This is a genomic window from Methylobacterium iners, assembly GCF_022179305.1.
Classification (GTDB): Bacteria; Pseudomonadota; Alphaproteobacteria; order Rhizobiales; family Beijerinckiaceae; genus Methylobacterium; species Methylobacterium iners.
The window spans coordinates 1-47,704 of the sequence record NZ_BPQP01000014.1 but is presented as its reverse complement, the minus strand read 5'-3'; the positions used below and the strand labels follow the sequence as shown (position 1 = coordinate 47,704).

Annotated in this window: 40 protein-coding genes, 1 tRNA gene and 1 pseudogene; 11 read left to right on the top strand and 31 right to left on the bottom strand. The window is 70.1% G+C overall.

Annotated elements, in window-relative coordinates; genetic code table 11:
• Positions 1-56: 56 nt before the first annotated feature.
• Complete coding sequence (trxA, locus tag MFF55_RS04910; protein WP_238242967.1) at positions 57-377, bottom strand: thioredoxin; 321 nt, start codon at positions 375-377, stop codon at positions 57-59.
• A 341-nt stretch (positions 378-718) separates the two neighbouring features.
• Here trxA and MFF55_RS04905 point away from each other — a divergent pair, with 341 nt between their 5' ends.
• The gene (locus tag MFF55_RS04905) at positions 719-1,999 is read left to right on the top strand and encodes a PQQ-dependent sugar dehydrogenase (protein ID WP_238242966.1); all 1,281 of its coding nucleotides are present in this window, start codon (positions 719-721) and stop codon (positions 1,997-1,999) included.
• A gap of 59 nt (positions 2,000-2,058) precedes the next feature.
• On the opposite strand, the gene addA is transcribed toward MFF55_RS04905, so the two are convergent.
• The 7 genes from addA to MFF55_RS04875 form a co-directional block, all read right to left on the bottom strand.
• A complete protein-coding gene (gene addA / locus MFF55_RS04900; RefSeq protein WP_238242965.1) occupies positions 2,059-5,523 on the bottom strand; it encodes a double-strand break repair helicase AddA in 3,465 nt (1,154 codons plus the stop codon).
• On the bottom strand, positions 5,523-8,648 hold the full coding sequence (gene addB / locus MFF55_RS04895; protein ID WP_238242964.1) for a double-strand break repair protein AddB: 3,126 nt from the start codon (positions 8,646-8,648) through the stop codon (positions 5,523-5,525). The genes addA and addB overlap by 1 nt, the downstream gene beginning before the upstream one ends.
• Before the next feature lie 10 nt (positions 8,649-8,658).
• Entirely contained in the window at positions 8,659-8,793 is a 135-nt protein-coding gene (locus MFF55_RS26735; protein ID WP_283206702.1) for a hypothetical protein, read from the bottom strand.
• A 251-nt stretch (positions 8,794-9,044) separates the two neighbouring features.
• A complete protein-coding gene (locus MFF55_RS04890) occupies positions 9,045-9,788 on the bottom strand; it encodes a nucleotidyltransferase family protein (protein ID WP_238242963.1) in 744 nt (247 codons plus the stop codon).
• Positions 9,789-9,950: 162 nt separating this feature from the next.
• Complete coding sequence (gene tsaE, locus MFF55_RS04885; protein WP_373874722.1) at positions 9,951-11,537, bottom strand: tRNA (adenosine(37)-N6)-threonylcarbamoyltransferase complex ATPase subunit type 1 TsaE; 1,587 nt, start codon at positions 11,535-11,537, stop codon at positions 9,951-9,953.
• 99 nt (positions 11,538-11,636) lie between these two features.
• A complete protein-coding gene (locus tag MFF55_RS04880; protein WP_238242961.1) occupies positions 11,637-14,114 on the bottom strand; it encodes a sensor histidine kinase in 2,478 nt (825 codons plus the stop codon).
• Between the two features lie 227 nt (positions 14,115-14,341).
• Entirely contained in the window at positions 14,342-15,268 is a 927-nt protein-coding gene (locus tag MFF55_RS04875) for an alginate O-acetyltransferase AlgX-related protein (protein ID WP_238242960.1), read from the bottom strand.
• 80 nt (positions 15,269-15,348) lie between these two features.
• Between MFF55_RS04875 and MFF55_RS04870 the strand changes: the two genes are divergently transcribed.
• Both MFF55_RS04870 and MFF55_RS04865 read left to right on the top strand, forming a co-directional pair.
• On the top strand, positions 15,349-16,440 hold the full coding sequence (locus MFF55_RS04870; protein ID WP_238242959.1) for an SPL family radical SAM protein: 1,092 nt from the start codon (positions 15,349-15,351) through the stop codon (positions 16,438-16,440).
• A 123-nt stretch (positions 16,441-16,563) separates the two neighbouring features.
• Positions 16,564-16,638, top strand: a tRNA-Val gene (locus MFF55_RS04865).
• Positions 16,639-16,643: 5 nt separating this feature from the next.
• Here MFF55_RS04865 and MFF55_RS04860 read toward each other — a convergent pair.
• Complete coding sequence (locus MFF55_RS04860) at positions 16,644-17,345, bottom strand: HAD family hydrolase (protein ID WP_238242958.1); 702 nt, start codon at positions 17,343-17,345, stop codon at positions 16,644-16,646.
• Positions 17,346-17,487: 142 nt separating this feature from the next.
• Between MFF55_RS04860 and MFF55_RS04855 the strand changes: the two genes are divergently transcribed.
• From MFF55_RS04855 to MFF55_RS04840, 4 genes are all read left to right on the top strand, one after another.
• Positions 17,488-17,955, top strand: coding sequence for a hypothetical protein (locus MFF55_RS04855; RefSeq protein WP_238242957.1), 468 nt, complete (start codon positions 17,488-17,490; stop codon positions 17,953-17,955).
• 107 nt (positions 17,956-18,062) lie between these two features.
• On the top strand, positions 18,063-18,773 hold the full coding sequence (rpiA, locus tag MFF55_RS04850; RefSeq protein ID WP_238242956.1) for a ribose-5-phosphate isomerase RpiA: 711 nt from the start codon (positions 18,063-18,065) through the stop codon (positions 18,771-18,773).
• A 53-nt stretch (positions 18,774-18,826) separates the two neighbouring features.
• The gene (locus tag MFF55_RS04845; protein WP_238242955.1) at positions 18,827-19,411 is read left to right on the top strand and encodes a DUF2059 domain-containing protein; all 585 of its coding nucleotides are present in this window, start codon (positions 18,827-18,829) and stop codon (positions 19,409-19,411) included.
• 88 nt (positions 19,412-19,499) lie between these two features.
• Positions 19,500-20,666 carry an O-antigen ligase family protein gene (locus MFF55_RS04840; RefSeq protein WP_238242968.1) on the top strand — a complete coding sequence of 389 codons (1,167 nt, stop codon included), beginning with the start codon at positions 19,500-19,502 and terminating at the stop codon, positions 20,664-20,666.
• Here the strand turns inward: MFF55_RS04840 and MFF55_RS04835 are convergent.
• A complete protein-coding gene (locus tag MFF55_RS04835; RefSeq protein ID WP_238242954.1) occupies positions 20,615-21,988 on the bottom strand; it encodes a PleD family two-component system response regulator in 1,374 nt (457 codons plus the stop codon). The two genes, MFF55_RS04840 and MFF55_RS04835, sit on opposite strands and share 52 nt — an antisense overlap.
• Before the next feature lie 60 nt (positions 21,989-22,048).
• Positions 22,049-22,429: a response regulator gene (locus MFF55_RS04830; protein ID WP_238242953.1), complete on the bottom strand. Its 381-nt coding sequence runs from the start codon at positions 22,427-22,429 to the stop codon at positions 22,049-22,051.
• Between the two features lie 80 nt (positions 22,430-22,509).
• On the opposite strand from MFF55_RS04830, the gene MFF55_RS04825 reads away from it, so the two are divergent.
• Positions 22,510-22,803 (top strand): DUF3572 domain-containing protein, encoded by a 294-nt coding sequence (locus tag MFF55_RS04825; RefSeq protein ID WP_238242952.1) that lies wholly within the window; start codon positions 22,510-22,512, stop codon positions 22,801-22,803.
• Positions 22,800-24,109, top strand: a pseudogene (locus MFF55_RS04820) (DNA polymerase IV). Before MFF55_RS04825 ends, MFF55_RS04820 begins: the two are co-directional and overlap by 4 nt.
• A gap of 236 nt (positions 24,110-24,345) precedes the next feature.
• Here the strand turns inward: MFF55_RS04820 and MFF55_RS04815 are convergent.
• On the bottom strand, positions 24,346-25,182 hold the full coding sequence (locus MFF55_RS04815) for a cell envelope integrity EipB family protein (protein ID WP_238242951.1): 837 nt from the start codon (positions 25,180-25,182) through the stop codon (positions 24,346-24,348).
• Between the two features lie 297 nt (positions 25,183-25,479).
• On the opposite strand from MFF55_RS04815, the gene MFF55_RS04810 reads away from it, so the two are divergent.
• Positions 25,480-26,013 (top strand): GcrA family cell cycle regulator, encoded by a 534-nt coding sequence (locus MFF55_RS04810; RefSeq protein WP_238242950.1) that lies wholly within the window; start codon positions 25,480-25,482, stop codon positions 26,011-26,013.
• A gap of 332 nt (positions 26,014-26,345) precedes the next feature.
• Here MFF55_RS04810 and phoB read toward each other — a convergent pair whose 3' ends face one another.
• The 6 genes from phoB to pstS form a co-directional block, all read right to left on the bottom strand.
• Positions 26,346-27,047, bottom strand: coding sequence for a phosphate regulon transcriptional regulator PhoB (phoB, locus tag MFF55_RS04805; protein ID WP_238242949.1), 702 nt, complete (start codon positions 27,045-27,047; stop codon positions 26,346-26,348).
• Between the two features lie 105 nt (positions 27,048-27,152).
• Positions 27,153-27,872 (bottom strand): phosphate signaling complex protein PhoU, encoded by a 720-nt coding sequence (gene phoU / locus MFF55_RS04800; RefSeq protein WP_238242948.1) that lies wholly within the window; start codon positions 27,870-27,872, stop codon positions 27,153-27,155.
• Positions 27,873-27,973: 101 nt separating this feature from the next.
• On the bottom strand, positions 27,974-28,792 hold the full coding sequence (gene pstB / locus MFF55_RS04795) for a phosphate ABC transporter ATP-binding protein PstB (RefSeq protein WP_238242947.1): 819 nt from the start codon (positions 28,790-28,792) through the stop codon (positions 27,974-27,976).
• 44 nt (positions 28,793-28,836) lie between these two features.
• Positions 28,837-29,742: a phosphate ABC transporter permease PstA gene (pstA, locus tag MFF55_RS04790; RefSeq protein ID WP_238242946.1), complete on the bottom strand. Its 906-nt coding sequence runs from the start codon at positions 29,740-29,742 to the stop codon at positions 28,837-28,839.
• A 19-nt stretch (positions 29,743-29,761) separates the two neighbouring features.
• Positions 29,762-30,742, bottom strand: coding sequence for a phosphate ABC transporter permease subunit PstC (pstC, locus tag MFF55_RS04785; RefSeq protein WP_238242945.1), 981 nt, complete (start codon positions 30,740-30,742; stop codon positions 29,762-29,764).
• A gap of 133 nt (positions 30,743-30,875) precedes the next feature.
• Positions 30,876-31,916: a phosphate ABC transporter substrate-binding protein PstS gene (gene pstS / locus MFF55_RS04780; protein ID WP_238242944.1), complete on the bottom strand. Its 1,041-nt coding sequence runs from the start codon at positions 31,914-31,916 to the stop codon at positions 30,876-30,878.
• Positions 31,917-32,201: 285 nt separating this feature from the next.
• Here pstS and MFF55_RS04775 point away from each other — a divergent pair, with 285 nt between their 5' ends.
• A complete protein-coding gene (locus tag MFF55_RS04775) occupies positions 32,202-32,456 on the top strand; it encodes a hypothetical protein (protein ID WP_238242943.1) in 255 nt (84 codons plus the stop codon).
• Positions 32,457-32,466: 10 nt separating this feature from the next.
• Here MFF55_RS04775 and MFF55_RS04770 read toward each other — a convergent pair whose 3' ends face one another.
• The 13 genes from MFF55_RS04770 to MFF55_RS04710 form a co-directional block, all read right to left on the bottom strand.
• A complete protein-coding gene (locus MFF55_RS04770) occupies positions 32,467-32,676 on the bottom strand; it encodes a hypothetical protein (RefSeq protein WP_238242942.1) in 210 nt (69 codons plus the stop codon).
• 110 nt (positions 32,677-32,786) lie between these two features.
• The gene (gene recN / locus MFF55_RS04765) at positions 32,787-34,460 is read right to left on the bottom strand and encodes a DNA repair protein RecN (RefSeq protein WP_238242941.1); all 1,674 of its coding nucleotides are present in this window, start codon (positions 34,458-34,460) and stop codon (positions 32,787-32,789) included.
• Between the two features lie 220 nt (positions 34,461-34,680).
• Positions 34,681-35,559 (bottom strand): outer membrane protein assembly factor BamD, encoded by an 879-nt coding sequence (locus MFF55_RS04760; protein ID WP_238242940.1) that lies wholly within the window; start codon positions 35,557-35,559, stop codon positions 34,681-34,683.
• Positions 35,560-35,778: 219 nt separating this feature from the next.
• Positions 35,779-36,726 carry a UDP-3-O-acyl-N-acetylglucosamine deacetylase gene (lpxC, locus tag MFF55_RS04755; RefSeq protein WP_238242939.1) on the bottom strand — a complete coding sequence of 316 codons (948 nt, stop codon included), beginning with the start codon at positions 36,724-36,726 and terminating at the stop codon, positions 35,779-35,781.
• 313 nt (positions 36,727-37,039) lie between these two features.
• The gene (gene ftsZ, locus MFF55_RS04750; protein ID WP_238242938.1) at positions 37,040-38,758 is read right to left on the bottom strand and encodes a cell division protein FtsZ; all 1,719 of its coding nucleotides are present in this window, start codon (positions 38,756-38,758) and stop codon (positions 37,040-37,042) included.
• A gap of 86 nt (positions 38,759-38,844) precedes the next feature.
• Positions 38,845-40,167, bottom strand: a complete 1,323-nt coding sequence (ftsA, locus tag MFF55_RS04745; protein ID WP_238242937.1) for a cell division protein FtsA — start codon at positions 40,165-40,167, stop codon at positions 38,845-38,847.
• Between the two features lie 49 nt (positions 40,168-40,216).
• Complete coding sequence (locus tag MFF55_RS04740; RefSeq protein WP_238242936.1) at positions 40,217-41,137, bottom strand: cell division protein FtsQ/DivIB; 921 nt, start codon at positions 41,135-41,137, stop codon at positions 40,217-40,219.
• Positions 41,104-42,027, bottom strand: coding sequence for a D-alanine--D-alanine ligase (locus tag MFF55_RS04735; RefSeq protein WP_238242935.1), 924 nt, complete (start codon positions 42,025-42,027; stop codon positions 41,104-41,106). The genes MFF55_RS04740 and MFF55_RS04735 overlap by 34 nt, the downstream gene beginning before the upstream one ends.
• Positions 42,028-42,213: 186 nt before the next feature.
• On the bottom strand, positions 42,214-43,146 hold the full coding sequence (murB, locus tag MFF55_RS04730) for a UDP-N-acetylmuramate dehydrogenase (protein WP_238242934.1): 933 nt from the start codon (positions 43,144-43,146) through the stop codon (positions 42,214-42,216).
• Positions 43,143-43,694: an endonuclease domain-containing protein gene (locus tag MFF55_RS04725; RefSeq protein WP_238242933.1), complete on the bottom strand. Its 552-nt coding sequence runs from the start codon at positions 43,692-43,694 to the stop codon at positions 43,143-43,145. The genes murB and MFF55_RS04725 overlap by 4 nt, the downstream gene beginning before the upstream one ends.
• 7 nt (positions 43,695-43,701) lie before the next feature.
• Complete coding sequence (murC, locus tag MFF55_RS04720) at positions 43,702-45,108, bottom strand: UDP-N-acetylmuramate--L-alanine ligase (RefSeq protein WP_238242932.1); 1,407 nt, start codon at positions 45,106-45,108, stop codon at positions 43,702-43,704.
• A gap of 50 nt (positions 45,109-45,158) precedes the next feature.
• On the bottom strand, positions 45,159-46,268 hold the full coding sequence (locus MFF55_RS04715; RefSeq protein ID WP_238242931.1) for a UDP-N-acetylglucosamine--N-acetylmuramyl-(pentapeptide) pyrophosphoryl-undecaprenol N-acetylglucosamine transferase: 1,110 nt from the start codon (positions 46,266-46,268) through the stop codon (positions 45,159-45,161).
• Complete coding sequence (locus MFF55_RS04710; protein ID WP_238242930.1) at positions 46,265-47,431, bottom strand: FtsW/RodA/SpoVE family cell cycle protein; 1,167 nt, start codon at positions 47,429-47,431, stop codon at positions 46,265-46,267. Before MFF55_RS04710 ends, MFF55_RS04715 begins: the two co-directional genes overlap by 4 nt.
• Between the last annotated feature and the right edge of the window lie 273 nt (positions 47,432-47,704).

Below are 47,704 nucleotides of genomic sequence, written 5' to 3'. Positions count from 1 at the left end.
CCGCGCAACCGCAGGGCTTTCCGGCATTGTCGGTACGCCGAAGGGCGTGCTCCTTATCAGGCGCTCGCCTGGATCCAGCGCGAAAGATCGCCTTTAGGCGCAGCGCCGACTTTCTGCCCTGCGAGTTGACCGCCCTTGAAGATCAGGAGCGTCGGGATCGAGCGGATGCCGTATTGCGCAGCGATGCCCGGGTTCTCGTCGACATTGACCTTCGCGATCTTCACCCGCCCCTGCATATCCGCCGAGATCTCCTCGAGTGCCGGACCGATCTGCCGACAGGGACCGCACCACTCGGCCCAGAAATCCACGACCACGGGCTCGGCAGACTGAAGCACATCCTGCTCGAAGCTCGCGTCGGTCACCTTCACCGTCGCCATGACCATCCCTTTCCGGTTTCGCGGGCGACGAACACCTGCCGAACGCCACGATCCGTCAGACTTGGCGTCGGCACCCGGAACGGTCAAGGCGCAACGCGACTCCCGAGGGTCTGACATCCGACGGGAACATGTGTCGGCCGTGGATGAGGCCTTCGCAACGTTCTCGACCGCGGACCCTCGCCGTCTAAGCCCGTGCGCCCCATCTCCCCGACATCACCCCATGGCTGCTCCCTTCCCGCGCGACTCGCGGGCGGCGCGCCAACGGGTCGTCGCCGCCAGCCCAACGGCGCGACGTATCCCGGAACACGACGCGGCCAACGCCGCACGGAGGACGATCGATCGTGACGCGCATCTCTCAGACCCTGCTCACCGCCGTGGCTGTCCTCGGCCTCGGGGCTCATGCCGGCGCTCAGGAGCCTGGCTCGGAGACCCGGCCACCCCGAGTCGAGGGCGAGGCATTCACGGCGCCGGCCACCGCCGCCACCGGCGGGAGCCCGGCCGAGACCGCGCCGCCGAACACCTCCTACACACCCATGCTGCCGAACCAGACGCGGGCGCCAAAGCCGGCCGAGGCGACCAAGGTCCAAGTGGCGGTCGCCGCGAAAGGCCTGGCGAGCCCCTGGGCCCTCGAGTTCCTGCCCGACGGGCGCATGCTCATCACCGAGAAGGAGGGCAAGATCCGGATCCTTGCGAAGGACGGCACCATCGGTGCGCCGGTCACCGGCGTGCCCAAGGTCGACCCCCGCGGCCAGGGCGGGCTCCTCGACGTGGTGCTCAGCCCGAGCTTTCCCTCCGATCGCCTGATCTACTTCAGCTATTCCGAGCCCCGCGAGAAGGGCAATGGGACGACCGTGGCCCGGGCCAAGCTCATCGAGGACAAGGGCGGCGGACGCCTCGACGAGTTGAAGGTCATTTTCCGCCAGATGCCGACCTATGACGGCGACAAGCATTTCGGCTCGCGCCTCGTCTTCGCGCCGGACGGCAAGCTCTTCGTCACCGTCGGCGAGCGCTCGGACAAGACGCCCCGCGTGCAGGCGCAGGACCTTACCAGCGGACTCGGCAAGGTCTTTCGGATCGATACCGACGGCAATGCGCCGAAGGACAACCCCTTCACCGGCGGTGAGAAGGCCAAGCCCGAAATCTGGTCCTACGGACATCGCAACATCCAGTCGGCGGCCCTCGACGGACAAGGCCGGCTGTGGACGGTGGAGCACGGCCCACGCGGCGGCGACGAGCTCAACCGGCCCCGCCCCGGGCTGAACTACGGCTGGCCGGAGGTCACCTACGGTATCGAGTACAGCGGGCAGAAGATCGGCGAGGGCAAGACCCAGGCGGGCGGCACCGTGCAGCCGGTCTATTACTGGGATCCGGTCATCGCCCCCTCCGGCATGGCGCTCTACACGGGCAGCCTTTTTCCGGCCTGGAAGGACGGGTTCGTCATCGGCGGCCTCCTGAACGCCGGCCTCGTGGTGCTGAAGCTCGATGGGGACAAGGTCGTGACCGAAGAGCGTCTCCTGCTCGACGAGCGCGTGCGCGATGTGAAGGTCGGCCCCGACGGCGCGGTCTACGCCGTCACGGATGGCGACGACGCCAAGATTCTGCGGATCGCGCCGCAGGGTTGAGGCCGCGCCACATCGAGCGGGCCGATCGTCGGTCCGTCCTCCGGCATGTGTCGTGGGCGTCACGCCGCGAGGGTGGCGAGGATCCCGGCGAGGTCGCCGGGGTCGAGGCGGCGGATGACGGGGCCGCAGGTCCAGATCAGGACGGGCGCGATGCGGCGCCCCGGATAGATCTGACCGAGCAGCGTCGCGTAGAGGGCAATTTGGGCTGCCTCGCCCTGCGGCAGCGGCGTGCCCATCGCGGGGGGGCGGCCGGTCTTGAACTCCGCGACATGGACGACGTCGCTCGCCACGGCGAGCCGGTCGGCCCGGCCGAAGACGGAACGCTCGCGGCCGCCGACGATCACCCGGCCCGCCAGCGTCACCTCGGCGCGTGCCTCGCCGGCAAAGAGGGGTGCGAGGCCAGGCTCGTCGAGCAGGTGGAGCACGTCCCGCACGATCGTGGCTCGATTTGTTGCCGGCATCGCCGGCGCGCGAGCACGGACGAAGCCTTCCGCGGCCGATCTCCGCTTTTCGGGCGCAATCCGCGGCAAGTGTTCGAGCAATGCGTGGACGACGAGGCCGCGGCGGCGCGCCTCGGCATCGCCCTGGCGTGGTCCGGCATCACGGCTGCCGTCGGCTGCACTCAAGGCGCCTGACGGATTGATCGGCGACGTTGCCGCCGTCTCCGCGGGAACGGGAGCCTCAAGCCAGACCGGAAGGGTCGTGGTGCCGGGGGCGACCCCGGCGGCTGCGAGCGACAGGGAGGCCGGCTCGCCCTCGCGCCATAGGGTGATCGGCCCATAGCTCGTCTCCAGGGTCTCGCCGGGGCCGAAGGCCTGCTCCATGCCGGTGCGAACCATCTCGCACCAAGAGGCCGTGGTCTCCCGGTCACGGCCGCGATAGGGCGCGATCACGAGTCGGTCGGCAGCCCGCGTCATCGCCACGTAGAGTAGACGGTTGTGCTCCTCGCGCGCCTTGACCTGCAGCTCCGCGCGCGCCTCGGCGAGCGCCGAGCAGTCGTGGGTCCGGCCCGTCGACCAGACCGGCGGGAGCGGGATCTCGCCCGCCAGGCGCCGGGGCGTCATCGGTAGGAGCGGCGGGTCGTTGCGGCCCAGCGGCTCGCATCCATCGATCACGACCACGACCGGCGCCTCGAGGCCCTTGGCGCCGTGGACCGTCATGACGCGGACCTCGTCGCGCCCGGACTCCAGGTCGCGCTTGACCGTATGCCCGCCCTCCCCCGATCCCGGACCGGCGACGTAGCGGGCGAGGAACGCGTCGAGCGAGGGCGCGTCGCCGCCCTGCTCGGCCGCCGCGGCCGCCGCGAGGAACACGTCGATGGCGTCGCCCGCCTCTCCGCCGAGACGGGCGACGAGGCTGCGCCGGCCGCCATGCGGTCCGAGCAGGGCCGCGTAGAACCCGAAGGGCCCATGCGCCGCGGCAAGCGTGATCCATCGGCGCAAGGCGGCTTCGCCGCGGATCGCGGCCGGGTCGCCGGCGGCCGCGTGCCGGGCCAGCGCATCCTCCAGCGTCTCGGAAAGCTCGCGCCGCGCCGCGATGCGCACAAGATCATCGTCGTCGAGACCGGCGAGCGGGCTCTTCAGCGCGCCGGCGAGGGTGAGGTCGTCGGCCGGCAGTAGTCCGGCGCGGCCCGCCGCGACGAGATCGGCGACCGCGATGTGGGCGGCGACGTCGAGCCGATCCTGACCAGCCACCGGGACGCCCGCGGCCTTGAGGGCGCGGATCACCTCCTCGAAGGCGGCGGAACGCTTGCGCACCAGGATCAGGATATCACCGGGCCGACGGCGGTGACCGTCCTCGTCTCCCGTCGTCGTCCAGGCCTTCACCGCCCTCGCGATGCGCCGGGCGGTCACGATCGCGGGCGCATTCGCCTCCGGCGCGTCGACGGGGGCCGCCCAGGCGTCGGGATCGGGTCCCTCGGCCGGTTCCTCGACGCACCAGAGCTCGATGCCGCCTGGCGCGCCGCCCCGGGCCGTGGTGTGGATCGTCCGGGTGGCGCCCTCCTCGAAGGATAGCCCCCGGTAATGGTCCGGCACCGCGAAGGTGGCGTCCACCGCCCGAAGCACGCCGTGGGCCGAGCGGAACGAGAGATTCAGCGACACGTCGGCGAAGGCGAGGTCGGCACCGAGCGTGGCGCTGCGCCATTCGCTGCGCGTCGTCTCGAACTCGCGCGGCTCGGCACCCTGGAAGCTGTAGATCGACTGCTTGGGATCGCCCACCGCGAAGCGGGTGCGGTTTAGCTCGCGGGCGCCCTCCCCGACCGCGAACTCGGCGGTGATCCGGCGCAGGATCTCCCATTGCTGCGGGTTGGTGTCCTGTGCCTCGTCGATGAGGACGTGGTCGACGCCGCGATCCAGCTTGTACAGCACCCAGGAGGCGCCGACCCGCGAGAGAAGGTCGAGGGTCTTGTGGATGAGGTCGTCGAAATCCAGCGCCCCGAGGCGCGCCTTCTGCGCTTCGACGCGGCGATGGATCTCCGCGGCCAGCGTGAACAGCGCCTGCGTGCGTGCCTGCGCCCGAGCGCCGCGCAGAGCGTCGAATAGGGGGATCAACCGGTCGCGCTCGGCCCGCAACTGGTCCTTGACGGCGTCCGGCACCGCCTTGGTGCCGAGGCTGCGGTCGGCCTTAGGGTCTCCCTTGTCGGTAAAGAAGATGCCCTGATAGGCGTCTAGCGCCTCGGCCGCGCCGCGCAGCCGCTGCGCCTCCAGCAGATCCTCGGCGATCTGCTCATCGGTCGCCTTGCCCGTCCGCAGCCGTTCGGCGAGGGCCGGCCAGTCGGGCAAGCCACCTTCGAGGATGCGGCGCTCGATCGCCTCGGCCGTCTCGTCCGCCGCGAGGCCGAGCGCCCGCGCCAGCTCCTCGAAGGGCGCGTCGAGACCGCCCCGATGGCCGAGCACATGCCGAGCCTCGATCGCCGTCCGGATCGCCTTCCGCAGGGTGTCGCCCGTCGCCTCCGGGCTGACCCGCGCCAGGGCCTCGCCCAAGGCAATGTCCGTGCCGCTGACCGCGTCGGCCAGCACGTTGTCGGTCTCGATCTCCAGGGCCTCGCGCGATTGCGTGTCGTCGAGCACCACGAAGCGGGCGGGCACGTTCGCCTCGAACGGAAACATGTGCAGGAGCCGTTCGCAGAGCGCGTGCAGCGTCTCGATCTTGAGGCCGCCCGGCGTCTCGACCGCCCTGGCGAACAGGCGGCGGGCCCGCTCGATCGTCTCGCGCCGCGGCGGCTCGCCCATGAGTTCGGTCAGTTCGGCCGCGAGCGCCGCCTCGTCCCGGGTGACCCATTCCCCGAGCCGCCGGAACACTCGGATCGCCATGTTGGCGGCGGCCGCCTTGGTGAAGGTGAGGCACAGGATGCGGCCCGGCGCCGACCCGTCGAGGAGAAGGCGGACCACGCGATCGGTCAGCACCTTGGTCTTTCCGGCGCCGGCATTGGCCGAGACCCAGGCCGAGACGCGGGGATCGGCGGCGCGGCGCTGCGATTCCAGCGTGATCGGGTCGACGACGAAGCGCTCCAACGCGGACATCAGCCCTCCCCCTCACCGGCGAGCGACCATTCCGCGACCCGTGCCAGGTGGTCGTAATCGCCGTAGGACTTGGCGAATTTGGGGTAGGGGCGCGCGACGTAGGCCGCCTCTCCGGTGAGAAAGCGGGCGAGCAGCCCGCGCAGGCGCACCACGTGCTCGGCGACGATCGCCTCGACGGCCCGCTCATCGCCGCGCGGAGGCTTCAGCGGCATCGGCTCGAAGGGTTTGCGGCCGCCCGACGCGTAGACGTAGAGCAGGTCCGGCACCTCCCGCGCCGCCGGAATGCCCTCGAAGGCGCCGGCCATCAGCATGGCGGCCTCAAGGGTGAGCTGCGGCGCGAAGCCCGCATAGACCTCCTTGTTGCTCGGCGGCAATCCGGTCTTGAAGTCGACGATGCAGGCGCGGCCGTCGCGCGCGACCTCGATCCGGTCGGCACGGGCCCGCAGGGTGATGGTGTCCCGTCCCAGCGGAATCTTCCACTCGCCGGAGATCTCGGCATGAACCCGGGCGAGGCCGGGGCGTCGCGCCTCCTCCCATTGCAGGAACTTCCCGCTCATGCGGAGATAGCGCGGCCACCATTCCGCGTAGAGCTCGGGATAGACGTTCTCGATCTCGGCGAAGGCGTTGGCCGAACGATCCAGCAGCCATTCCTCGGCGCGGGCCCAATCCGCGATCTCACCCGGGAAATGCTGCGCGAATTCGCCGAAGACCTGATGCACGATCGTGCCGCGCTCGGCAGCACCCGGCGTGGCGGCCACGGGATCGAGAGGATCGAGCCCGAGCACGCGGCGAGCGAAGATGGCGTAGGGATCGCGCACAAGGGTCTCGATCTCGGTGACGCTCAAGGACCGCGGGAACAGGGCGGGGTCGGGGCGGGGCTTCGGCTGCGTCGCGCGGGGCTGTTGCGGCCCGGCGCTGCCGTCCAGCGCAGCGGCGTAGGCGGCGAAGCGCTGTCCCCTGGCGAGCATGCCGCCCCAGGCCGCCTCCCCGGCGAGGGCACGCAGGCGCTGCAGGAACCGGGAGGGCACGGTCGGCGCACCCTCGCGCTTGCCGGCCCGGGTGATCACCGCATCCGGGCAGCCGAGCGCCTGGACGAGATCGTGGGCGCTCTGACCGATCCGGCGTTCGGGCGGGTTCAGGCCCACGCGGTCCCGCATCGGGCGGTTCAGAAAGGAATCGGTGACCGTCCGTACCGGCCAAACGCCCTCGTCGAGGCCGCCGAGCACGACGCGGTCGGCGGTCAGCAGGCGCGCTTCGAGGAGCCCGAGGATGCGCAGGCGCGGATGGGGCGGCGCGCCCCCGCAGGCCACGACCCGCTCGCGGGCGAGCGCCGTGAAGAAGGCCGGATAATCGCCGAAGCGACCCTCCAGCAGGCCGGGCTCGGCGAGTTCGAGGTCGTCGAACAGCGCGTCGAGGGCACCGAGCGAGGCGTCCTCGATCGCGTCCGCACCATCGGGCACGGCGACGAGACGATCGCAGACGGCGCGGTGCTGTCCCGCGATCGCGAGGAGGTCCCGCACGCTCCTGTGATCGGGGTCCATGAAGTCGGCGAAGGCCCGCTCCAGCCCATCGACGAGCCAGGCCGCGAGATCCCAGTCGCGGTCGGTCAGCCGGCGCTTGGGGCGTGGCCGGCGGCCGGTCTCGCCCCGCTGCAGCGCGACCGCCGCGGCGAGTCCGGCAAAGCCGTCGGAGGGAGCTGCACCTCGCAGGACCCCGATCTCCAGGGCCGCGGCCGCGCGCACCACGTCCGACCGCTCGGCCCCGAGCCGCACGAAGGGATGCGCGAGGAGGCTGATGATCTTCGAAGGCGAAGGTTCAGCGGCGAACTCGGCTGCCAGACGGGCGAGACGCCCCCCAAGGCTGCGGGACAGGGCGGTGCCTGCGGTATCCTCCGCCACGATCCCCCAGCGGGCGAGCTCGGCCGCGACCCGGGTCGCGAGGCCCCGGTCCGGCGTGACCAACGCCGCGGTGGCGCCCGGCGTTTCCAGGGTCTCGCGCAACGCGATGGCGGCGATCAGCGCCTCCTCGCGCTCGTCGGACGCCTCGACCAGCGTCACCCCGGCAAGACCACGGCCGGCGACCTCGATGCGGCGGGCAACATCGAGCCGGATCCAGGCGTCGGTGGTCTCGGCTGGCCGCAGGGCCTGCGAGAGCAGGGCCGCGCGCGCTCCGAGATCGGGCGGGACCTCGCCGAGCGGCTGTACCGCGCTCCGCTTCATCGCCAGCCCGCCCGGCCCGAGCAAGCGGTGCAGGATCGCCTGCGGATGGCCATGAGCGATCTCTCGGGAAAACCCCTCGCCCGTCTCGATCGCGTCCCAGCCCGCATCGTCGAGGTCGAGGTCGAGGCCCGGCAGGACGATCGCGCCGCGCGGCAATCCGGCGACCGCGGTGATGAGCTTGGCCGTCGCCGGGATCGACCCCGTCGAGCCCGCGACGATGATCGGATCGGGCGGTCGATCCCGCCTGAGGCGCGCCGCCTCCGCCAGGACGAGAAGCCTCGCGCGCGAGACGGGATCGCTCATGCCGCGCTCGCGCAGGATGCCCGGCCAGTTCTCGGCCGCGATGCGCACGAAATCGAGGGTGAGGCCGAAATAGCGCGAGTACTCGGCCTCGACGGCCCGGCCCATATCGTCCCAGGGCAGGCCCTCGACGGTGAGCGCGTCCATCAGCCGCTCGAGGTCGGCGGCGAGCCCAACCGCGTCGGCCGGCGAGGAGGGCACCAGGAACGGCACCTCCTCATCGATGGGCAGGAGCTTGCGGTCGACGGTCTCGGCCCAGGCCTGAACGAGGCGCGAGAGGATCAAGCGCCGCTCCAGGGGCGGCATGGGCGGCGCGAGATCTTCGCCGTTCTCCAGCAGGGGCGCCGCGGAAAGGTCCAGCTCAGCCTCGTCGGCCTCCCCGAGCGGGATCATCCGGGGGAGCAGCGCCGTACCGTCCAGGCGCTCCGCCAGGATCGCCGAGATCGCTCGGACGGCGCGGCGCGTAGGAAGGTAGAGCGTGACGCCGGCCAGCGCGAAGGGGTCGGCGCCGAGGGCGCCGACGAGCCGGCCGGAGATCAGCGCATCGGCGAGCGTCGGAAGGAAGGGTGCCCCCGGTGGGATCGTGAAGACGTTGGAGTCGGACATCTCGTGGCCGCTAAAGGCCGAGCCGGTTCTCGCGCGCAGGCGAGAAACCGCTTGGCGCCCGCGCAGCCGACAGACCCGTCTGCCGAAGATCGAAGTCGCGGGTCAGCGATATCACGTTGGCTCGGTCAATGGTGAGCAGGGCCACGTCCACCAATCCTTGATAACATTCCATGCGCCCGACGACCTCGGCGCTTCTGACCCGATGTTCCTGGGTCCGCTCGATCGGCTCACGAACGCGTCCAACATGTCTTGCCATCACGGATGCGCGGAGCGACGGACGAACTTCGACACCTTAAGCGAGCAGAGGCGGTGTGAGCGGGACGCCCACGGCGCACATCGCCTCGCACCAACATAGTCGTTCTGCATCCGTTCTCAAAGCGTCGGGTGGGCGGCGGCTCACGCGACCTGTGCGCTCATCCGCACCCGCGCCTCGGCCGCGGCGACGGCCTCCGGCGTACCGACATGGAGCCATTGGCCGTCGAGGCGCAGGCCGTAGAGGCGCTGGCGCGCGATGGCACGATCGAACAGGAGGTTCAGCGAGAAGGCGCCCTCCGGCGTATCGGCGAACAGCTCCGGCTTCAGGATCGCCACCCCCGCGTAGATGAAGGGCACGACCGCACTCTCGCCGCGGCGTTCCAGCCGCCCGTCGGGGTCCATCGAGAAGTCGCCGGCTCCCTCGTAACCGAGGCTGGTCGCCGTCGGCGCGACGAGAACCAGGATGTCCATGGCCTCCGGCTGCCAGCCCCCGATGAGGCGCCCGAGATTGGGTTCCGGTCCCTCCAGCCAGAACGAGTCCGAGTTGAAGACGACGAAGGGCTGGTCTCCAAGGAGCGGGAGCGCCTTCTTGACCCCGCCGCCGGTCTCCAGCAGCGCAGCACGCTCGTCGGAGATCCGGATCTCCGGTGCCTGGGTCCGCTTGGCGAGATGGCCCTCGATGAGATCGGCCAGGTAATGCACGTTCACCACCGCCGTCGCGATTCCGCCTTCGGCCGCCCGGTCGAGGGCGTGGTCGATCAGGGCGCGCCCGGCGACCTCGACCAGGGGCTTCGGGACCGTCGCCGTGATCGGACGCATGCGCTTGCCGAGGCCCGCCGCGAGGACGAAGGCGTGGGTGATCGGGTTCGACGGGATATCGGACATGCGGGTCGGACGCTCCGGGCCGTGAGATCGTTTTCGCTTCACGCGACGCCGATGTCCGGCGCGCCGTCGCTGCCGCACAACCAGCAGGATCCACCGCGATCCGCAAGGCCGAGCTTGCCGGCGGCAGGGCGGGGCGGCAAGGGATCTTGCGTCGGATAATGGTTAGGCCGAGGGCTCCGGCTCGGCCGATGGCACCAGCCCGGGCAGATGCGTCGCGTGCCACGTGCGCAGGGCGCTGAGCGCCGGATGCTTGAGGTTGCGGGCGAGGTAGGCCTCGATCCGCGGCAGGTGGGCGAGGTAGCCGGGCTTTCCGTCCCGCCGATCAAGGCGCGCGAAGATGCCGAGGATCTTCGTCGCCCGCTGAGCGGCCAGCACCGCGTAGGCGTGCGCGAAGGCGTGCATGTCGAAATCCGGGTCGCGGGCGCGCCGCTCGCGGACGTAGAGGCCGAGCAGGCGCAGCTCGAACTCGGCGCTCGCATCTACGCGGGCGTCCTGCAGCAGCGAGGCGACGTCGTAGGCCGGGTGGCCGAGCACCGCGTCCTGGAAGTCGATGACGCCGATGCGCTCCAGCCCCTCGCGATCGGGCAGCCAGATCAGGTTCGGCGAGTGATAGTCGCGCAGGGTCCAGGTCGGGCGCTCCCCAGGGATGCCGCGCAGGGCGTCGGACCAGAGGGCCAGGAACTCGGAGCGGGCCGGTCCGGGAAGGCTCGCGCCGCGGATGGCGGGGCAGTACCAATCCGGCAGCAGCTCGGCCTCGAACAGCAGGGCCTCGAGATCGTAGGACGGCAGGACGTGGTCAATGCCGTCCGCCACCGGCAGCACACCCGGGAGTTCCGTGCCGTGAAGCTTCGCGAGGAGGCGCGTCGCCTCGGCGTAGCGCTCGGGGCGAGGCCCGTTGGAATCGACCACGGGCTCCGAGCCGAGATCCTCGATGATGAGCAGGCCCGCACTGAGATCCTCGCCATAGATGCGCGGCGCCGAGAACCCGAGCGCGCGCAGGCCCCGGTCGACACCGACGAAGGCGTGAACGCTCTCGGCGAGCTTGACGATGGTGCTGTAAGGCTTGCCGTCCCGCACCGGCGGCCCGTCCGCCCGCGGGGGCGAGATCATCAGCACCGCGGTCGTGCCGTCGGGCTTCACCAGACGCTCGTAGGCGCGCGAGGAGGCGTCGCCCTGCATCGGCACGCGGGTCGCCTCGTCCCAGCCGCTGCGGTCGAGGAGCGCCCGGAGCGCGCGGGCGCGCTCGAGACGCGCGGCCATCCCGCCGGAGCCGTCGATCCGGGCGAAGCGGGAGCCGTCGCCGAATTGCGGGCGCAGGGACAGCTCGACGGAGAGGATCGGACCGGCGCGGTGCCCGAGCCGCTCGGGCCACTCGACCAGGGTGATGGCGCTCTCGGTCATCTCGTCGAAGCCGAGCTCGACCAGTTCGTCCGCACCGCGCAGGCGATAGAGATCGGCATGGACGATGGCGCGACCGTTCTTCGCCTCGTAGGGCTGGACCAGCGTAAAGGTCGGGCTCGGCACTTCGAGGGACGGGGCGCCGGCGAGTTCGCGGATCAGGGCGCGGGCGAGCGTGGTCTTGCCGCCCCCTAAGCCGCCGGACAGGGCGACGAGGTCGCCGGGCGCCAGGAACTCGGCGAGGAAGCGGCCAAGATCCTCGGTGGCGCTCTCGTCGGGAAGCACGATCTCCCAGGCGGCAGGAGTGCTCTCGACCGGCGACGTCTCAGGCTCGTCCTGGCTCAACCCCACGCCCTCCGCTGGCGCCTCGCGGTGCCCCGAGGGGACAACGCAGACCGATCCTTCATAGCGGAGCAACCTTAACCGAAATCGCCCGGCGGCCGAATCGCCCTACTCCGCCGCCGCCTGCGCCGCCTCGGCGTCGAGGGGGAAGGTACACGTCACGCGGGTGCCCTCGCCGGGGGCGGATTCGAGCGCCACCCGCCCGCCATGCAGCTCGACGAAGGAGCGCACGATCGAGAGCCCGAGGCCAACGCCGCGGTGGCGGGTCCCCAGCGTATGGCTCTCGAAGCGGTCGAACACGCGGGCGGCGACGTCCGCCGGCATGCCCCGGCCGTCGTCGCTCACGGTCAGGCGCAGCTCGGCGGCGCTGCGGCGCGCCGCGACCCGAACCGTCTGGCCGGAACCGGAGAAGCCGATCGCGTTCGAGAGCAGGTTGAACAGGATCTGGCGGACGCGCTTGCCGTCGGCGACGAAGCTGCCGATGTCGTCGGGCACGTCGAGGTCGAGGCCGACGGCCGACTCCGCGAGGCGGTCCTCCAACCCGCGCACGGCAGCCTCCACGGTGGTCCGCACATCCACGACTTCGCGGGTCAGCTCGAGGGAGCCGGCATCGATCGAGGCGAGATCGAGGATGTCGTTGATCATGACGAGGAGCGCGCCCGACGAGCGCATGATGTGGTCGGAATACTCGCGCTGGCGCTCGTTCAGGGCCCCGACCGTCTCGTCGCCGAGGAGCTGGGTGAAGCCGATGATGTTGGTGAGCGGCGAGCGAAGCTCGTAGGAGACGTGGTGGACGAAGGTGTCCCGGAGCTGCGAGGCACGCTCCAGGGCGTCGTTCTTGTCGGTGAGCGCCCGCTCGACATTCACGCTGGCGGTGACGTCGATGAGCGTGAGCAGGGTCGCGCCCTCGGGCAGGGGCTGCGCGGCGCAGTCGAGCACGGTGCCGTCGACCACCTTGAGGCGGCAGGTCATCCCAGAGCGGGATTCGAGGCCGGTCACGGCCTCCCGGATGTCGATCCAGGGCTCCTCGTCGGGTGACAACCTGCGGCAGGCCTCGATCACCGCATCGATCCTGGGTCGCTCCACCAGCATCGCGGCGTCGAGCCGCCAGACGCCGGCGAAGGCACGGTTGGCGAAGGTGAGGCGCCCGTCGGCCCCGAACACCGCCACTGGCTCCTTCAGCGTGTCCAGGGTCTCGGCTTGGACGCGCATCAGGGCGTTGTAGCGGGATTCGAGTTTCACGCTCTCGGAAACGTCGTCAAACAGGTAGGTCAGGCCGCCCTGCGGGTTGGGATCGGCGACGACGCGCAGCGAGCGCCCGTCGGGCAGGTACCACCAGGTCTCGTTGGCCTCGACCGCGCGGTAGGCGGCGAGCACCTCGGCCTTCCAGGACCGGAAATCGGCCTGCTCGGGCAGTTTCCGTAAGGAGCGGAGGTGATCGAGGATCTCTCCTTCGCGGGGCCTCGTCTCGAGGAAGGCCTGATCGAGGCCCCAGAGCTGGCGGTAGGCGGCATTGTGGAAGATCAGGGCCTGGCTCGCGTCGAACATCGCGACCGCCGTGGGCAGCTGGTCGAGGGTGCGGACATTCGCGTCCATCTGGCGTTGAAGATCGGCGCGAACGCTCTCCAGCTCGGACACGTCCACGGCGATACCGACGCGGCCGTTCTCCACCGGCACCTCCGTCACGTCGAGCATCCGCCGCCCGCCGGCGACGACGGCTGAGAGGCGCAGCGCGGACCGACCGGCCCCGCCGCGGGCGATCGTGTCGCGCGCCTGGCGGTCGAGCAGCTCGACGCCGCCGGCGACCGCCGCCGCCCGGGTTCCCGCCTCGACCGCGGCGACATAGGCCGCGTTCACCCAGGCAAGGGCGCCGGCATTGTCGCGCTGCCAGACAGGCTGCGGAATCGCATCGAGCAGGGCAGCAAGGGCCGCCAATCCGCGCTTGGCCTCGTCGAGGGTATGGCGGAGCGCGTTGAGCTCCCGCCGCTCCTCGGTGGCCTCGCGCAGCCGAAGCACGGCCCGGCCCGCATGCGCCTGCCCCTGAGCCTCGATGAAGCGGCCCTTCGGCGTGCGCAGGCTCAGCCGGAACCCCGCCCCCCGCTCCCGCAGGGCCTCGACGGCGACGTCGAGTGCGCCGGCATCGGAGGGGTTGAGCCAGGTTCCGAAGGCGAGGACCCGGCGCGGATCGCCGGCTGTCAGCCGGTCGCCATCGACGGCGATGGTCGTGTCGCCCTCCACGCTGGCATCGCCGCGTCCCGACCAAGTCACGATGACCTGACGCTCGGCGTTGAGCAGCATCTCGGCGCGATCATGCGCCCCGCGAAGGGCGGAGAGCTCGGCGTTCAGATCACCCTCGCGGCGGGTCCAGCGGGCGCGCTCGCGGATGTGGAGCAGGGAGAGGATCGTCGCGAAGACGGTCAACCCGATCAAGATCGCGAGGCCCGCGACGTTGTGGTGCTGGATCGGACCGGCCGGCCAGAACCCCGCAAACGACTCGGCCGCCAGCGCGGCGTCCAGGCTCCCGACCGCAGTGACGAGGACAGCGCCGGCGCGCGCCGTGATGCGCACCGTCCGATCGACCCCCATGATTCGTACCGCCTCCACGAATCGCCAAAAGGCGAGTGTCGCGCCCTGACCGCTCCGCCTCATCCGAGGAATCCAGCGATCTTAACGCGAGGCGGATTCGCGCTGAAAGGGGGCGAAGCTTAACTTTGGGGTCGGCGAGCGCGGTTGCGCGCGGGACCAGCAGAAAAGACACAGTGCTGGGACCCGGGACGAAGCGCCGACACGCCCCCGCTCAGCCGGGATCGGGATCAACCGGCCGTCGCTAGAACCGGACCGGTCCGCTCGCCGCACCGCTCCACGTCGAACAGATCGTCCGGCAGGCGCACCATGAAGCGCTCGGCGATCTCGAAAATGAGAAGGTCGGGCCGAACCCGTTCGATATAGGTCCAGTCGAGGCTCGAAGACCACACGAAATGCACCTCGCGGAAGGTTTCGGCGAGCAGCCCGGTGAGCATGATCGGCGCGAAGTGAGAATACGAATCGCCGAACAGCACCACGGTACGCGGGTCGGCCCCCGGCGTCTCGTTGCGGTAGACCACGTGGGCGCCGACATGCAGGGAAGGCGCCTGCCCCGCCGCCTCGTAGGCCTCGACCAGGGGGCTCGCGAAGACGCGCTTGGCGTGCTGGTCGATGATTCCGTGGCTCGCGGCCTCGACGGGCTTCGAGGGAAGCTTCTCCGCCAGGTCGCGCACCTTGGACGTCTCGTATCGGGGACGGTCCCCGATGCCGGCGGGCGGGACCGCGCCGCAGGCCCGGAGGAGGAGGCGGTAGCCGAGGAGGCAGCCGTCGTAGTTCCAGTGGGTGTCGGTGCGGTAGAACAGCGGCGGCGGCCCGTCGCGCGCCGCCCGCATCGGCCCCAGCAGGTCGAGATAGGCGGGTGTCTTGAGGAGCCTTCCCGCGAGGCGTCGGGCCGGCGACTTGGCCGCATCGTAGGCGAGCGCATCCGTCCGGTCCTCGTAGATCGACAGCTTCTCGGGAACGACCGTGTGGACGTAGGTGATGCCGAGCGCCCGGGCACGGGCTGCGCGCGCCTCCACCAGGCTGGCCCAGGCGCGCAGGCGCCGCCACCACGCGAAGGTCGACCGGTACTGGTCGAGAACGCCGTTGGTCCCCCCGATCAGGAAGAGCCAGCCGTCGCGCCCGACATGCACGATCTCCCGCTTCTTGCGACGCATCCGGCTCCTTAACCGGCGCCGCGCCGGCTGAACAGGGCGCCCCACCGGGAGCCTCGCACCGTCAACCGGCGTTTCCCCGGATGTTCCATGATCCTAGCCTTCCCGCATCGGCACCGGCCCGTCTCTGGCGGCCGCGCCGGGTCGTCGTCACCCCCGCGGCCCTCGAACACGCCCACGGCCGCACGATGGTCGAGCGCGCGGAAGCGCTGGGCCTGCCCGTCGAGCGTCTGAGGAGCAACCGCCTCACGGCCCAGAGCGATCCGGACCCGCGCCGGGCCTACGCCGCGGCCAAGGCGACGCTTGCTATCGTGGCGGCGCCCGCGGGCAAGCTGCGGCTCCAGCCGATCCCGCCGAGCGCAGATTGGCGCTTCGACCTAGCGGAGGGCTGCCCGGCCCATTGCAGCTACTGCTACCTCGCCGGCTCGCTCTCGGGACCGCCGATGACCCGCGCCTACGCCAACCTCGACGAGATCCTGGGCAATCTCGACACGTATGTGGGCCGCGGCGGCGTGACCTCCCGCCAGGCGGAGCGCGTGAACGAGGGCACCACCTTCGAAGCCTCCTGCTACACCGACCCGCTCGGCATCGAGCACCTGACGGGCTCGCTCTCGGCGGCGATCCGGCATTTCGGCGCCTGGAACGCGGACGTGCAGCTGCGCTTCACCACGAAATTCGCGGCCGTCGAGCCCCTGCTCGGGCTCGCTCACAATCGCCGCACCCGGGTCCGGTTCTCGGTGAACGCAGCGCCGGCCGCGCGCTACGAGGGCGGCACTGCACCCCTCCGGGCGCGGCTGGAAGCCCTCGGCCGGATGGCCCGGGCCGGATACCCGGTCGGCCTGACGATCGCACCGATCCTGCCGGTCGCGGAATGGCGGGCGGCCTATGCGGCCTTGATCGCAGACGCGGCTTCGGCCCTCTTGGGCGTGCCCGATCTCGATCTGACCGTCGAGCTGATCACCCACCGCTTCACGCCGGGCTCGAAGGCGGTTCTGGAGGGCTGGTACCCCGGCTCGGACCTGCCGATGCGCGAGGCGGAACGGACCCGCAAGCTCACGAAGTTCGGCTCGGTGAAGTACGTCTTTCCCAAGGAGCTCATGCGCGAGATGGAAGCTGCCCTGCGCGCCGAGATCGCCGCGCATCTGCCTGGGGCGCGGGTGCTCTATTGGACGTGATTTTGGCCTTCGCACCCTCGCGACGTGACTGGGCACCTCACGGACTTGCCACCTCGCGGCGCTTTACGCGCTCGCGGAGCCGGTCTATAGCGCCGCAAGCCGCTGGTTCCCGACGCGGCTGATGGGTGCGTAGCTCAGCGGGAGAGCATTCGCTTCACACGCGAAGGGTCACAGGTTCGATCCCTGTCGCGCCCACCATTCCCTCACGAGGCCGGACGCAGCTCCGCCCTCGCCGGGACCAGCGCCGAGACCGCATCGGCCAAGTCTTCGAAATGCGAGATGACCCGGTCGGGTCCGAGGTGCTGCACCGGCGTGTCGGTGTAGCCGAAGGTCACCGCCACGACCGGGATGCCGGCGGCCTTGGCGGCGTCGATGTCGGCGCGGGAATCCCCCACCATCACGGCCCGTTCCGGGTCGCCCCCGGCCTGGGCGATCGTAAGGGTGATGTGGCGCGGGTCCGGCTTCGAGAAGGGGAAGGTCTGCCGCCCGCAGATCGCGGCGAAGCGCGGCGCGACGCCGAGGGCCTCCAGCAGGCGCACGGCATGCCCCTCCACCTTGTTGGTGCAGACGGCAAGGCGGAACCCCATCGCTTCCAGCTTGTCCAAGGCGTCGATGACGCCGGGATAGAGATGCGAGTGGTCGCAGATATGGTGCCCGTAATGATCGAGGAAGTCGACGAACAGCGTCTCGAGGCGCTCCGTGGTCAGCGGCTCGCCGACGGCCGAGAAGCCGCGCTGGATGAGCGCCTTGGCGCCCGCTCCGATCAGGTCGCGGGCCTCCTCGACGGGCAGGGCCTGCAGGCCCTCGCGCTGGAGGATCACGTTGAGGGTGCCGACGAGGTCACCGGCCGTCTCCGCGAGCGTCCCGTCGAGGTCGAACACGGCGATGGGCGGGGGCTTCGTCATGGCGTCACTCGGGGCTGGGTGGAGGCGCGGTCTGGCTAACCGGCGCTCCGCCTGCGATCAAGGCCGGGGTCCGCGGGTCACCTTTGTGCCGCAAGCGCGGGCTAGAGGTCGCACGAGCAACGACAGGAACACGTAGGGGATCATGCGTCGGACAGGACATCTCGCGGCCGGACTCGGCGCCCTCCTGGTCAGCGGCGCGGCAGCCGCCGGGTCCTACGAGTTCGTGCCCGCACCGCAGATCGACCTGAACCGGGTCTACCGGGTCGACACGGTCACGGGCGAGGTGACCTCCTGCCAATACGGCCTGCGGGAGGGCGCCGTCGGCGGCGTCGGCCTCACCGTGTGCTACGGCTCCGGCGAGGGCGCGGGCGCCCAGGCTCCGTCGCAATACGGTCTCGTCGCCTCGCGCCACACCCGCGAGGCCGGCGTGTTCCGGGTCAATTTCCGCACCGGCGAGATGAGCATCTGCTACGTGCAGCTCCAGAAGGAGGCGGTGGTCTGCACGGCGCAGGCGAGCCCCGCCACACCCAGCGAGGAAGCAGCGCCGACGAGCCCCGCTCCCGGGCGCGCCGGCCCGAGCGCGACGCCGCCGCAGGGCGGCCGCCCCTAGGCGCAAGGTCGGCATTTGCCCGGTCATCCCGGCGTGCTAGGGGCTCCCCGCACCCCTCATCGAGCCCGAGCCATGCGCCCGATCCCATCCCTCAAAGGAGCCGCCGCGTGAGCGGACCCGATCTGCGCCAAGCGGCCGCCGCACGCGCCGTCGCGCTCGTCCAAGACGGGATGCGGCTCGGCCTCGGCACCGGCAGCACGGCGAACGTCTTCGTCACGCTCCTCGGTGCTCGCGTCCGGGACGGCCTCGACGTCGTCGGGGTGCCGACCTCCGAGGCCACCCGCGTCGCGGCCGAGCGGGAGGGCATCCGCCTCGCGACGCTGGAGGAATTGCCGGAGCTCGACCTCACCATCGACGGCGCCGACGAGATCGACCCGGAAATGCGCCTGATCAAGGGCGGCGGCGGCGCTCTCCTTCGCGAGAAGATCGTCGCGCATGCCAGCCGGCGGATGGTCGTGATCGCCGATGCCGCCAAGCGCGTGGGAACCCTCGGCGCGTTCCCGCTGCCGATCGAGGTCAACGCCTTCGGCCTCGGCGCGACGCGCCGCGGCGTCGAGGCGGCGCTCGCTGCGTGCGGCTGCTCGGGCGAGCTCGCCCTGCGGAAGGCCGGGGACGGCGCACCCTTCACCACCGACGGCGGCCATTTCATCCTCGACGCCCGGCTCGGCCGCATCCCCGATCCGGAAGCGCTCTGCGCGGCCCTCTGGGCCGTGCCGGGCGTGGTGGAGCACGGCCTGTTCCTCGGCCTCGCCACGGGCGCGATCCTCGCCGAGGCGCGCGACGGCGAGGCGGCGCTGAGCCTGCTCGGCCAGGTCTGACGATCGGGCCGGCCCCCTTCCATCATCAATCCAGACAGCCCGGAGTGCTCGCCATGATCCGCCTTCCCGCGTTGCTCGCGGTTCTTCTCGCCGCCGCCCTGCCCCATGCGGCCGTCGCGCAGCAGCCTCAGCCGGCGCAGAAACCCGCGGCAGCCCCTGCCAAGCCGGCCGCCAAGCCGATGACGCCCGCGGCCCAAGCCCCCGCGACGCCCGCCGGCCCCTCCGCGAGCCATCTGGCGCTCGCCAAGGAGGTGATGCTGAGCTCCGGGATCGCACGCTCCTTCGACTCAATCATCCCGGCCTTCGGCGAGCAGATCCGGCAGGCGGCGGTGACGCGCCCCGAGCTGACCAAGGACCTCGACGAGGTGCTGGTCTCCCTCGATCCGGAGATGGAGCTGCAGAAGCAGAGCATGATCGACACGGCCGCGCGCATCTACGCGAGCCGCCTGACCGAACCGGAGCTCAACGAGATCGCGGGCTTCTTCCGCTCGCCAGCCGGCAAGCGCTACGTGGAGACCCAGCCGCAGGTCCTCGACAGCATGGTCCAGGCGATGCAGACCTGGACGCAGACCGTCTCGGAATACGTCATGGTCCGGGTGCGGGCGGAGATGTCCAAGCGCGGACACCAGCTCCAGTAGGGTGCGCGGCGGGAGCGATCCAGTGTCCCCCGCGGTGGCTCGCCTGCGCGCCTCCGGCGCGGTGGCGCTGATCCTGGTGCCGCCCGCGATGGCCGTGGCGAACCGGTCGAGTCCGCTCGTGGTCGGGGTCGCCGGGCTGCTCTTCCTCGCCGCGGAGCTCATCGAGGATCGGCAAGCTGCCCTGCGCCGGCTCGCTTTGCCGCTCGGCACGCCGCTCGGGCTCTGCGTCCTGGCCCTTCTCGGCTGGTGCCTCGCCTCGGTGACATGGAGCCCCTTCCCCCTCCTCTCCCTGCGGGTCGCCGGGGAGTTCCTGCCGACCCTCGCGGCGGCCTATCTGGTGGCGCGGCTCGCCCCCGGGCGCCTGCCGCCAGGAACCGCGCGGCTCGCCGGACTCATGCTCGGGCTTGCGGGCCTCTACGTCGTGGCGAGCCTCGCGACGGATCTCGCGCCGCAGAAGGCGTTCGGTCAGCGCGTCGCGCTCTTCGTCTTCAATCGCCCGGTCATGACGATGCTGCTCATCGGCATCCCCCTCGTCGCGCTGCTCATCCGCAGCGGTCACGCGCGCGGGGCGGCCCTGGCGCTCGGCCTCGGCCTTGCCGCCATCCTTCGGTCGGTGAGCGGCGCGGCGACGCTGGGCCTCGCCGCGGCCCTGGCGACCTGGGCCGTCGCCCGCGTCCTGCCGAGGCGGGCCGCCCTCGGCTTGGCCGGCCTCGGTCTCGGCCTCGCCGTCGCGCTGGCCCCCATCGAGGGCGACCTCCTCCACCGGATCATGCCGGAAGCCCTGCACGAACGCCTCGTCCAGAGCAGCTCGCGCGCGCGCGTTGCCATCGCCCGCAGCTTCGGTGCGGCCGTGGCGGCCGATCCCTGGCGGGGGGCTGGCTACGGCACCGCGGCGCGGTTCGCCGAAGCGCCCGTCGCGGCGGGATTGGAGCCAGAGATGCGGTCGATGCTGGCGGTCGGCCACCCGCATAACAGCTTCCTGCAGGTCTGGGCCGAGCTCGGGATCGTCGGGGCCGCCCTGGCGGCGACGGCGCTGCTTCTCACGCTAGGCAGCGTCGCGAAGCTGCCGAGGGCGGAGCTCGCCACCGTGCTCGCCCTGATCGCCGCGGCAGCCGCCATCGCCTTCGTCGAGCACGGGGCCTGGCAGGCCTGGTGGGTCGCGGGGCTCGGCGCCGCGATCGCCTGGACCCGCGAAGGCTTCGCTCAGGCCGCTGCGGCCACGACCCGGTTGCGGCCCTCGGCCTTGGCCCGGTAGAGCGCGGCGTCGGCCCGCTTGAGCATGTCGGCCGGGCCGGCGTCCTCGGCGTTGCGGGCGGCGACGCCGATCGAGACCGTGACCGCCACGCTGCGGGTATCGCGCTGGATCGAGAAGGGCACCTCCTCGATCCGCTCGCGGATGCGCTCGGCGATGGTGTGGGCACCCTCCACGCCGGCATCGGGGAGGATGATCACGATCTCCTCGCCGCCGTAGCGGGCGACGATGTCGATGCCGCGGGTATGGGTGCGGATGCGGTCGGCGAAGGCCTTCAGCACCTCGTCGCCGGCCTCGTGGCCGTAGGTGTCGTTGATCGACTTGAACCGGTCGATGTCGAGCATCAGGGCCGAGACCGGGCGCTGGCGAAGCACCGCCTCGCTGAAGAGCGCGGCGAGGTGGTTGTCGAGGTAGCGCCGGTTGTGCAGACCGGTGAGCCCGTCCGTGATCGCGAGCTCCATCGAGGCCTGGACGGCGCCGCGCAGCACCTCGGAGAAGCGCCGGCGGCGCACCTGCGTCCGCACCCGGGCGATGAGCTCGTTCCGGTCGATCGGCCGCATCAGGTAGTCGTGGACGCCGAAATCGAGGCCCCGGATGATCCGGCCGCGATCATGGGCCTCGGCCATCATGATCACCGGGATGTTGCGGGTGCGGTCCAGCGACCGAAGCTGGCTGCACAGGCGCAGACCGTCGAAATCCTTCAGGTCGAGGCTGACCAGCGCGAGCTCGAAACTCCCTTCCGTGGCGCGCACGAGCGCCTGGTGAGGGTCGGTCTCGACCGTGACCGAATGGTGCTGCGACAGGGCCGTGGCCAGGCGCTCGGCCGAGCTCGCGCGATCGTCGACGAGGAGGATGTCGGCGTTCTGGCCCGTCTCGGCCGTGGCGATGGCGAGCGGGTCACCGATCCCGAAATCGCGGGAGGCCATGGCCCGGCTGCGGAGTTCGTCCGTCACCGCCTTCAGACGCACCAGGCTGCGCACGCGCGTGAACAGCGCGGTGTCGTCGATGGGCTTGGTGAGGAAGTCGTCGGCCCCGGCATCGAGGCCGCGCAGGCGATCGGCCGGCTGGTCGAGGGCCGTGACCATGACCACGGGCAGGTGCGCGGTCACCGGATTGTTCTTGAGGCGACGGCAGACCTCGAAGCCGTCCATGCCCGGCATCATCACGTCGAGGAGGACGATGTCGCACAAGCCCTTCTCGCAGATCGCGATGGCGTCGGGCCCGTTCATGGCCGCGATCACGTCGAAGTACTCCAGCGAGAGCTTCGTCTCGAGGAGCTTCACGTTCGGGAAGAGATCGTCGACGATCAGGACTCGGGCCGACATCGTGCCTCGCCTTCCTCAGAACTTCGTGACAACGACAAACGGGGCGCGACCGACCCGCCGTCAGGCGGCGCGGCCGTCCCCAAGATAGGTGCGGACGGTGGCCAGGAACTTGGCGACGGAGATCGGTTTCGAGAGGTAGGCCTCGCAGCCGCCCTCCCGGATCCGCTCCTCGTCGCCCTTCATCGCGAAGGCGGTGATGGCGACGACGGGGATGTGCTTCAGCTCGTCGTCCTCCTTCAGCCACTTCGTGACTTCGAGGCCGGAGACTTCGGGAAGCTGAATGTCCATCAGGATCAGGTCCGGATGGTAGGCGCGGGCGAGCTCGATCGCCTCGATACCGTTGGCGGTCTTCAAGGTTGCGTAGCCGTGCGCTTCCAACAGGTCGTTGAAGAGCTTCATGTTCAACTCGTTGTCCTCAACGATGAGCACGGTTTTCTTCATGGCCCATTGTTCCCGGTAGGCGCGCGGCTCATTCTACACGACCAATGGCCTTAGGATGGACCTCTAATCGATACATGTTGATGAAACGCAAATCGATTCCCGGCGCCGAGTCCGACGACCGCATCGCAGTCCAGATCCTGTCCTGGCTCGCCGCGGAGCCCGAACGGCTGCAGCCCTTCATGGACGCGACCGGCCTGACGCCGGACAATCTTCGCGCGAGCGCCGCCGATCCGGGCTTCCTCGCGGGCGTCCTCGACCACGTCATGGGCGACGAGGCGCGCCTGCTCGCCTGCGCGGCGGCCATCGACCTGTCGCCGGAGCGGATCGCCGCGACTTGGCGGCGATTGGGGCCGCCCGAGCCCGACGATCCGTGACGCCGCTCTGCCGCGATTGCTGCACGCTGCAGGCGGGTGACGCGCGGCGCTGCCGCTCCTGCGGCTCGCCGCGTCTCCTGGGCCATCCCGAGCGCGACCGCCTCACCATCGCGCATGTCGATTGCGACGCCTTCTACGCCGCGATCGAGAAGCGGGACGATCCGAGCCTGCGCGACAAGCCGGTGATCGTCGGCGGCGGGCGGCGCGGCGTCGTGGCGACGGCCTGCTACCTCGCCCGCATCAACGGCGTGCATTCCGCCATGCCGATGTTCAAGGCGCTGAAGGCCTGCCCCGACGCCGTGGTGATCCGGCCGGACATGGAGAAGTACGCGCGGGTCGGCCGCGAGGTCCGGACCATGATGCTGGCGCTGACGCCCGCCGTCGAACCCGTCTCGATCGACGAGGCCTTCCTGGACTTGAGCGGCACCGAGCGCCTGCACGGGGCGAGCCCGGCCGTGACCCTGGCGCGCTTCGCCGCCAGAGTGGAGCGCGAGATCGGGATCACCGTCTCGATCGGCCTGTCCGATACCAAGTTCCTCGCCAAGATCGCCTCGGACCTCGACAAGCCGCGCGGCTTCTCGATCCTCGGCCGAGGCGAGGCGGCCGCCTTCCTCGCCGACCGCCCCGTCTCGATCCTGCCCGGGATCGGAGGCGCGGCGCGGGAGCGGCTCGCCGAGCTCGGCATCCGCCGCGTCGGCGATCTCGGACGCGTCGACCCGAAGGGGTTGCACGCCGCCTTCGGCCGCGATGCCGGCCGCCTCCTCGCCCTGGCCCGCGGCGAGGATGCCCGGCCGGTCCGCAGCGTGCGGGAGACGAAGAGCGTCTCGGCCGAGACGACCTTTCCGGCCGATCTCGCGGCCTTCGAGGCCCTGCGCCCGATCCTGTGGCGGTTATGCGAGCGCGTCTCGGCCCGGCTCAAGCGGGCCGGCCTGCGGCCGGCGGCGTGACGCTGAAGCTCAAGGACGGGCGCTTCCGGCTGCGCACGCGGACCCGGGGCGGCCTGCCCCCGACGCAGCTCGCCGAGCGGCTGTTCGTCCAGGGCGAGGCGATGCTGCGCGAGGCCTGCGACGGCACGGCCTATCGCCTGATCGGCATCGGCGCCGGCGATCTCTGCGAGGCGGGCCACGCCGATCGCGGCGACCTCATCGACAACGGCCTCGCGCGGCTCGCGGAGCGGGAGGCGGCATTGGACCGGGTGCGGGCGCGGTTCGGCGCGGGTGCGATCCAGCGCGGGCTGGTTTTTGCGGCGGCGGAGAAGCCGGCGCGCCACGCCAGCTCATTGCCGGAAGGTGCCGGTGAGGGGTGAAGAAGCGCTACGGCTCGCACGTGCTCACCACGGCCCCTGGGCACCCACCTTTGTCATTCCGGGGCTGCGTAGCAGAGCCCGGAACCCATGACCGCTGATGCGGCAAGCTGGAGCGCTGTCGGTGGCTCTGGGTCCCGGGCTCGCCTGCGGCGCCCCGGGATGACAAAGGTGAGTGCCAGTGGCCGCAGCGCTGCCTGCGGCTCGCCCTCATCTGCGTGAGGAACCCCGCCTCACCTCTACTGACCGCAATCCTTCGCCGCCGGCAGCATCTCGAGCCGCGTCAGGTCGCCCGCGATGGCGAAATCCCCGTAATCGAGGCGCAGGGCACCGCTGACGCCGTTGTCGTAGAGGTCGAAGCTGAGCGTGTAGATCGGCGTGCGCTCGCCCTCCCCGGCGGTGAAGTAGCTGAGCGTCACCGGCCAGCGCGGCATCGACGCCATTTCGCCCTCGCGCAGCGGCTTGTCCCGGTCGTTGCCGGCGGCCGGAGCGACGCTGCGGCGGCCGATGATGGCGAGCGTGTCGTAGATCTTCCGCCCGTCGTCCGACCCGTCGAAGATCTGGACCGAGACCGTGGTCTCGCCGGCCCGCGCCGCCTCGACGAGGCGGCGCATGTGGTGGCTCGGGAACAGCACGGCGCTCGACCCCTGGATCTGGTCGCGCTTGGGCTCCTTGAGCCGGATCTTCATGCCGTCCGCGGCGATCTCGGCCGTCCCGTCCACCGATTGCGTGGGCTTGCCGTTGAGGAGCGTCGCAGTCTTGAAGCGGAAGCTGCGGCCGTCGCCGGATTCATAGGTGGTGTTGCGCAGGTCCGAGGTCCGGCCGCCGCTCTCGCCGCTCTGGAGTTCCGTCACCTGGCGGGTCGTCATCGTGTAGCCCTTGCAGGCATCGCCCGTGAAATCGATCACGATGCGCCCGCGCGCGCTCTCCACTGCCCGGGTGCCGCGGCTCTGCCCCAGGGAGAGGTCGTAGACCGCGCGATGGCCGGCGAGGCGTACGGGGTCGGGCTGGGGCGCGGCTTGTGCGGTCGCCGTGGCGAGGAGGAAGAGGCAGGCCGATCCGCGTCCAAGCTTCATGATGTCTCTCGATGGCGGCACCCGGCCGCGGCTCTCGCTGAGATAGTCACGCCCGCATGGGTGACAATTGCATGGGCGACAATGCGGCCGCAGGGCTCCGAGCCTTTGCCGGTGGAAAGACCGACCCGTGTCGCGAGCACCCTTGCATCCGTCGCGAGGGCTCTTGTACGGTTCCTCCCGTCGCCGGAGGGTGCAGTTGGCGACCATCATCCGAAGCGTCGAACCACGGCCGTCATGCGCATTTTCGCGCGTCACGCCGCCGATGCGGCTCGGGTGGCAAGGATCTCGGAGAGGGCGATGCTGGAAACGATTCCGAGCTGGACGGACGAGCGCGTCGAACTCCTGCGGCGCCTCTGGGAAGAGGGCCTGAGCGCCAGCCAGATCGCGACGCAGCTCGGCGGCGTCACCCGCAACGCGGTGATCGGCAAGGTGCATCGGCTCGGGCTGTCCGGCCGCGTGAAGCCCGGCGACGGCGCGGTGGCAGGCCGCAAGAAGGTTTCGCGTGAGGCCGAGATCGAGCTAGCCGAGAGCGGCCCGATCGCGCCGGAGGTGATCCCGATCGTCTCGCACCGGCCCGCGCCCGATTTCCCGCAGGCGGCGCCCCCCGTCGTGGCGGCGCCGACGGCGCTCGCCTCCTCGACCCGGGTCACCATCATGGACCTCCGGGAATCCATGTGCCGCTGGCCGATGGGCGACCCGACCTCGTCGGATTTCCACTATTGCGGCGACCGCTCGATCACCGGCCTGCCCTACTGCACGCACCACGCACAGATCGCCTACCAGCCCGCGGCCGAGCGCAAGCGCGATCGCCGGGCGGGCGGTTTTCGGTAATTGAGGCGCCCGACGCCGGCCGTCACGCGGTGATGGGCACGGTATGGAACTTGGGTTGAGGCTGACCGCGCTGGCGTCTCGGCGCTGACGACCCACCCCCTTTGTCATTCCGGGTCGCCCCCGGATCTGGCCTTCGGCCAGTCCGAGGAAAGGCTCCGGCGAGCCCGGAACCCAGAGCCGCTGAAAGTGCTCCAGCTTGCCGCGTCAGCGGTTCTGGGTTCCGGGCTCCGCTACGCGGCCCTGGAATGACAAGGGTGGGTTGTCCGGTTCCACACAGGAAATCGGTGAACTCGCGGCCGCGGAGCCTCGCCCCACTCGCGAAACCGCACCTCCTACTCCTCCGTCGTGAACATCTCGTCGAACGAGTAGCCCGACCCCCGGACCGTGCGGATCGGGTCGCTCTGGCGGGGGCGGTTGATCGCCTTGCGCAGGCGGCCGACATGCACGTCGACGGTGCGCTCGTCGATGTAGACGTCGTGGCCCCAGACGCCGTCGAGGAGCTGCTCGCGGGAGAAGACCCGGCCGGGGCTCTGCATCAGGAACTCGAGGAGCTTGAACTCGGTCGGTCCGAGATGGATCTCGCGGCCCTGTCGGCGGATGCGGTGGCTGACCCGGTCGAGCTCGATATCGCCCGCCACGAGCTGGTTCGCGACGTGGGCGGGCTTGGCGCGTCGCAGGAGCGCGCGGACCCGGGCCAGGAGCTCGGGCACCGAGAACGGCTTGACGATGTAGTCGTCGGCGCCGGTGCCCAGGCCGCGGATGCGGTCCCCCTCCTCGCCCCGCGCCGTCAGCATGATGATGGGCAGCCGCTCGCTCTCGCGCCGCGCCCGGATGCGGCGGCACAGCTCGATGCCCGAAAGGCCCGGCAGCATCCAATCCAGCAGGATCAGGTCGGGAAGCTGCTCCTGCAGCTTCAGATCGGCCTCGTCGCCACGCACCGCGCAATCGACGGCGAAACCCTCGGCCTCGAGGTTGTAGCGGAGGAGGAGAGTGAGGGCCTCCTCATCCTCGACGATCAGGATACGCGCGCTCATACGGTCTGAAGGTGTTTTCGAGTTAGGTGGTCCCGGCTAACGTGAAGAGAATGCGACCACACAACGAGGGAGAGGCGGCGCCGTCGTAGCGGCAGCGCCTCGACGTCAGGCGCTCGCGGGCAGTCCCACGGTCGCGTAGTTGGAGGCATCGTCCTTCGGACGCTCCTCGAGCAGGTTCTGGCCAGTCACGAGGTAGTGGATGGTCTCGGCGACATTCGTGGTGTGGTCGCCGATCCGCTCGATGTTCTTGGCGCAGAACAGGAGGTGCGTGCAGAACGAGATGTTGCGCGGGTCCTCCATCATGTAGGTCAGGAGCTCGCGGAACAGGGAGTTGTAGAGGGCGTCGATGGCGCTGTCGCGCTCCCACACGTCGTGGGCCGCCTTGACGTCCCGGCTCGCGAAGGCGTCGAGCACGTCCTTGAGCTGCTCCTGCACCAGGTCGCTCATGTGCTGGACGCCGATCACCACCTTCTGCGGCTGGATCTCGCCCGCGATGGCGACGACGCGCTTGGCGACGTTCTTGGCGAGGTCGCCGATCCGCTCGAGATCGTTCGAGACCCGGATCGCCGAGACGGTCTCGCGCAGGTCGATGGCGAGCGGCTGGCGCTTGGCGATGAGCAGGATCGCGCGCTCCTCGATGTCACGCTGCAGGGCGTCGAGGCGCTTGTCGGCGGCGATCACCGCCTGGGCGAGGTTGGAGTCGCGCCGCACGAGCGCGTGGCTCGCATCCGTCATCATCTTCTCGGCGATGCCGCCCATCTCCGAGATCGAGCGGCGCAGGTTCTCCAGCTCCGCGTCGTAGGAACTGACGATGTGCTCGGACATGATCGCACTCCTCGATCGGGGCCGCCGCGGGCGCGCCACGCATCGGATGGGTCAAAGGGCTTCGGCGGCGCGTCTTCCAGGGCGCCGCCTGTGCGCTCGGGTCAGCCGAAGCGGCCGGTGATGTAGTCCTGGGTCTGGCGCTTCTCGGGGTTCATGAAGATGCGGGTGGTGGGCCCGAACTCCACGAGCTCGCCGAGATACATGAAGGCCGTGAACTGCGAGATGCGGGCGGCCTGCTGCATGTTGTGGGTCACGATGACGATCGTGAACTCGGAGCGCAGCTGCTCGATCAGCTCCTCGATGCGCCCCGTCGAGATCGGGTCCAGCGCCGAGGTCGGCTCGTCGAACAGGATGACCTCCGGGCGCTGCGCCACGGTTCGGGCGATGCAGAGGCGCTGCTGCTGGCCGCCGGACAGACCCATGCCCGATTGCTTCAGCTTGTCCTTGGCCTCGTCCCAGAGCGCCGCCTTGCGCAGGGATTCCTCGACGCGGACGTCGAGGTCGGCCTTGGAGAGGCGCTCGTAGAGGCGAAGCCCGAAGGCGACGTTGTCGTAGATCGACATCGGGAAGGGCGTGGGCTTCTGGAAGACCATGCCGATCTTCGAGCGCAGCTCGTTCAGGTCGATCCTGGGATCGAGGATGTTGCGGCCGTCGAGCATGATCTCGCCCTCGGCCCGCTGCTCGGGATAGAGGCTGTAGATCCGGTTGAAGGTGCGCAGCAGGGTCGACTTCCCGCAGCCCGAGGGGCCGATCAGCGCCGTCACCTGGCGATCGTGGAAGTTGAGGTTGACCGATTTCAGGCCGTGGAAGTTGCCGTAGTAGAAGTTGAGGTCCTTCACGGCGATGCGCACCGGCGCGGTCTCGTCCGCCTGGTGGCGTCCGGTGAGCTGGGCCTGGGTGATCTCGGTGGCGGCGTTCATCGGTCTCTCGTCCTTGCGATGCGGGAAGGGCGGGGCGCGCGGCTCTAGCGCGCCCTCTCGCTCTTGATGACGAAGCGGGCCACGATCGACAGGGCGAGGATCGTGATGGTGATGAGGAGGGCGCCGGCCCAGGCGAGCTGCTGCCAGTTCGGATAGGGCGAGAGCGCGAACTGGTAGATCATCACGGGCAGGTTCGGGATGCCGCCCATCAGGTTGGGGCTGAACCAGGAATTGTTGTTCAGCGCCGTGAACAGCAGCGGCGCGGTCTCGCCGGCGATCCGGGCGAGCGCCAGGATGATGCCGGTGACGATGCCGGCGCTTGCCGCGCGCCAGGTGATGCTCTTGATCACGACGGAAGGCGGCGCGCCGAGCGCCGCGCCGGCCTCGCGGAGCGGTCCGGGTACGAGGCGCAGCATGTCCTCGGTGGTGCGCACGATGACGGGCGTCGCGATGATGGCGAGCGCCACGCCGCCGGCCCAGCCCGAATAGCTTCCCATGGTCCGCACCATCAGGGTGTAGACGAAGAGGCCGATCAGGATGGAGGGGGCCGAGAGCAGGATGTCGTTGAGGAAGCGGATGAGGTCGGCGAGCTTCGAGTTGCGCCCGTACTCGGCGAGGTAGGTGCCCGCCATCACGCCGATGGGCGTCGCGATCACGATGCCGATGGAGGTGAGGATGAGGCTGCCGAGGATGGCGTTGGCGATGCCGCCGCCCTCGGAGCCGGGCCCCGGCGTCGGTTCGGTGAAGAGGGCCGGCGAGAAGCCCTTCACGCCCTCGACGATCAACATGAGCAGGATCGAGCCGAGCACCACGATGCCGAGCGCGGTCGCCAGCGTGCTCGACACCACGAGGACGCGGTCGGCGACGCGGCGGCCAGGCCGCACGCGGCTGCCGGTGACCGGCGCGGCCTCCCGCTCGATGGTGGCGGGCATGGGGTTGCGAGCGTCCATGATTCAGGCCTCCCGGGGCTCAGGCGACCTTCACGCGCCGGACGAGCAGGCGTGCGATGATCAGGACGATGAAGGTGACGATGAACAGGATGCAGCCCAGCGCCATCAGCGCGTGAAGCTGCATGCCGTCGGCCTCGTTGAACTCGTTGGCGATGCGCGAGGCGATGGTCGAGCCGGGATCGAAGATCGAGGCCGAGAGCCGGTTGGCGTTGCCGATCACGAAGGTGACCGCCATGGTCTCGCCGAGCGCGCGGCCGAGGCCGAGCATGATCGCGCCGATGATCGAGACGGAGGCCTGCGGCACGAGGACGTGGCGCACCACCTCCCAGGTCGTGCAGCCGATGCCGTAGGCGCTCTCGCGCAGGACGGTCGGGATCTGGTCGAGCATGTCGCGGGTGATCGAGGCGACGAAGGGCACGATCATGATGGCGAGGATGATGCCGGCGGTGAGCACGCCGACGCCCGAGGGCACGCGGGCATAGAGGAGCGTGCCCACGATGGGCAGGCCCTCGACCACGTTCGAGACCGGAACCTGCACGAAGCGCGCGAAGAGGGGCGCGAAGATGAACAGCCCCCACATGCCGTAGATGATGCTGGGCACCGAGGCGAGCAGCTCGATCGTCATCGCGACGGGCTTGCGGGCCCAGCCCGGGCAGAGCTGCGTCAGGTAGACGGCGATCCCCAGCGAGATCGGCACGCCGATCACCAGGGCCAGCGCCGCGGAGGCCAGGGTGCCCATGATCGCGACGAAGGCGCCGTACTGCTCCTGGCCGATGTTCCAGGCGCTGGAGGTCAGGAAGCCGAAGCCGAATTCGCGGAAGGCCGGCCAGCCGCCGTAGGCGATGGAGGCGAGGATGCCGGCGAGGAAGAGGAGGACGAGGATCGCCGAGGCATAGGCCGCGAGGCGAAAGAGCTGGTCACCGATGCCGCCCGGCGTCTTTCGAGCGGGGCTGCCGCTGGCGGCGCCAGTCAAGGCGATCTGTTCGGTCAACGCGGCCATCCGAAATCATCTCTCGAGATTGAGGTGTCTAGCGCGCGCCCCATGCCGACGCGAGGGGACGGTGCGATGCTCTCTGGAGGACCCGGCGATGGCTGCCGGGCCCTCCACTGTCGTCAATCGGCGTGGCGGCTGGTTACATGTTGAGGACCGGCTTGCCGTCCTTGCCCTTGATCTCCTTCCAGGCGTCGTTGACCATGCCAACGACGTTGTCGGGGAGCGGGACGTAGTCGAGGTCGGCGGCGAGCTTGTCGCCGTTCTTGTAGGCCCAGCTGAAGAACTTGAGCACTTCGGCGGTCTTGGCCGGGTCGACCGGGTCCTTGTAGACGAGCACGAAGGTCGCCGCCGTGATCGGCCAGGCGTCTTCGCCCGCCTGGTTCGTGAGCGAGATGCCGAAGCCGGGAGCCGACTTCCAGTCGGCGCTCGCGGCGGCGGCCTGGAAGGACTTCTCGTCGGGGATCGGGAACTTGCCGGCCTTGTTCTGGATCAGCGTGTGGCTGAGCTTGTTCTGCTTGGCGTAGGCCGACTCGACGTAGCCGATCGAGTTCGGGACCTGCTTGACGGTGGCGGTGACGCCCTCGTTGCCCTTGCCGCCCTGTCCGGCCGGCCAGGAGATCGTGGTCGCCGCACCGAACTCCTTCTTCCAGGCCTCGGAGGCCTGGCTGAGATAGGTCGTGAAGATGTTCGTCGTGCCGGACGCGTCCGAACGGTAGACCGGGGTGATGTTCGCGTCGGGAAGCTTCACGCCCTCGTTGATCTTGGCGATCTTGGCGTCGCTCCACTTGGTGATCTTGCCCGAGTAGATCTCGCCGATGAGTTCGCCCGTGAGCTTCAGCTTGCCCGGCTCGACGCCGGCGATGTTCACGACGGTGACGACAGCGCCCATCACGGTGGGGAACTGAACGAGGCCGTCCTTGGTCAGGGCCTCGGCCTTGAGCGGCGCGTCGGTCGCGCCGAAATCGACGGTCTTGGCCTGGATCTGCTTGATGCCGCCGCCCGAGCCGATGGACTGATAGTTCAGGCCCGTGCCGGTGTCCTTGCGGTACGCTTCGGCCCACTTCGAGTAGACCGGGAAGGGGAAGGTCGCGCCGGCGCCGGTGATGTCGGCGGCGAGCGACGGGGTCGCGAGCTGAGCGGTCGCGAGCCCGATGGCAAGCGCATAGGCGAAGGGTTTCACTGATCGTCTCCGTGTCTGTCGGGGGCGGAGCCTTGAGCGGTTCGCGTCCGGCTTCCGTCTGCCCGCAATCCGCCGTGAGCGGCTGGCACAGCGTTAGCTGCCGGACGACGCCGGCTCTATGACGCTCCCATGACAGATCGATGACATGCTCCCCTTGGATGGGGTCAGCCGCCGCGCTCGCGATTGGTCATCCCCCGAAAATGGCACGGTTCGCCGCCCCGCGCGTTATCTGCCGTTGCGGCACGCGGCGAGGATTCTCGCCGGCAAGCCTGAAGGGACAGGATCGTGACGGACGGATCGACCGCGACGGAGCAGGTGGATCGTGGCGCGGACGCGGCTTTTCTCGCGCTTCACGAAGAGCGCGAAACTCTCGAGCGACGCCTGTCGATGGCCAAGCACCGGCAGCGCTTCTGCAGCAATCCCGCCGCCGTCGAGGACGCCGGTACGGAGGAGCGCAACCTGCTCGAGAGCTTGGACCGGGTGATGACGCAGATTCGCGCCGCGGAGTACCGGCGCAAGCCGGGCGCGCGGCGCTGGTAGGCGGGCCTTCTCAGGCCACGCGGCGGCGGTCGCGCTCCTTGTGGCGCAGCCGGAGCAGCAAATCGACTTGCACGTCGGTGATCGGCTGGGCCTCGCAGAGCTGGGCGTAGAGCGAGCGAAGACCGACGCCGAGCTGCTGGCGCGCCTCGTCGGTCAGCGCGGGAAGCGGGTGTTCGACGGCGTAGGCTCTGTCGTCGGCAGTCCCGATCAACTGGTCCATCGTGCCCGTCCGCGCTCGCCTCATCCGGAAGTTAAGTCCCCGAATCGGGGAGCTATCCGCCACCCTTCGACGATGACCAGCTATGGTTAACAAAGACTTAATGCGGCCCCTCAGGCCTGCGCAGCCTGTAGGAGGCGGGCAGCGGCGGCGCGGGCCTCGTCCGTGACCGTCGCGCCGGCGAGCATCCGCGCGATCTCCTCGCGCCGCGCCGGCGAATCGAGAGAGGCGACCCGCGTGGCGACGCGGCCGGCGCCCTTCACGGCGTCCTTGGCGATCAGGAAATGCGTGCTGGCCTGGGCCGCGACCTGCGGCGCGTGGGTCACGGCGACCACCTGCACGCGTGCGGCGAGACGGGCGAGACGGGCGCCGATGGCGTCCGCGACGGCGCCGCCGACGCCGGTATCGATCTCGTCGAAGATCAGGGTGGGCGCCGAGCCCTTGTCCGCGAGCACCACCTTCAGCGCCAGCATGAACCGCGAAAGCTCACCGCCGGAGGCGACCTTCATCATGGGCCCCGGACGCGTACCCGGATTGGTCTGCGCCCAGAACGCCACGTGGTCGATGCCGGCCGCGTCGCGGGAGTCCGAATCCGTCGTGATCTCCGTGATGAAGCGGGCGCGTTCGAGCTTGAGCGGCGGCAATTCGGCCTTGACCGCCGCGTCGAGGGCCTTGGCCGCGCGGCGGCGGCCTTCGCTGAGCTTGGCCGCCGCCGCACCGTAAGCAGCCTCGGCCTGGCCGAGCTCGGCTGCGAGCACGCCCAGCGCCTCCTCTCCGGCATCGATGGCCGCGACGTCGGCGAGGTAGCGCTCGCGCAGGGCGGCGAGATCGTCGGCGGGCACATGGTACTTGCGGGAGGCCGCACGCAGGGCGAACAAGCGCTCCTCCACCCGCTCCAACTCGCGTGGATCGAACTCCGTTTCGCGCAGGGCCGCGTCGAGGATGCTGCGCGCCTCGTCGAGGGCGACGAGCGCGGCATCCAACGCCGAGACGCAAGGGTCGACGAGGGCGGGGAGCAGCGCGGCGCGCCGTTCCAGCTTGCGCAGGGCCGAGGAGAGATGCGGCACCGGCGAGCCCGGCCCGCCCGCCGCCTCGAGGGCCTCGTTCAGCTCGCGGGCGAGCTTCTCGCCCTGCTGCATCACGGTCCGGCGCTCGGCGAGGCTCGCCTCCTCGCCCGCTTGAGGATCGAGGGTCTCCAGCTCGTCCACGGCATGGCGCAGGAAGTCGGCCTCCTTGCGGGCAGCCTCCACCCGGGCGCGGTGCGTCTCGAGGGCGGAGCGGGCCGAGCGGACGCGCTTGGCCGCCTCCGCGACGCGGGCGAGCGGAGCCTGGAGGCCGCCGAACGCGTCGAGGATCGCGCGGTGGGTGCCGGCATCGGCCAAGGCCCGGTCATCATGCTGACCGTGGATCTCGACGAGGGCTGCACCAATCGCCCGAAGCACCTGCACGCCGACGGCCTGATCGTTGACGAAGGCGCGGGTCCGCCCGTCCGCCATCTGGACGCGACGCAGGATGAGGTCGCCCTCCGTGTCGAGGTCGGCCTCCGCCGCGAGGCGCCTTGCAGGGTGGTCGAGGGGCACGTCGAAGACCGCCGTGACGCCGCCCTGCGTCTCGCCGTGGCGCACGAGGCCGCCGTCGCCGCGGCCGCCGAGGGCCAGCGTGAACGCGTCGAGCAGGATCGACTTGCCCGCGCCCGTCTCGCCCGTGAGGACGCTGAGGCCCTCACGGAAGTTGAGTTCGAGTTTGTCGATCAGAACGATGTCGCGGATCGCAAGCTGGATCAGCATGCCGCGTGACTGGCCTTCCCGAAAACGTCAGGCCGCCTCCTACAGCATCGTCCCGGATATCGCATCCGGGAGGATGCTGCAGCTTCCCGTTCTCGCATCGGATGTGTCCGAAAGCCGGTGACCACCGTTCGGTCCGATGCTTTAGGGCGAAGCGGCGCCCGCTTCACCCCAAAAATTCTCGGCGGGCGCCGGCGGAGCGCGGCCGACTCGCCGCAGGACGCTACTGCGCCTCCGCCGTCCGGCCGATCACTGAGCGATAGACCTTGCTCAGCCAGGAGCTGCGCTCCTCGCGCGGCTCCAGGCCGCCCGATTGCAGGAGCTTGTAGGCGTCCTTGTACCAGGGGCTGTCCGGGAAGTTGTGACCGAGCACGGCCGCCGCGGTCTGGGCTTCCGCGGTGATGCCGAGCGCCATGTAGGCCTCGACCAGGCGCTCCAGCGCCTCCTCGGCGTGGCGGGTCGTCTGGTACTTGCTCACGACATCGCGGAAGCGGTTGATCGCGGCCGGGAAGTTGCGGCGCTCGAGGTAGAAGCGGCCGACTTCCATCTCCTTGCCCGCGAGCTGGTCGCGGGTGATCTGGATCTTGGCCTTGGCATCGGCAGCGTATTCCGAGGTCGGGTACTTCTGGACGAGCTCCTGCAACCCGACCAGCGCCTTCTCGGCGCGGTCCTGGTCGCGGGTGACGTCGGGGATCTGCTTGTAGTGCGACATCGCCATCAGGTATTGGGCGTAGGCCGCATCCTTGCTCGCCGGATGACGCTTGATGTAGCGCTGCGAGGCCGAGATGGCGTCGTCGTACTTCGCGCCCTCGTAATTGGCGTAGGCCGTCATCAGCAGCGCCTTGCGCGACCAATCCGAGTACGAATACTGCTTGTCGAGGTCGCCGAACTTCTTGGCCGCGGCCTCGAAGTCCTGGTCCTCCATGCGCGCCAAGCCCTCGCTGTAGAGCTTGTCGGCCGGGACATCCGGGACGACCTCAGGCTTGTACTTCTCGGCGAAGGGGTTGATCGAATCGAGGGCATCGCAGCCGCCGAGGCCGAGGCCGCAGAAGGCCACCACCAAGGCGGCGATCGCGGAGCGATTGAGATCAGCCATAGGCATTGTCAGACATCCCCCAACGGACGCGGCCGAATTCGGCTTCGCATCGTCAAGCCATCACAAGCGTCGGTCGAGTGGCTGACGGCACCATGCCATGATCCGGGTGAACCGCACCCGCGACCTCGCCGCTTTTCACAGACGATTCACCTCTGACGCCCGATTTGGGCGCGAAAGCGGCAGGTTTTCCAATCGGGAGAACGGCCGCCCGGTGTGGCGCTGCCGCTACAGATCGACGGCGAAGGCGGCGATGCCGAGGCCGGCGCCGAACTCGGCGAGCACGGTCTCGCGGCGCGTGCCCTGCGCCTCGACGATGGCGTAGTTCGCCCGGTCGGCGAAGAGCTGGGTGAGCACGCCGACGTTCAGCCGGTGGCCGCCGCAATAGGAGCGGTAGGCGCCCTGGAGCGGGAGGCCGGCGAGCGCGAGGTCGCCGACCGCATCCAGGAACTTGTGGCGGACGAACTCGTCGGCGTAGCGCAGGCCCTCGGGGTTGACGACCGCGTTCTCACCGACCGCGACGGTGTTCTCGAGGGAGGCGCCCAGCGCGAAGCCCGCCTTCCAGTAGCGCTCGACGTCGCGCATCATGCCGAAGGTCCGGGCCGGGGCGATCTCGCGGCGATAGGAGGCCGGGGTCAGGTCCATCGCCTTGCGGCTGCGGCCGATCACGGGGCTCTCGAAATCGATCTCGACGTCGAGGCGGAAGCCGCGGTCGATGGGGCGGAGCTCGGCGAAGGCGCGGTCGTGCTCGACGCGGACGGGGCGAAGCACCTTGATCCAGCGGCGCAGGGCGGAGCAGGTCACGGTTCCGACGGCGTCGATGGCTTCGACGAAGGGACGCGCGCTGCCGTCGAGGATGGGCATCTCGGGCCCGTCGATCTCGACGAGGACGTTGTCGACGCCCAAACCGTAGAGGGCGGACATCAGGTGTTCGATGGTGGCGACGGCGCCGGTCTCGATGTCACCGATGACGGTGCAGAGTTCCGTGGCGGAGACGCAGGCATGGTGAGCTTTGATGAGCCGGTCGTTGCCGGTGGGGACGCTGGTCCGGAGAAAGGCGATGCCGTGGTTGGCCGGAGCGGGTTTGAGCGTGACCGCTACCGGGTTCCCGGAATGGACGCCGATGCCGTGGAGCGTGGCCGGCGCCTTGAGTGTTGTTTGTTGGTTCGTCCGCATTCCCTAGCCCTCGGCCGTGATCCGGTCACGCGCCTCCGCCTTGCGGGGCACGCCACCTTTCTGATCCGTCCGCTGCTTGAAGCCCCTGCGAGCGCTGACGGCGAAACCGCCGCGCCTTTTTCGTTCCAATTTTTCTATAGCCGCGCCCCGAAAGGCCGCCAAATCACGCTTTCTTACCGTCTGTTACAGACACGCTTTTGTCGCGCGTTCTGAAAAGCTCAATTCCCGGAATGTGTTAACAATGCGTTAAACCCGGGACCTTTCGGTCCCGGGTCTGTTGCAGAAAAGCAGCAATTGTCGACCGGAACGGCGCTCAGTTCGCCTGCCGACGCAGGAAGGCCGGGATCTCGAGCTGGTCGTCGTCCATCATCCGGGGCTGGGGCGCGGCCCGACCCTGCGGGTCGAGGTTGCCCTGGGCCGGACGATATTGCGGCGCCTGGGCGACGGCGGGTCGCTTGGGAACCTCGGCGTAGACCGGCGGCTGGGGCGCGACCGGGCGGACCGGAGCAGCGGCCTCCGGCTCCTCGCGGCGTCCGCCGAAGCCGACGGAGGCGAGGCGGCGCAGCAGGTTCATCCGCTTCGAGTCACCGGCGGGCTCCGCCGGCTCCTCGCCGCGATGGACGCGCAGCTGCGCCTGGGCCGGCATGGGCAGATCCTGGATCTGCGGCATGCGCGGCGCCCGGGCGACCGGCACGGCCGGACGCGGCGGCACGTAGGGACCGGCGACGGGGGCCTGGACAGGCTCCGGCGCCGGAGCCGGCAGCGGCATCGGCTCGTAGGTGGCGGCCCGCGGCTGGGTCTGGGTGAGGACGACCTCGTCGCGCACGACCGGCGCGGCGGGGATCTCGGCCCGGACCGGCTCGGGTGCGGCCTCGGTGGCCTGGGCCGCCTGGACGGGCGCGGGCTGCGGGGCGGCGGGCTGCTCCTGGGTCGTGGTGCGCAGGGTCGGAACGGGGGCTTGCGCCACCCGGGCCCGGGCCTCGGCGCGCAGGCGCTCGGCCACCTCGGCGATGCGCTGCTCGGTCTGCGCGATCTCCGGGTTGCCCTGGGCGCTGGCGGTGATCAGCGCCGGCTCGATGCCGGTGGCGACGACCGAGACGCGGATGATGCCGTCGAGGCTCTCGTCGAAGGTGGCGCCGAGGATGATGTTGGCGTCCGAATCCACCTCCTCGCGGATGCGGGTGGCGGCCTCGTCGAGCTCGTAGAGGGTGAGGTCGTTGCCGCCGGTGATCGAGATCAGCAGGCCGCGCGCGCCCTTCATCGAGACGTCGTCGAGGAGCGGGTTGGCGATGGCCGCCTCGGCCGCGCGGTTGGCGCGCTTCTCGCCGGAAGCCTCGCCGGTGCCCATCATCGCCTTGCCCATGCCGCGCATGATCGCGCGGACGTCGGCGAAGTCGAGGTTGATCAGGCCTTCCTTGACCATGAGGTCGGTGATGCAGGCGACGCCCGAGTAGAGCACCTGGTCGGCCATCGCGAAGGCGTCGGCGAAGGTGGTCTTCTCGGTGGCGACCCGGAACAGGTTCTGGTTCGGGATCACGATGAGCGTGTCGACGGCGGCCTGCAGCTCGGTGATGCCGGCCTCGGCGGTGCGCATGCGGCGCACGCCCTCGAACTGGAACGGCTTCGTGACGACGCCGACGGTGAGGATGCCCATGTCGCGGGCGGCCCGCGCGATGACCGGCGCGGCGCCGGTGCCGGTGCCGCCGCCCATGCCGGCGGTGATGAAGCACATGTGGGCGCCCGAGAGCTGATCGCGGATCTCGTCGATCACCTCTTCCGCGGCGGCCGAGCCGACCTCGGGGTGCGAGCCGGCGCCCAGCCCCTGCGTCACGCCGAGACCCATCTGGATCACGCGCTCGGCCTTGGACGAAGTCAGCGCCTGCGCGTCCGTGTTGGCGACCACGAATTCGCAGCCGAGCAGGCCCGATTCGATCATGTTGTTGACGGCGTTACCGCCGGCTCCGCCGACACCGAACACGGTGATGCGGGGCTTCAGTTCGCGGATGTCCGGCGCCTGCAGGGAGATGGCCATGATGTCGAGCCTCGTGCCTTTCACGGTTTGCATTTGGCGCCTCTCGAGGAAGCGCCGCTTATGGTCCGGGCCTGGGCCCGTGTTGGTCAGAAACTCTCGCGGAGCCAGCGTCCGACGCGCGAGAGGTAACCGTCCGTTCCGGTGGCCGCGAAGGCGCCTTGCCCCCGCGGTTCGAAATGTTCCGCATGCGCCACCTGCGGGTAGACGAGGAGGCCGACCGCGGCCGAGAAGGCCGGGCCCTTGGCCGCCTCGGGCAGGCCGCGGATGCCGAGGGGCCGGCCGATCCGGACCTGCCCCTGCATGATGCGGCGGGTGACCTCGGGCAGGCCGACGAGCTGGCTCGCGCCGCCCGTCAGCACGACACGGCGCCCGGCCTGGGCGGCGAAGCCCGCGTTGCGCAGGCGATCGCGCACCAGCTCGATCACCTCCTCGACGCGAGGCGTGATGATGCGGACGAGCTGGGAGCGCGGCACGTGGGTGGGCGCGTCGCCTTCGTCCTCGCCGACCCCGTGGACCGCGATCATGTCGCGCTCGTCCGACGCCGTGGAGATCGCCGAGCCGTAGAGGGTCTTGAGCCGCTCGGCCGCCGCGACCCGGGTCGAGAGCCCGCGGGCGATGTCCATGGTGACGTGGTGGCCGCCGACCGCGATCGCGTCGACATGGACGAGGTGCCCGCCCTGGAAGACGCCGACCGTGGTGGTGCCGCCGCCCATGTCGACGACGGCGACGCCCATCTCGGCCTCGTCGTCGACCAGGGCGGAGAGGCCCGCCGCGTAGGGCGTGGCGATCACCGCCTCGACGCCGAGATGGCAATGCTCGACGGCGAGCATGAGGTTGCGGGCCGACGCGGCTTCGGTGGTGACGACGTGGAGGTCGACGCCGAGCGCGTCGCCGATCATGCCCGAGGGGTCGATCACGGCGCCCTGCCCGTCCAGCGAGTAGCCGGTCGGCAGCGCGTGGAGGACGGCCCGGCCGGGGCTGACGCCGTGGGCGCTCGCCGTCTCGAGCACCCGCTCGACGTCGGAGCCCATCACCGAGCCGGAGCGCACCGCGACGCGGGCCTCGAAGTGCTGCGAGGCGAGCCGCCCGCCCGAGGTGTTGACGATGACCGACTGCACCTCGCACTTGGCCATCCGCTCGGCCGCGTGGACCGCCTGACGGATCGCGCCCTCGGCGGCCTCCAGGTCGACGATGGCGCCGCCCTTGAGCCCCTGCGAGCGCTGGTGGCCGATCCCGATGATCCGGGCGAGATGGGTGCGGCCGCGCAGCGTCGAGAGCGCCTCGGCGGGCTGCAGCTCGGCGATGAGGCAGACCACCTTGCTCGTGCCGATGTCGAGCACCGACAGCGTGGCGCTCCGACGGGCGGAGAGGGGTTTGAGCCGCGGCGTGAGGCCGTGTTGCGAATGCATCTTGGCTACCGGTCGAAGGCGGGGATGGTGGAGCGGGACGCGAGGCGGATCATGTCTCGGTCGCCTTCTTCGGCTTCTTCTTCTGGGATTCGGCCCGGGCGGCAGCCGCCTCCTCGGTGAGCCGCACCACCACCCGGTCGGGCATGCGCAGGTCGACCGCGATGATGTCCTTGTCGAGGATGCGGCTGTCGCGCTGGATCCTGACGAGCCGGGCCAGCGCTTCCGCCGCGCCGGCTTCCGGCAGGCGGATGTCGATGCCGTCGAGCTTCAGCGTCCAGCGGCGGCCCGAGACGAAGGTGCCGGCGCGGACGCGCTCGGCGAGCGGGCCTGCCGATTCGATCAGCCCGAGATAATCCTTGAGGCGCAGGTTCGCGCCCTCGCCCACCACGAGAGGGAGCGCGGCGTAGCGGTCGTCCCGCATCTCGTCGATGACGGTGCCGTCGGCGGCAATCACGGAGATGTCGCCGTTGCGCTGCCAGAGGGCGGCCGGCTCGCGCTCGACCTGATTGATGACGATCTCGTTCGGGTAGAGCTTGCGGACGGAGACGCTGGCGATCAGCGGCACCCGCGACAGGCGCTCGCGGGCCTCCGCGACGTCGACGAAGGGCACGGACGAGCGGGCGTCGATGCCGGCGGCCTGCAGCACCTCGTGCTCGTAGAGCCGGGCGATGCCGGAGATGGTGACGCGCTCGACGCCGAAGCCGGCAACGCGCGCCAGGATGTCGGCCGGCCGGCCGTTCGCGGCCACGAAAGCGTCGTAGCGGCCGCTGGCGACGAAGCCCGTGACGGCGATGCCGGCGAAGGCCGCGGAGAGACCGAGGGTTCCGATATGAAGAGGAAAGCGCTGCCCGGAGGGAGCGAAGCGGGAGCGGCGCGCCGGGGCGAGGCGGCGCAGGAAACGTGCGGCGAGGCCGTCGCCAGCCTGACCGGCGGCGCTCAGCGACCCAACGTTGCGTCCTCCACCATCCATTGGACGAGCTCACCGAAACTGAAGCCCGCGTGGGCTGCGATCTCCGGCACAAGGCTGGTCTGGGTCATTCCGGGTTGCGTGTTGACCTCCAGGACGACGAGGGCACCGGTTCCACCCGGTGTATCGTCGTAACGAAGGTCGGCACGGCTGACGCCCCGGCAGCCCAGTGCTTGATGCGCCGTTAACGACAACTCTTGGACACGCTGGTAAACATTTGGTTTAATTTCCGCCGGCAGCACGTGGATCGACCCCCCCTCGGCATACTTGGCGTCGAAGTCGTACCACTCGCCCGTGGCGGGCTTGATCTCGATGACTCCGAGCGCCCGGTCGCCCATCACCGCGCAGGTCAGCTCGCGGCCTGGAATGTAAGTCTCCACAAGGACTTCGTCGCCGTAGGTCCAGTCCGGGCGAGCCAGTTCCTGGGGCGGGTGCGAGCGCCCCTCGCGCACGATGATGACGCCCATCGAGGAGCCCTCGGCGATGGGTTTCACCACGTAGGGTGGCGCCAGCGGGTGTGACTTTGCGGCCTCATGACGGTTAACGACGCGGCCCTCCGGCACGCTGACGCCGGCCGCCCTCATGATCGTTTTGGCACGTTCCTTATGCATCGCGAGCGCGGAGGCGAGCACGCCCGAGTGGGTGTAGGGAATCTTCAGGATCTCAAGCAGGCCCTGGATCGTGCCGTCCTCGCCCGCTGGGCCGTGCAGCGCGTTGAAGGCTACGTCGGGCCGCAGCGCGCTCAGCACGGTCGCGATGTCGGGCTGCACGTCGACGGGCGTGACCCGGTAGCCCTGTCCCTCCAGCGCGCGGGCGCAGGCGGTGCCGGAACTCAGCGAGACCTCCCGCTCGGAGGACCAGCCACCCATCAGGACGGCGACGTGCTTGGGCATAGTTGGTCTCCGGAGAGGGGGAGGGGCACTATTCAGAATCAGGGCCGGTCGATGAGGGTCGCGCGGCCGGACTTTGATGGATGGCTATACTGGCGACGACCTCCGTGGGTCGCCACCAGAAATCATCCTGGGCCTCGATCAGGCGGATGATGTCGCGAAACTTCATTCCGGCCTCTGCGACCATGATCACGAGCGGGGAAGCGGCAGACCAATCCGCTTGATCTCCCAATGCAGATCCACGCCGGAGGTCTCGCGAACCCGCCGCCGGACCTCCTCGCCCAGTCCCTCGATGTCGGCGGCCGTGGCGCCCTCGCGGTTGATCAGGAAGTTGCAGTGCATCTCGGAGACCTGGGCCCCGCCCATGACCAGCCCTCGGCAGCCCGCCGCGTCGATGAGCTGCCAGGCCTTGCCGCCCTCCGGGTTCTTGAAGGTCGACCCGCCGGTGCGCTCGCGGATGGGCTGGGCCGCCTCGCGTGCGGCGGTGACGCGATCCATCTCGGCCTCGATCGCCGCGCGATCGCCGGGGCGACCGCGGAACAGGGCGCTCGTGAAGATCACGTCGTCGGGCGCCGAGGAGTGCCGATAGCGAAACCCCATCTCCGCATGGGTGAAGCGGCGCAGGCCGCCCTCACGGTCCACGCCGCGCGCCTCGACGAGCACGTCCGTCGTCTCGCCGCCATGGGCGCCGGCATTCATGCGCAGGGCGCCGCCGATCGAGCCCGGGATGCCGCGGTAGAAGGCGAGCCCGTCGAGCCCGGCCTCGGCCGCGGCCTTGGCGAGCCGCACGTCCGGAACGGCGGTGCCCGCGCGCAGGGTCTCTCCCTCCACCTCGACCGAGCCGAAGGCCCTGCCGCCGAGCCGCACCACCACGCCCGGCACGCCGCCGTCGCGCACGATCAGGTTCGAGCCGAGGCCGATGACGGTGACGGGAGTTTGGGAGTCCAAGGCCGCGAGGAGAACGGACAGGTCTTCCTCGTCGGCCGGCGTGAACAGCACCTGCGCCGGCCCGCCCACCCGGAACCAGGTGAGGTCGGCCAGGGACTGATTCGCCAGCAGGCGCCCGCGGAGGCCCGGAGCGGCCGCGCGGATGGCGGGTGTGATATCGGGGAAAGCGGTCATTGGTGCGCATTCCCTCTCCCCGCGGGCGGGGAGAGGGCCTCGTCCCCCTTGCCGGGGACGGGGCGAGCGGAGCGGGGGTGAGGGGGAGCAGCAGGATGAGGCGAAACCGAGTCCGCTCTCTCCGAAGCCACCCCCTCACCCTCGCCCTTCGGGCTCACGCCGGCCCCGACGAGGGGGCCGGCGTCCTCTCCCCGCCCACGGGGAGAGGGGGGGAGCGCGGCGAGGATCGTCTCGATCACACCGTCGATGTTGTTCATGATCTCAGGATTCCAGAATCGAAGGATGCGATAGCCCCTCGCGGCAAGCCAAGCATCCCTGGCCTCGTCACGCGACGATTCCGCATGCTGGCTTCCGTCGGCTTCGACGATCAGCTTTTCCGAGCGGCAGAGAAAATCTGCAACGTAGGGACCGACGCTCTCCTGCCGTGCGGACTTGAAGCCCGCAAGGCGGCGATTTCTCAACCTGCCCCAGAGGCGACGCTCGGCCTCGGCCTGATCGGCGCGTAGGTGTCGGCGAAAGCCGGTGCGTTCCGGATCGCCCAAGCGCATCGACCACTCACGCCTTCAGCGTCGCCAGTTCCCCCGGCAGCGCGTAGGCCCATTGCGTGATGTTCCCTGCGCCCAGGCACACGACGTAATCCCCCTCCCCGGCCCGGCCGGCGATGATGCCGGCGAGGTCTTCCGAGCGCTCGAGGGCGATGGCGTCGCGGTGGCCGCGCGACTTGAGGCCGGCCACGAGCCCATCCCGGTCGATGCCCTCGATCGGCGCCTCGCCCGCCGCGTAGACGGGGGCGACGATGACCGTGTCGGCGTCGTTGAAGCAGGTGCAGAAATCGTCGAACAGCGAGGCGAGCCGCGTGTAGCGGTGGGGCTGGACCACGGCGATGACGTTGCCGTCGGTCGAGGCGCGGGCGGCGCGCAGCACGGCCTTGATCTCCACGGGATGGTGCCCGTAATCGTCGAAGATCGCCGCGCCGTTCCACTCGCCGGTGCGGGTGAAGCGCCGCTTCACGCCGCCGAAACCGGCCAGCGCCTTGCGGATCGCCTCAGGCTCGACGCCGAGCTCGTGCGCGACGGCGAGCGCCGCGGTGGCGTTGAGCGCATTGTGCTTGCCGGGCATCGGCAGGACGAGGTCCTCCATCTCCATGCGGAAGCCGGGGCGACGGTCGCGGATCATCACCCGGAAGCGGCTCTGGCCGCCCTTCAGGTCGATGTCGATGAGGCGCACGTCGGCCTGCGGATTCTCGCCGTACGTGATGATGCGGCGGTCCTCGATATGCCCGACGAGGTCCTGCACCACCGGGTGGTCGATGCACATCACGGCGAAGCCGTAGAACGGGATGTTGTCGATGAAGCGCCGGAAGGCGTCCTTCACGGCCTCGAACGAGCCGAAATGGTCGAGGTGCTCGGGATCGATATTGGTGACGATGGCGACGTCGGCGGGAAGCTTGAGGAAGGTGCCGTCCGACTCGTCGGCCTCCACCACCATCCACTCGCCCTCGCCCATGCGGGCGTTGGTGCCGTAGGCGTTGATGATGCCGCCGTTGATGACCGTGGGGTCGAGGTTTCCCGCGTCCAGCAATGTCGCGACCAAGGACGTCGTCGTGGTCTTGCCGTGGGTGCCCGCGATCGCGACGCAGGACTTGAAGCGCATCAGCTCGGCCAGCATCTCGGCGCGGCGCACCACCGGCAGGCGGCGCTCGCGGGCGGCGGCGAGCTCGGGGTTGTCGCGCCGGATGGCGGTGGAGACCACGACGAGGGCGGCCGCCTCGACGTTCTCGGCGGCGTGGCCGACGAAGGTCCTCATGCCCTTCTCGGCAAGCCGACGGACGTTGGCGTTGTCGTTGGCGTCCGAACCCTGCACGGTGTAGCCGAGATTGTGCATCACCTCGGCGATGCCGGACATGCCGATGCCGCCGATGCCGATGAAATGAATGGGTCCGAGCTTGTCGGGCAGCTTCATGGCGTGAACCGGTCTCGTGGGACGGGCCGAGGCCCGACATAGAAGAGAAATCAGGTGCGGGCGGCGGTCTCGATGACGAGGCCCGCGAGCCGCTCGGCGGCGTCGTGAATGCCCGCGCTTTTGGCCGCTGCCGCTGCCGCGGTCAATTTTGCCGGCGCCTCGAAATAGTCGACGAGCTCGGCGGTGAGCCGGTCGGGCGTGAAGGCGCTCTGCGGGATGGCGAGCGCCGCGCCGATGGCGGCGAGGGTCGCGGCGTTCGCCGCCTGATCCTGATCCAGCGCGCCCGGCAGCGGGACCAGGATCGAGGGCCGGCCGATCGCCGCGAGCTCCGACACCGTGGAGGCGCCCGAGCGGGCCACGACGAGGTGGCTGCGGGCCATGCGGCCGGGAAGGTCGCGGAAGAAGGGCGCCGCCTCGACGCTCGCGAGGCCGAGGGCAAGGTACTGGTTCTGGACCTCGGTCAGGCTTTCCGCGCGCACCTGCTGCACGAGATGCAGGCGGGCGCGCAGGTCCGCCGGCAGCTGTGCGATCGCCTTGGGCACGATCTCGCCCATCACGGCCGCGCCCTGGCTTCCGCCGAACACGAGAACGTGCAGGCCGTCGGCCTCGCCCAGCGGCGGATAGGGTGTCTGGGCCGCGGCGAGCACCGCCGGCCGCAGCGGGTTGCCGGTATGGACGCGGGGCGCGGTCGCCTTGTCCGGCACGCCGCGGACGTCCCGGAAGCTCGTGGCGATGACCCGGGCGCCACGGGCCAGGAAGGCGTTGGCCCGGCCCATCACGGCATTCTGCTCGTGCAGGATGGTGGGCACGCGCAGGATCTGGCCCGCGAGCAGGGGCGGCACGGTCGGATAGCCGCCGAAACCGACGATCGCGGCGGGGTTGATGCGCCGGATCTCCTTGGCGGCCGAGCCGAAGCCGCGCCCGAGGGTGAGGAGGGCGCTCGCCCGCTTCACGAGGGAGCGGCCGGACGGCGTCGCGGAGGCGATCGTCACGATCTCCGAGGCGGGAAATTCCGTGGCGATGGAATCGACGCGGGCGTCGGTCGCGAGGGCCACGCGCACGCCGCGCGCGCGGAGCGCATGCGCCAGGCTCTCGGCGGGGAAGAGGTGACCGCCGGTGCCGCCCGCGCAGAGCAGGACCGTGGCTTGGGCGACGCTCAACGCATCACTCCCGCGACGGTCGCCGGCGCCGTGCCCGGCGGCTTCTGGCTCAGCATCACGGTGCGCGGACGCTTGCGGGTCAGCGCGATCAGGAAGCCCATGCCCAGCGCCAGCGAGATCAGCGAGGAGCCGCCATAGGAGACGAAGGGCAGGGTCATGCCCTTGGCCGGCATCAGGCGCACGTTCACGGCCATGTTGATGCAGGCCTGGAGGCCGAACAGGGTGGTCAGCCCGGTGATGGCCAGCCGCGTGAAGACGTCGTCGGTGCGCCGCGCGAGCTTGAGGCCGCGCATGACGATGAAGGCGAACAGGCAGACGAGGCCGAGGCAGACCACCGCCCCGAATTCCTCGCCGGTCACCGAGAAGATGAAGTCCGTATGCGCATCGGGCAGGTGGCGCTTGGCGGTGCCCTCCCCCGGGCCGACACCGAGCCAACTCCCCGCATTGAAGGATTCCCGCGCCCAGAATTCCTGGAAGCTGTCGCCGGAATCCTTGTCGAGGAAGCGGGTAATGCGCTCGCGGACGTGGTGCAGGAAGGTGTAGGCGACGCCGACGCCGACGAGGCCCGCGAGGCCGAGGCCGGCCACCCAGAACCAGTGCAGCCCCGCCACGAAGAACAGCGCGCACCAGACCATGGTGATCAGCATCGTCTGCCCGAAATCAGGCTGCAGGATCAGCGGCACAATGGTGATCGGCAGAACGAGGAGCGCCAGGAGCCGGCCCGGCATGTCGCGCCGCTGCGCGCCCTCCGAGAAGGCCCAGGCCGCGACCACGACGAAGGCGGGCTTCACGAATTCGGACGGCTGCAGGCCGAAGGGGCCGAACTGGATCCAGCGGTGGGCGCCCTTGATCTCGGGGCCGAACTTGCTCGCCAGGATGCAGAGCCCGACGCCGGCGATCCAGGTCCCGAGCGCAAGGCGCCGGACATGGCGCAGGGACAGGAACGAGACCGCCACAATGATCACGAGCGTCGGCGCGAGGTAGAGCGCCTGCCGGTTCAGGAAGTGGAAGGTCGGCAGTCCGAGCTTCTCGGCCACCGGCGGCCCGCCGCCCATCAGGAAGACGAGGCCGGCCACCATCAGGGCGGCAAGGCCCGCGAGCAGGCCGCGATCGACGGTCCACCACCAATCCGTCAGGGGCGTGCGTTCCGCGCGGGACATCATGGGGCGTGACTCTCCGTGCGCCCGGAGAACGCCCGAGCCGCACGGCGCGATCCTGTGCGGGAATGGTAAACCAATTCTTTCCATGCGGCGCCCCGCCGGCGGCGCAGATGAACCGATCGCACGTCGATGCGCCCGATCCGCACGATTTCTCTTGCTATTATTCCTAAGCTGTGTTTCTAATCCGTCACCTGCTGCCCGGTAGTTGAGGGTGCTTGTCCGGTGACCGACCGGGCGGGCTTTGGGCGGCAGGGCGGTGCCCGCGTCGGAGGCTCG

Coding starts and splice junctions, on each gene's coding strand:
- MFF55_RS04890 (WP_238242963.1), bottom strand. CDS start 9,788: ATGTCCGATATCCCGTCGAACCCGATCACCCACGCCTTCGTCCTCGCG.
- MFF55_RS04735 (WP_238242935.1), bottom strand. CDS start 42,027: ATGCCCAAGCACGTCGCCGTCCTGATGGGTGGCTGGTCCTCCGAGCGG.
- MFF55_RS04760 (WP_238242940.1), bottom strand. CDS start 35,559: ATGCCTATGGCTGATCTCAATCGCTCCGCGATCGCCGCCTTGGTGGTG.
- phoB (WP_238242949.1), bottom strand. CDS start 27,047: ATGAGCGCGCGTATCCTGATCGTCGAGGATGAGGAGGCCCTCACTCTC.
- MFF55_RS04870 (WP_238242959.1), top strand. CDS start 15,349: ATGTTCCATGATCCTAGCCTTCCCGCATCGGCACCGGCCCGTCTCTGG.
- pstB (WP_238242947.1), bottom strand. CDS start 28,792: ATGAACGCCGCCACCGAGATCACCCAGGCCCAGCTCACCGGACGCCAC.
- MFF55_RS04815 (WP_238242951.1), bottom strand. CDS start 25,182: ATGAAGCTTGGACGCGGATCGGCCTGCCTCTTCCTCCTCGCCACGGCG.
- MFF55_RS04830 (WP_238242953.1), bottom strand. CDS start 22,429: ATGAAGAAAACCGTGCTCATCGTTGAGGACAACGAGTTGAACATGAAG.
- MFF55_RS04770 (WP_238242942.1), bottom strand. CDS start 32,676: ATGGACCAGTTGATCGGGACTGCCGACGACAGAGCCTACGCCGTCGAA.
- MFF55_RS04710 (WP_238242930.1), bottom strand. CDS start 47,431: ATGATGTCCCGCGCGGAACGCACGCCCCTGACGGATTGGTGGTGGACC.
- MFF55_RS04725 (WP_238242933.1), bottom strand. CDS start 43,694: ATGCGCTTGGGCGATCCGGAACGCACCGGCTTTCGCCGACACCTACGC.
- MFF55_RS04845 (WP_238242955.1), top strand. CDS start 18,827: ATGATCCGCCTTCCCGCGTTGCTCGCGGTTCTTCTCGCCGCCGCCCTG.
- MFF55_RS04860 (WP_238242958.1), bottom strand. CDS start 17,345: ATGACGAAGCCCCCGCCCATCGCCGTGTTCGACCTCGACGGGACGCTC.
- ftsA (WP_238242937.1), bottom strand. CDS start 40,167: ATGCATTCGCAACACGGCCTCACGCCGCGGCTCAAACCCCTCTCCGCC.
- lpxC (WP_238242939.1), bottom strand. CDS start 36,726: ATGCGGACGAACCAACAAACAACACTCAAGGCGCCGGCCACGCTCCAC.
- phoU (WP_238242948.1), bottom strand. CDS start 27,872: ATGTCCGAGCACATCGTCAGTTCCTACGACGCGGAGCTGGAGAACCTG.
- recN (WP_238242941.1), bottom strand. CDS start 34,460: ATGCTGATCCAGCTTGCGATCCGCGACATCGTTCTGATCGACAAACTC.
- pstA (WP_238242946.1), bottom strand. CDS start 29,742: ATGGACGCTCGCAACCCCATGCCCGCCACCATCGAGCGGGAGGCCGCG.
- MFF55_RS04825 (WP_238242952.1), top strand. CDS start 22,510: ATGAAACGCAAATCGATTCCCGGCGCCGAGTCCGACGACCGCATCGCA.
- MFF55_RS04810 (WP_238242950.1), top strand. CDS start 25,480: ATGCTGGAAACGATTCCGAGCTGGACGGACGAGCGCGTCGAACTCCTG.
- MFF55_RS04740 (WP_238242936.1), bottom strand. CDS start 41,137: ATGGATGGTGGAGGACGCAACGTTGGGTCGCTGAGCGCCGCCGGTCAG.
- ftsZ (WP_238242938.1), bottom strand. CDS start 38,758: ATGGCCATCTCCCTGCAGGCGCCGGACATCCGCGAACTGAAGCCCCGC.
- murC (WP_238242932.1), bottom strand. CDS start 45,108: ATGAAGCTGCCCGACAAGCTCGGACCCATTCATTTCATCGGCATCGGC.
- murB (WP_238242934.1), bottom strand. CDS start 43,146: ATGACCGCTTTCCCCGATATCACACCCGCCATCCGCGCGGCCGCTCCG.
- MFF55_RS04835 (WP_238242954.1), bottom strand. CDS start 21,988: ATGTCGGCCCGAGTCCTGATCGTCGACGATCTCTTCCCGAACGTGAAG.
- trxA (WP_238242967.1), bottom strand. CDS start 377: ATGGCGACGGTGAAGGTGACCGACGCGAGCTTCGAGCAGGATGTGCTT.
- addB (WP_238242964.1), bottom strand. CDS start 8,648: ATGTCCGACTCCAACGTCTTCACGATCCCACCGGGGGCACCCTTCCTT.
- MFF55_RS04840 (WP_238242968.1), top strand. CDS start 19,500: ATGGCCGTGGCGAACCGGTCGAGTCCGCTCGTGGTCGGGGTCGCCGGG.
- MFF55_RS04880 (WP_238242961.1), bottom strand. CDS start 14,114: ATGGGGGTCGATCGGACGGTGCGCATCACGGCGCGCGCCGGCGCTGTC.
- addA (WP_238242965.1), bottom strand. CDS start 5,523: ATGTCCGCGTTGGAGCGCTTCGTCGTCGACCCGATCACGCTGGAATCG.
- pstC (WP_238242945.1), bottom strand. CDS start 30,742: ATGGCCGCGTTGACCGAACAGATCGCCTTGACTGGCGCCGCCAGCGGC.
- MFF55_RS04855 (WP_238242957.1), top strand. CDS start 17,488: ATGCGTCGGACAGGACATCTCGCGGCCGGACTCGGCGCCCTCCTGGTC.
- MFF55_RS04875 (WP_238242960.1), bottom strand. CDS start 15,268: ATGCGTCGCAAGAAGCGGGAGATCGTGCATGTCGGGCGCGACGGCTGG.